We start from the raw sequence: 57671 nt of genomic DNA on the forward strand, positions 1-57671 counted from the left end.
CGGTGTCGAGCGCAGCGAACACGTCGGAGGCATCCTGGCTGGCCTGCGGCGTCGGTGGCCGAAACCGTCCGGTTGCTGCTGTCGGTACTCTTCCCACGGCAATTCCAGCGTCAAGTCGCGATGCCGCTGGCGCTGCCGCCCCAACTCCGCACGGTCCGGCAGCGGACGCGACGGGAGCTTCTCCGCCGTCTGGTCCGGAGGGAATAGTGCCTCCTCCAGCCGCTCTTCATCCCAGCCTTCTCCCAGCGGCCATCCCAAACCGGCCGCCTGCATCCGTGCCAGGTACTCGTGCACGGTGCTCTGGCTGACGTTTGCACTGCGGACAATTTTCCGCTGGCCGAGCTTCTGCTCGAAATGGAGCCGAAGAGTCTCTCTGATCTTGCGCATGGACTTCCTCTGTCTGGGCAACCTGATTTCGCCCTCCCGGGCGGCTCATGGTAGCCCTCGCGGTTCGTCCAGCGCCGCTTTCGCGCCGTCCCAACATTCTACTCAACAACCGATCAGCATCCTCACGCGCCGATCACCTTTGGCCACGAGTACCAGGAAGTGATCGCTTTGACAGGAGAACACTGATCGCTTTCGCAGGAGAACGCTGATCGCTTTCAGCCGAGAATGTCGATCGGAATCAGTGGAGAACGGTAATCGGTTACGAGGAGAATCCCCAACCCTGCCTGGATCGGCGTCGGCTGCAACCGGGCGTTGTACACCGTGCTCTCTGTCACCCCGTTGCCCAGTGCCGCTTGCTGGAGCCCGCCATGGATCGCATGCACAACACTGCCGACATAGTAGGTCACAGGCTGAGTGCCGAACACGCCCTGCAGGCGGGCGATCTATCGTCCGTATAGTCTACGGTTTATTCTGGACTCCATCTTTTCAGTGGCAGTTCTCGCGGGCGCGTAGACCTCGTCCTCCAATTTGCACTTCAGCGCGGTGAACTGCAGGGGAGAGAAGAGTGCAATCAAGTCTCTCATATGGGGCCGCAGTTCCCGAGCGACATCCCACAGATCTTGGATCTCTCCAGGCTGAGTCCCGTCCTTCTTCATTATTACGTTGAGCACGATTGGCAACTCTTGCCAATCGGACCGTGCGAACTCCGGTGCAAGACATACCCCCAACTCTCCTCGACCACGAACAAACCGCAATAGGAAACCGCCAAGGCTCACCGTGACAAATGCATAGTCGAATCCCGGCGGAAATGGCACATCGTCACTGGGAATAACACGCCCCCCATACTCCTCAAACAGGAACGAAAGCGAGCCCTGAACATCTTGCAGCAAACAGTCCTCATCTTTGCGCGCGATGCGGTTATTGATTCCAGAGAAGGCAAGAGTCAATATTGGGCCAAACATGAACCGCAGCAGGACAAGGGAAGGTCGCACCATTGCGACCAAACAGGCTGCTGCTTTGCGGCTCATCATCTACAACTCATTGCCAAAGATAGATCCAGGTGATCGACATGCCAGCAACAAGGAAGAGAGACACCAATACTACGCCAGCTAGCCGAGCCATCCGACCCGCAGATGTCGCATCGAGGTTGAAAGCAAGTGCTTTCGAAGCCACAAATGCCGAGCCAACAGCCAGCAAGATAGATAAGATGCAATAGGCCAACGCTACCGAATGGGTGCGGTTTACGCGGTGAGCCTCAGATGCAACTCCAAGAATTGAACTGTACGCAAAAGAAGCCTGAAGATACCGGACTCCGCAATACGCCGCAGTCGCATTCAGAACCAAGTATCCGAGCAATCCAAGCCATGTACGCATTTTCACCCCGGAAAGGGGACGTCCTGTCCCTCTCGATTTTCCTATATATCTTTCCAGACCATACAATCCAGCATTCTACTCGAAGCGACCCCTCCCGATCACACTGGCTCCGTCCCATTCACCCTCTGGCTCTCAGTACCTCGACCTCCCTCGCTGGAGCCAACTCTCCGGCCACCTTTGCCCAAAGCTCAGCCCGTTGCGCGTGCATTTCCTTCGTAAACGCCTGATCCCCAAACGGCTGACCAGAGTGTGTCGCACGGCGTAGCGCTTTAAGCTCGATATCCACTTCCGGCTCATTCAACAGGCGCGCCCAAGCCGGAGCGGCACCCGCCGCGCGCCAGAACGACAGGTCCGCAATCCGCGCCCGATCTTCCCCCGATAGATGAGCCTCGGCGCTGGACCATTCATAGCTCCGAGGGTCTGTCACCAGTCCGGCCCGGATCGGGTTCAATTCCACATAGCGCAACGCCGCCCATAGATGCGATGCGCCCAACGGACAGGAATTGAAACGGTTCTGCCAAAGGTGCCCACAACGACCCCGGCGAGCGTTCAAATACTGTGCGTACCGGCCGTGCACTCGCTGCATGACTTCGGGTAGCAGTCTTTGGCGGAAGTCCCGCCAGCCGCGCGGCAAGGGCTTGCGAGCCCAGGGCGCGAAGAGCCGGCCGAACTAGTGCCGGCCACTCGGAGGCCGGCTCGACACTGCCATGGGCCGCAACCCCTTGTCGCCCTTTGGGTTCGCTCCGCCGCCCCCATCCTCCCAGAAAAAGGCGACTTTCTTCGGAGCGGCTTCGAAATTGCACTTAAGCTGCCATTCTGGTGCCGGCGGCGGTGCGAACGCGGCTGCGCGACTTCCGCCACAGGCTGCTCGGACCGGCACCTCGTGCGGCACGGCAATCAGGTGTATCTGATTGGCCATCAGGCAATAAGCCAGAATCGGGAGGTTGCTGATGGCCGCCTGTTCCCTTAATCAGCTCAGGTAGGTCAGCCGGTCACGGCGGGAATGGAACGCTGACTGCCGGTCGATACCACGTTGCCTAATGTGATGCGCGACGCCTGGCGCAATGAATCGAGCAGACCGAGGCATGCCGATCAATCAGTACGCTGCAGGATGATTTTTTCTCATCCAAATACGCAAGAGACAGGCCAGGACGTCCACATCCCCCCTTTTCCCGTTCTCCGTTCTCGTTATTCGATGTACTTCGCGCAGATCGGCCTCTGCGTGCCATGTTTCCACTCGCACCAGAAAATCACCGGCTTGCGAGCCTTCGTCATCTCGTCAGGGGGGAAGAATCCAAAAGCTGGAACTAATAGAGGAAACCCATAGGCTGTCCACAGGTAGGGAGAATCTGCAATATACAACCCAACGGAGTGAACACCGAGGTGTTGCCTCACGTTCTTGAGAATATTCCGAGCTGCGTCCAGATTCAAAGGCTCTTGCGTCCAAGCCCACGCGACGATCTCTTTTCTTTCCGGTTTCCAGTCAGGGCCTACGAACAGCAGGGAGACTGCCGGAGGGACGAAAAATGGATTTTGCCCTCTCAGGACCTTTTGTTCCACCTCCTTTTTAGCGGGGCCCCAGAGCATCGCACCCGCGCCGGTCGGCGACTCCAATATATAGGCGATGCCTGCTCCTTCAGCCCGTTCTTTGAGTGCCACACGCTTGTAGGCCTCCCAAGATATATCAAACCCACCGAATTCCGCTTTGGGTTCATTTTCTGTCACAACCGTGAATCGAGTATTCGCGGTAGTGCGCCCACTAAGCGGCACCGCCCGCAGGATGCTGCGCAGGGTGAAGTCGTTGCGACAACAACTGACATGTCGGAAGATAACTTCCGGATCGAGCGTGGGAGAACTCATGCCGTGAGCGTAGCCGATTAGTATGAGACCAGCGATGAGGTATGCTCGATTCATTGGCAGCCTTTCTCCAGCTAATTGGTGATTCCGATTGAAGGCCCAGTGTCCTTAATATAACTGTCAGGTATCTGAAGAGCACTAATTATTTGATCGTGCGTGCCATGTACAACGTGCAAGAGCTCATAGAGAAGTACAAGCCCCCGTGCCACCGTGCTCAACTCGAAGTAGCCACTAAATAACACCACATGTGGAATGGATTCAAACGGATCGTCTGTGGATTTTCTGTAGTTCATCGTTATTGCAATATCTCCAGCTTGATAGGATCTTATTGCCCAATCATGTACCGTCATGCTACCAGCGGATGCTAGTCCTGTAGCTTCTGCGAGCGTAAGGCACCCTTCAGGGCCTTCTGCTTCATAAAACCATGTTGCCTTAGTGGAATTCTCGAGAGCATTATATAACGTTTGTTGCGGACCCGGACCGGAAGCCGGGATAAGTGTCGAGTTGAACAGGTCTTTGCAGTGTTGGTTGATGGTAACCAACGTAGTGCTCACAGTGCATTGGGCGAGAATAGTCGTCGTTATACGCTCAAGATATGCATACCACTTAATAGTAGGCCACCCTGGCGGAGGCTCAGCCAATGGTGCAGCCAAGAGGCCGGTGGGATCCACACCATTCGCCGGATCACTCTCGACGTAGTTATACCGGTTCATACCCTGCGGTCTCGAATAGTCCGCGCTGTCCGAGAATGGATCTGCCGTCGTAAACCGCCCAAACTGCGGTGAGTAATACCGATTCTGGGCATAATCCAAACCACTGAACCCATCACGAGTGTAAGTTGCGAACTTCTCCCGGTTTTCTGTTGTGCTTCCCGGATTCTGATCCCCATAGGGATAGTACCTCAGCGCCTCACTCCCATCCTTGACGACACTGCCGAGCCGGTCCGTCACCACTGAGTTCGCTCCGCTGCTGATCAGCCGCCCCGCGAACCACACCCGAATCGACGCCGACGAAAAGTACTTGTGCCCGTTCGCCTTCGTCCCTCGCTGGTACACACCGAGCAGTTCGCCGGCCAAGCCATAGAAGAAGGTCTCTACCGTTCCATTCGACCGCGTGACCTGGATCCGTTGATTCGCCGCCGAGTACGCATACCTCTCGACATTGTTCGCATCCAGCGACATCGACACCATGCGGTTGTCCACGTCGTAAGCCGCCGTGCCCGCACCCGTCCCGAAAGACTCAATGCTGCCGTTCGGATCGTAGGTAGCCCCGCCGCCATTGAGCCGGTTGGTCGCCGGGTCCACGCTGTACACAGCCGCGCGTCCACCCTTCGTCACTTCCTGCCGCAAGCGATTGCCGAAACCGTCATAGGCCCAAGTCAGCCCCCACTCTGGCCCGGTGGTTGCTGCCGCAATCAGCCTTCCGAGTTGATCGTAGGTGTATGAAACCTCGTCGCCGCTGATATTGTCTTTTCTCGACGTAATTCGGCCATCGTTGCCCGTTGCCGAGTAGCGGTACTCGATGTTCGAACCCCGGCCCGACGCCTGCGTCAACTGGCCCAATGAATTGTATGTAAACGTTTCTGTCTCGGACGTCCCGTTCGCCTGATACACCACCATCTGCGTCAACTGCCCAGCCGAGTTCCGCTGCGCCGTCACGCGCCAGCCCGGCGACGCATACGTGGAATCCGTCAACTTCTGCGGACCCATCGGATCGACATACTGATACCCGAGCGTCCGGCCCACCTCGGCCACGGCCCCATTGCCGTTATAGACATCCGGGTACTTCATCGAAGTCATCCGGCCCAGGGTGTCATAGGTGTACACCGCCTCCAATGGCGCATCGTTGTTCGGGAAGGCCACGCCCTTCCTTGTAACCAGCCCGCCTACCGAGTACTCGTAAGTTTCCGTCGCCGCTCCGACAACAACGCTGCTCAATCGGCCCTGGGCATTCACACCGGTATCGTAGCCGTAGGTCGTCGTTTGGGTGGGGTCGTCCACCGTTGCCCCTGCGGGCTTGCGATAGATGGTGCTCGGCCGTCCATAGCCGTCGCGCACATAAGTGGTGACATTTCCCTTGGCATCGGTCTTGGTCCGGATCTGTCCATCGGTCCAGTATGTGTAGGTTGCGGTGCCGGTCTCCGGCTCCGCCACGCTCGTCAACAGGAACGGGGTGTTGTAGGTGAATGTCCGGGTCTGCGTCGTTGTGCCCCGCGTCATCGTGACGGTCAACGGTTGATTGAACAGGTTGTAGGTGTATGTGGTGACCAGATCCGCACCACCGGCCGGATTCGACTCGTTCACCTACACCAGGTTCCCCAAGGCGTCCATCGTGTACTTTTTCCAGATCGGCCGGTTCACGTCGCGTCCCGGCGACGTCACCTTCACTGTATTCCCTTCGTACAGGTAAGTGGTCTGCCCTGCACTATCCGGGAGTGCCACCGTCACCGTCCGACCGCGGCCGTCATACGTGTACTCGGTGTACTTCGGCGTGCCGCCCACGGCGTAGGGCCGGGATACTCGCTTCAGCTTGCCGATCGGCGAGCAGGCGCAGGGCGCGTACTGCATATCCGTAATCGACAAGGTCGCACTCGGGGAACCGGCTCGAGATTGGACTGTTCGGCCGAAGCCGTCGAAATCCGTCACCTGAGATCCGGCGTCCGTGGCCACAGCCGTGGAGTTCGTCCAATAACTGTAGGTACTCACTCCGCCATGGGCATTCGTGGTCGTGGCCGGCCTCTGAAAGGGGCCCGAAAGACGGAGGTGCGCCAGAAGTCGACAAGATGCAGGAATCAACCATCCTGAATCCCTCGTTCAAAAATGCGAGGAGGACACAGCAGGACGTCCCGACATCCATTGCAGGGCAGCCTATGGCAGAATTCCCGCTGGCCGCGCGGCTTCTGTCGCAGGTTGCCAGGCCCGAGGGATTCGCGCAAGGAGCAAAGGCCCGTCAACCCGCGCCAATTCAGCCGCCGGCCTCGGATTGCGCCGGACCAGGGCGAAAGCCCCACGCGAACAAACGGCGGCCACATGGGCTCCACGCGATATATCTGCTTTCTTTTCAAGTCATTCAGTACTTACAACCTGAAATCTCTTGCGAGCACGTGCGATCCTTTTACGCGTGGCGGAAAAATGAATGCCGGCAGACTCTCGTCAGGGGCTTAGTACCTCTGTCGAAAACTGGATCTTTGAAAAATAAACCACCCACCGCAAGACCCGGGCGCCCGGAGTCTTCGAAAGATCGCTCGGTGCCAATTCTTGGCTGAACAAACCCATTTCGAACGCCCACCGCTGCCTCGGCCACAACTGCTAAGTCGGCCATCTCGGCAGCTCAATCCTTCCTCCGTGGCGGAACAAACCCATTCGGCCACGGCTAAGCGGCCCCAACTGCCCCACCCACTTTCGACAGTTTGACCCCGGCCCCCAATATCAATGCGCTATCTGCAGCCTGATCCGTCCCTCAGGCCATAGCCGAGTCCGCAACGAGGAACCGGCATGCGCACACGTACACTACTTACCGGCCTCATCCTGGCGTTCATCACCACTCCCTGTGCCGCCGCAGCACCTAATTTCACCGGCTCCTGGTAACTCAATGCCTCCAAGAGCGACTTCGGTCAGATGCCAGCCGAACTCAACGCGCAGGGCCTCGCCGATGACACCCTGGTGATCTTCACCTCCGACAATGGCGGCGTCGATGCCGTCGCGAACGAACATCCTCAGGACTACTACACTTCGAACGATCCGCTGCGCGCCGGCAAATGTTGGCCGTATGAAGACGGCATCCGCGTACCCGCCATCGTGCGCTCGCCGGGCCATACCCCAACGCGCGCCATCTCGCACGAACCGGTGACCGGTGTCGATTGGATGCCCACCATTTGCGAGGCGGCGGGTGTTCCGCTGCCCGGCGATCGCGCCATCGACGGCGTGAGCCTGGTGCCCCTCCTCCACGGACGCGCCTCTCGACCGCGCGGCCCGCTCTACTGGCACTTCCCCCACTACCAGCACACCACTCCGTACAGCGCCATTCGTGACGGCGCCTGGAAACTCATCCGCTTCTATGAGAGCTCGAAACAGGAGCTATACCATCTGGCCCGTGATGCCGGCGAAGCACACGATGTCGCCTCGCAATACCCCGCACAGGTACAGTCCTTAGCCGCCAGGCTCGATCGAAGGCTTCAGGAAACAGGCGCCAGGCTCCCCATCCCAAACCCCTCCTACGCCGGTTGAGTTCGACATTTGCCGTCTTGATCGGAGCCCGGCGCAGCGCATCTAGTTCAGTCTCCCATTGCATTCCGTCACCCTTACTGTATACTGAACCGAATGGCTCAGTATAGCCAAACCCAGTTCGATGCCTCGTTCGGTGCGCTCTCGGACGCCACCCGACGCGGCGTTCTGGAACAACTCGGGCGTGCGGACGCTTCGATCACAGCCCTGGCCGAGAGGTTCCACATGACCCTTACGGGCATGAAGAAACATGTAGGCGTCTTGGAGCGAGCCGGGTTCGTCAGCACAGAGAAGGTTGGGCGCGTGCGGACCTGCAAGCTCGGGCTGCGCGGACTGGAAGAAGAAGCGGCATGGATCGAGAGGTATCGCCAACTCTGGGCCGAGCGCTTCGACGAGTTGGACCTGGTTGTCGAGGAGTTGAAACAGAAGGAGAAAGCAAATGGACGAAAGAAGAGAAAATGAGGCCACTCCCATGAACAACCGCACGGCGGTGGAGCGGAAGTCCGAGCTCGAACTCGTCGTCACACGCACTGTCAACGCCCCTGCGCGCCTCGTGTTCGAGGCGTGGACCAAGGCGGAACTATTCAAGAGGTGGTGGGTCCCAAAATCGTTTGGGCTGACCCTGCTTTCCTGCGAGATGGATGTTCGCGTTGGGGGGCAGTATCGTCTGGTCTTTCCCCACGAAGGTTCGACGATGGAGTTCTTCGGCACATACCTCGAAGTGACACCGCACTCGCGCCTCGTTTGGACGAACGATGAAGGGGACAGCGGCCAGACCATCACCACGGTGACCTTCGAAGAGAACGACGGCAAGACGCTGGTGGTGGTGCACGATCTCTATCCTTCGAGCGAAGCGGTTGACACCGGTTCGACGAACGCGCTGCCCGAGGCGCTCGACCAACTCGACGAACTTCTCGCCAGCCTGGGATCCGGTGCGGAGGCAAAATGATCGAGCCAGTCCATCCCACAATCGCTTCCGGCCGAAGGCAGAGCGGGCGGCGTTCAGCAGTACGGAAGACAGCTCTCCTGTTAATGACGCTCGCTACGACGAACCTGCAGGCGCAGCGGAAGCCAACGACGGGCTACGCGCCAGTGAATGGACTCAAGATGTACTACGAAGTCCACGGCAGCGGCGAACCGGTGGTGTTGCTTCACGGCGCATTCATGACCATCACCAACAACTGGGACGGGTGGATCAGCGAGCTCTCCAAGACGCGGAAAGTGATTGCCGTCGAAATGCAGGGTCACGGCCGGACGGCGGATATCGCACGAGATATCACCGACGAAAACCTCGCCGACGATGTGGCCGCCCTGCTCTCGCATCTCAAGATCCCTCGAGCGGACCTGATCGGCTACAGCATGGGTGGAGGCGTGGCGATGCAGTGTGCGATCCGCCATCCGGACAAAGTGCGAAAGGCGGTCATCCTTTCGTCCACGTTCCGCAGTGACGGCATGGTCGCCGGAGCGTACGAATCCATCCCGAAACTCACAGCGGACGATTTCAAAGGCTCACCCATTGAAACCGAGTACAAGAAGCTGAGTCCGACTCCTGACGACTTTCCGAAGTTCATCCAGCACGTCCTGGCCGCGGCCTCGAAAGGGTACGACTTCGGAGCCGACAAGCTGAAGGCCACCACGGCGCCCATGTTTTTCGTCCACGGGGACGCTGATGGCGTCCGGCTCGCGCACGTCGCGGAGATGTTTCGCCTGAAGGGTGGCGAAGTCCACGGCGACATGGGACCGCGTTCCGCATCGCGATTGGCCATCCTGCCCGACACCACCCATGTGACACTGATGCAGCGCATGCCCATCATCGTCCCCATGGTGAACGACTTTCTCGACGCCAAGCCGTAGCCGTGCTGCGGCTCGCGACGTTTACCGAATGCGCAATTCGTCCCGCACTCAACACGCCCGTCCGGCCGATCGAAACTCCGCCAACGAAATTCCTCCAGCTGCTTCGAGCCGCTTGCAGGAAAGCAGCAAAGAACGATCAGTCGCCTGGTGGAGGGAAACCAGTACTTTCTCGGGGTGGCGTGAGACCGCCACACAAGTAGCGGCATTGAAGACGGCTGGTGCGATCGGCCGGAACGCCCCCGGCTCCTCGATCAACTCCGCAAACGAGACAGGCTTGTGGTTCCGTCCAGCCCGCCTCGCTCCAGTTCTACCCCAAATCGCACCCCCGCACAAACCCGGTCACACCCTTTCGAAATAAATCGAAAACCACCTAACCCTCTGGGCTGCCGTCGCTTACCTCCCCCGCCCACCTCCCTCTACGTCCAATTCTTGGAACTGCGCATTACAATCCCGGCCAAGGTGACTTATGGAAGAACTGGCAGGCTCGAAACAGGCTCGAAGGAACGGCGCGCACGCTCGTGGCCCCGTCACGCCCGAAGTCGAGGCTCGCTCCGTCCTCCTCCAGAACGAAGACCACGCTGCCGTCCTGGACCATACCCACCGCTTCTTCCAGGACCGCCTCCCGTTCAACTCCCCCGAAACCTCCCTCGACGGGGAGATCGGCCGGGCCTCTATGCTCCGCACTGATGCCCTCAACGTCTCGCTCCAGGATTACGCTCCCGAACTCATCACCGCCATCGCTTGCCGGAGGAGCGTAAAAAAACTCGAACGATCCAAATATCATATTTATTTACAACAACTTAACCTTTGGAACGAACCCAAATACCCCAACCTCGAACCCACCCCGAGCCCTTCGATGAGACGCCGGCCGCATGAGCCCCTCTCTTTTCCAGCCACCACCGCGCAGCCAGACCCTCGATTTTTCTTCTCAACGTTTCGGCGGCTGCCCGCGTATAACAGGCGAGTGGATTTGGAAGGACTTCAGCTTTCGATGGCCTGGCAACGCGCGGACCGGACTGCTGCCTTCGAGCAGATCATGCTCCGGCACGAGCGCATGGTGCTGCGCGTGGCGCTGCGCATGCTCGGCCGTCTGGAAGATGCCCAGGACCTCTCCCAGGAGGTGTTCCTGCGGCTCTACAAACACTTCCACCAGATAGACGAGGAACGGGGTCTGACGAGTTGGCTCTACCGGACTACCATGAACGCCTGTTTCGACCAGTTGCGCGGCCGCAAGCCGATGGAGCCCATCAACTGGGAACCGCCGGTGCCGGCCGCCCAGCAAACCGATATGGAACAGGCCGAACGGCGTCGCCTGATGGCCGAGGGGCTCAGCATCCTCGCCGAGCGGGAACGGGCGGCCATCATCCTGCGCGACATCGAGGGCTTGGATACAGCGGAAGTGGCCGCGATTCTGGGCACCTCGGAAGTGACGGTACGCAGCCAGGTCTCGACAGCCAAAAGCAAGCTGAAGGCCTTTGTGGAAAGGAGGGCGCGATGAGCTGGTCAGACGACGACCTGGACTTCGCGTTGCGGGATCTGAAAGACGCAGAATTGCCGCTCGGCGCAACCGCGGCCGTACGGGCGCGGGTCCTGGCGGAAGTCTCGAAATCGGCGCGGCGCAGTCGGTGGGTGTGGGCACTGGCCCCCGTGGCAGCCGCGGCGTTGGTGCTGCTGGCGGTGGTCCCCTTCGACACAAAGCCGGTCGCCCCGCCGCCCCTGCTGGCCAAGGCTCCGGCGGCACCGAGGCTGAACTCGCGGCCGCCGGTGGACGCGCCCGCCGTGATGGCCAAGGCGTCAAAAACCCAACTCAAACCCGCCGCCGGCGCACAGCCCGTGCCTGCGGCACCCGGAGACACGCAATTTGTGAAGCTCATAACGGACGACCCGGATGTGGTGATCCTGTGGGCGATGAATTCTAAAGGAGCAGAGCGATGAAGAAGTTAATGGTGCGGTTATTGGCATTGACCCTGATCCTCGCCGGACTGGTCGCGGCGCAGGAACGCAAGTGGCAGCAAAAGGTCTTTGATATCAGGAATGCCGACGCCCAGGCCCTCGCCCGGCTGGTGCAGGGTGTCATGCGCGACCGCGACACGCGCGTCATTGATAACGGGGCGCTAAAGGCAATCAGCGTGGGCTCGTACGAAGCCAACGACCTCCAGGCCGCTGAGGAGTTGATCAAACGCTTCGACGTGCCGCGCGGCGAGAGCCCCACCGGGGCGCCCCGCAATATCGAGGTCGTCGCCTACATGGTCCTGGCCGGCAAGACAGGCACCGTCGGCGACGCGGTACCCGCCGAACTCGATGGCGTCGTCAAGCAACTGAAGGCCGTCTTCGGCTACAGCGACTACCGGCTCATGGACACCGCCGTTCTCCGCGTCCGCGAAGGTCAGACTTCGGATTCCAGCGGCAATGCCGGCATGGTCGACCCCAATCTCCCCTCAGCCCCCTGGACCTATCAGATGAAGCTCAAGGCGACCACCGCCCAGACGGGGCCCAAAGGCAATGTCCTCCGCATTGATGGCTTCCGGTTTGGACTCCGAATCCCCTATGTCTCCGCTGGGACCCAGTCCTTCCAGTCAGGCCAGGGCGCCCCCATCGTCACCCCGAATTGGAACTACACCGAGGTCGGCTTCAGCACGGACCTCGACATCCGCGAAGGACAAAAGGTGGTCGTCGGCAAATCAAAGGTCGATCGCTCCGGCAACGCCTTCATCCTGGTCCTTACCGCTAAAGCTGTCGACTGAGATATTCTGGTCGCTTCATGCGAAGCGTTCCTCTTGTCGCCCCGAAGCGTCTCGAACTCATCGAAGCGCCCCTCCCCGACGGCCCGCGTTCTGGCGAACTTCTCGTCAAAATGCGGGCCGTTGGTCTATGCGGCTCCGACCTCCATTGGTGGGCCGAGGGCCGCATCCACGCGGGCCAGGCAAGGTACCCCCAGGTGCTGGGCCACGAGCCCGTCGGCGAAGTGGTCGAGGTGGGCGCCGGGGTCCACGGCTACAAGGTCGGCGACCGCGTCAGCCTGGAACCCTCCATCACTTGCGGCCATTGCGAATTCTGCATCGCCGGCCGGCACAACCTGTGCAAGAGCTCGAAATTCATGGGTGGGCCCGAAGCACAGGGCTGCCTCCGCGACTTCGTAGTCGTCCCGGCGCATAACGCCGACCCCATCCCCGACTCACTCTCCTGGCACGAGGCCACACTGATGGAGCCGGTGGCGGTCTGGGTCCATACCTACGAACTGGCGCCCGTCCGTCTGGGCGACACGGTGGCCGTCATGGGTGCGGGCTCCATCGGACTGCTGGGCATCGCCATGGCCAAGCAGGCGGGCGCCGAGATGGTGCTGGCCTGCGACCGCGTCCCCCACCGGCTCGAACTCGCCAAGGCCATGGGCGCCGACATCGCGCTCAACCTGAACGAGGACGACTTCCGCGACGCCGTCATGCAGAAGACCCACGGCCGCGGCGTCGACATCGTCTTTGATGCCGCCGGCGACCCGCGCACCATCAACCTCGGCATCCAATGCGCGCGCGATGGCGGCCGCTTCGTCCTCATCGGCATCCCCGTGCCCATGCAGTTCGACGTCGACCTCCACACCGCCATGTCAAAGGAGCTGAACATCCAGGTGATGAAGCGCTCCAATCACAAGGGCCGCGCCGCCGGAGCCCTGCTGGCCGGGGGCCGCATCCCCACCAGCCTCATCACCCACGTGCTCCCTCTGGCGCAGGCGCAGCAAGGGTTCGAGATGCTGCATGAGTACTCCGACGGTGTCGGCAAACTGATCTACGACTTCACGCTATGAGCCACTACGTCGCAATCGACCTGGGCGCCGAGAGCGGTCGCGCCATGCTGGGCACGCTCGCCGGTGGCCGCCTGCAACTGGAAGAATTGCACCGCTTCCTGAATGAGCCCGTCCGCCTGCCCAACGGCCTGTACTGGGACGCCTTCCGCCTCTTTCGCGACATCCGCGAAGGGCTGCGCAAAGCCGGCCGGGAACGCAACCTGAAGCTGGACGGCATTGCCGTCGACACATGGGGCGTCGACTACGGCCTGCTCGACGCCAACGGTGAGCTGGTGGTCAATCCCCGCCACTACCGCGACCCGCGCAACAACGCCGCCTACGACGCCGCCCTGGCCGCCGCCGGCAAGGAGAACATCTTCGAGCAGACCGGCCTGCAGTTCATGGCGCTGAACTCGCTCTACCAGCTCTACGCCGCCAAGCTCGCCGGCTCCCCCGGCCTGCGCGCCGCCGAGAAGCTGCTCTTCATGCCGGACCTGCTCAGCTACTGGCTCTGCGGTTCAAAGAAGAATGAGCTGACCATCGCCAGCACCTCGCAGTTCTACAACCCCACGCTGCGCCGCTGGTCCACGGAACTGCTCGAGACCCTCGGCTTGCCCACCCATATCCTGGGTGACATCGTACCGCCCGGCACACGCCTGGGCAGCCTGTTGGACGACCTCCAGGACACCTGCGGCCTGGGCGAGACCCCGGTCTTCGCTACCGCGGGTCATGACACGGCGGCAGCGGTGGCTGCGGTCCCCGCCATCGGCGACCGGCCCTGGTGCTACATCAGCTCCGGCACCTGGTCCCTGATGGGCGTCGAGATCGACGAGCCCATCGTCACCCCCAGGGCCCTGGAATTGACCCTTACGAACGAGATCGGCGTCGAGGGCAAGACCCGCCTGCTCAAGAACATCGCCGGCCTCTGGCTGGTCCAGGAGTGCCGCCGCGCCTGGCTGCTGGAAGGCCAGGAGTACAGCTATACCGAGCTCACCAGGCTGGCCGCCGAGGCCGCGCCGTTCGCCGCCGTCCTGGATCCGGACCAGTTCCTGGAGCCGGGCCACATGCCGGAGCGTATCGCGGCCTACTGCAGCAAGACTGGCCAGAACGTGCCCGAGGGCCTCGGCGGCTTTGTCCGCGTCTGCCTCGAAAGCTTGGCCTTCCGCTACCGGCAGGTTCTGGAGAGCCTCGAATCACTGGTCGGCCATCGCATCGAGGTCATCCACATCGTCGGCGGCGGCTCGAAGAACGCCCTCCTGAACCAGTTCGTCGCCTCGGCCACCGGCCGCACCGTCATCGCCGGCCCGACCGAAGCGACCGCGGCCGGCAACATCCTCGTCCAGGCCATAGGCGCCGGAGAGGTGAAGGACCTGAAGCAACTGCGCGAGGTGGTCCGCAACTCCTTTGAACTGGAGACCTACGAAGGCAAGCCCGACCCCGCGTGGGACCGGGCCTACGAACGCTATGTGAAGGTGCGCGGGAGCTGACGAGGCGCCCACCCCTTTCCCTGTCACTAGTTCAACCGCTGCACCGGCGGGCAGTTCACGATGAACTGGCTGTCTCCGAACTTGGAGCCGCCCGGGCCGGTCAGGATCCCGTCCTGCACATAAGTCAGGATCTGGAACTCTTCCCGCAGCTGGCCGCGATAGCCGCGGGCGACGGCGGTCTGGGTCCACTCATACAGATTCCCGTTCCACAGCGGGCTGTAGTCGGGCGCGATGGTGGGGATGCCGCCAAAGACGTTATTCGGCCGGTAGCCATCGGTGAGCGCGGCGTAGAGACCCTGACGCATGGGATTCGCGCAGCCATCCTCGGAAGGCCCGTTGACCGCGATAAACAACCGCTCCACCGGGCTACTGAAGCTGTCGTCGCGGCCCGTGACCAGCTTCTGGAGCCGGGGCGCGTAGGTCGCTCCCTCGATGGCCGCCACGTTGGACAGGCTGGCTTCCGTGGACATGTACCACAGCGGGCGGCCGAACGAGAAGCCGTTGACCAGTTGGATGGTGACCGTCATCTCCGTCGTGTCGATCGCCACCACCTCGTCGTGCACCTTCGTGTAGTCGACATTGCCCGAGGGGAAGTTGATGTCCGCGGCTTCCACGCCGAAGGCCACTACCGGAGCGTTATAGACCACACTGCCGAGCTTGATCAGCGGGCTGTAGTCGTCGTCGCCGACCGACCCGGGCTCCGCAACAGACGGAGGAAAGGGCGCGGCAGACGATCCGGCCACCACCTTGCGAACCGGCGTGAAGTCCACAGCCCCGCGATCGAAGACCACGTTGTTCTGGGCGTCGAACCAGGCATTGCGGGCTCCGTTGGCGGCGAAGTTCAGCTTGGCGGAGTAGTTCAACCCCAGCAGCGAGGCCAGTTCCGGGTCGTTCACGTCGGTGAGGATGAACCACACCGCCTTGTTGCTGCCGTTCAGGGTGCCCCGGTACAGGGGCATGGTGATGGTGCCGGCCTTCTCGTCGATCTGGCCGGACTTCACCAACTGAACCGGCCCAACCAGGCTGGGATTGGTGGAGGAGGGCGGCGGCCCAAAGTAGGAGAGACCAACGGTGGCGCCGACGGAGGCCGAGGCCGGGAAGACATTGCAGCCCGGCCCGGGCCCAAAGACCCCGGGACTGGGCTGGGCCATAACGGCCGCCGGCAGGGCGGCAAAAACGAGGGCACGCAGGGCGGCCCGGAAGTTGATGTGGAACATGATCGATACCTTTCTCGGATCAGCGTTTGCGGGTACAGTCACACTCTGCCCAGGCCGGGCAGGTTCTCCGGTTGCCGGTCGCAGGCGACTGGTGTGGCGCGGTTGCTTCTAGGTCGAGATTACGTGGAGAGGGGGTCTTGCTGATTGCAGAATCCCGGTGTCATTGCAGGATTCCGGGATTGGCCTCAACTTGCGCCGACTGGGCCCGGACCTGACCCGGGGTGAGTCCGGTATGGCGCCGGAGCAGGTTGGTCAAGTGGCTCTGGTCAGCGAAGCCGAGGGCCTGGGCGATCTCAACGATGGGCTGGGCTGTGGTTGCCAACAGGTCCCGGGCGCGGGCAAGGCGGCGCTGCAACAGATACCGATGGGGTGGCACTCCGGAGGTCTCCCGGAAAGCGCGGGCAAAGTGATCCTCGCTCAGCCCGGTGATGGCGGCGAGCCGGGCCAGGCCAAGGTCTTCCTGGAGGTTTTCCTCCATGAACTCGGTCACCCGCCGGAACAGGACGCGGGAGAGCCCGCCGCGATGGGGCTTGGGCAAGCTGGCGATGGCATGCCCCTGGAGGAGCCGGGTGACCAGCGCCCAGGCAATACTGTCCAGGTATGCCCGGCCGGAGGTATATCCGGAGAGGACCTCCTCCCGTATGGCGAAGAGCAGGTGGCCGATGCGGGGATCGCGGATCGCCTGCTCGGGGCGCAGTTCGAAAGAGTGGAGATTCAGGGAATCGGCTACGGACTGGATCAGGCGGGGCGAGAGTTCAGTGAGCGCGAAGCGGCGCGAACCGCGCCAGCGGGCGGCCGGAACGCTGGCGCCGGCGGGGGCGACACAGAAGTCTCCAGACGCAATGGGGCAAGTGCGAAACCGGCCCGCGAGGCCGATTTCGACGACCACGGGCCCGCTCACCTGGAGGACCAGGCTGGTCAGCGGGGCGGTGCGCTCGGCGAGGTCGCCGTTGTCGATCTCAAGATCGGAGACGCTGAGGCTCCTGGGCTCGAAGGTCGAAGCCAAGGCATGAGATTGCGGGGACGGGGCACGGAGAATGGGCTGGGTAGACAGAGGGATCCCTCCAGGCAGGTGAATCCGGAAGGGGGAGGAGATTATTCCCGGGGCCCGTTGGAAGGCGCCCCGGGATCAATGAGAGGCGGACGTTTACTTGGCGCGCTTGGCGATGATCTTGTCGACAATGCCGTATTCGACGGCGGCTTCGGCTTCCATGATGTAGTCGCGATCGACGTCGCGAGCGATCTTTTCCACTGTCTGGCCCGTGGCATCAGCCAGAACCCCGTTGAGAATCTCGCGCATGCGCAGGATCTCGCGGGCGTAGATGTCGATATCAGTGGCCTGACCAGCCAGCCCGCTCATCGACGGCTGGTGGATCAGGATCCGGGAATGCGGCAACGTGTAGCGCTTGCCCTTGGCGCCGCAGGCGAGGAGAACAGCGCCCATTGAGGCGGCCTGTCCCACGCAGTAAGTCACGATATCCGGCTCGATCAGGTTCATCGTATCGAGAATCGCCATGCCGGCCGTGATTGAACCACCGGGGGAGTTGATGTACAGGGAGATGTCCTTCTCCGGATCTTCCGACGCCAGAAACAACATCTGGGCGATGATCAGGTTGGCCACCTGGTCGTCGATCGGCGTGCCGAGGAAGATAATGTTCTCCTTCAACAGCCGCGAATAGATGTCAAAGGCGCGCTCCCCTCGGGAGGTCTGCTCGACCACCATCGGGACCAACATATCGTGCGGGGTCGGAATCTCCCCATTGCGAATCGGCATTATGCCTCCTTGCAGCGGCTCAGGAGACCTCCGGGTACGGTCTCGAAGCCGTCCGGAGGCCGCTAGGCCTTCTTCGTCGTGGAGCGTTTCGCTTTCTTCGTGAGCTTCTCCAGGTTCTTCCGCTTTTGCTCGAAGCCCTTGGCAAGCTCAAGGATCGTAGTCCGCTCCAGATACTCCATGATACGATTCCGCAAGGCCTTCCAGCTATCGTGCATTCCGCACGGCGCCTGATCGTTGCATTCGGCCATGCCAGCCGGGCAGCGTTCAAAGTCGGCCAAGCCGTCAACGGCATCGACAATATTCAGGATGGACAGTTCAGCGGCTGGCAGCCGTAAGCAGAATCCACCCGTGGGTCCTTTGCTGGAGCGGAGGAATCCCTTGCGCGCAAGTTGCTGCAAGATCTTGGCCAGGAAGTGGGACGGGATGTCTGCTTCCTCAGCGATCTGCTTCACCATGGCATACTTGCCCTCCGGGACAGCAGCCAAGTGGACAAAAGCGCGGATTGCGTACTCAGCCGAACGGGAATAGATCATGAGCTACCTCTAGAGAGCTAGATGAAAATACACGTTTATCTTATTTCTACTAGAAAGTGGATGCAAGAGGCTCGTTTCGGGTTTCAGGCATTTCGGACCCTGAAAAGCGTCCACGGCTGCGGTTCCACCGCCTGCCGAGCACGGCCGCCCATCCCACTCTCCATAGCAAAGATCATTGATACCAACCACTTAGAGCCAGCAGCGGCATGACGCGACCGGCGCGACACAGGGCCACCTTTCTGTTTATAACAATTTCGGAGCTTCTTGTGGGGAAGCCTCAGCCCGAAAAGTCATTTCTTGTTGGCCTTGTTGGTCAGCAGCTTGTCGAGAAATCCACCTACATAGTTTTTGGTGGCTTCGGCCGCAAGCCCCTTCACGCTGGGTGTCACTCTCGGGCTGGCTGTCGTGCCGGCTACATCTACAGGGATGATCGACTGTGCCGGTTGGTCGCCGCGCGGCCGCGCCCCCAGCAGTTCGGCGATCCGGCCGCTCACCTGGGCCTGCAGCTTCAGGTTCAGCGAGGTATCGAAGCCCACACGGCCTGCTCCGGTTGTGCGCAGGCCGCCGCCGTCCATCACCGCATCGGACAGGGTGAGCGTCTGATCCTGGATGGCAAAATTAGTCTTCAGGGCGGCGAAATCGGTGGAGCCCGTAGCCTGCATGAGGCCGGCCTTCCCCATTGCTCCGGTGATCGAGCCCAGCAAATCCATCTGTTTGAGCTTACCGTTGGCCACTTCAATCGACCCGGACCCCGACAGTGCACTGCGCATCTGCTGCGCATCGCGACCCGCTGTGCGCAGCTCAAACCTGGGGATGTGCAGCGCCCCCTGGATGCCCGGATCATTGTCCAGAAAGGCGCCCAGAAGTTGTTGAATATCGAGGCCTTTCAACGAGCCGGCCAGCGAGGCGCGCTCCTGCCCGGCATCGGAGGCGAAGCTCATGCTCGCGGCCAGTTGTCCGGCGGCCAGGCCGAAGGCCGATTTCGGGATCTCGATCTGAATCGCAGGTCCAGACAGCGCGTGCTTCAGCGTCAACTGGCCCGCCACGTTGCCGGTCAATGGCAGGCGGTGCTGCTCGTCCCGTCCAATCAGGAAGTCGGCCAGCGACACCTGGGTGGCTCCAGAGGCCGTACGCGCCAGATCGCCCTTCAACGCCACCGCCACCTTCAACAACGCTTTCTCGCCAGGAGCGGCCAGGAACGCCCCGAATTCCTTCAGCAGAAAGGCCTTCGGGAGTTCACCGGGCGCGAATGAAACGTCGAGCTTACCGTCGATGGGCGTGGAGCCCTCGGCGAACGGCCCAAGCGTGCCCTGGAACTCCAGCAGCGATTTCGTGGTCTCCATCAGGTGCGCGGAGGCCTTGGCCGTGAGTGGACGCCCCGAGCCGAACCCGCCCAGCCGCAGATCGATGCGCCGCCACGAGCCCAACGCTTCCCCGGCCAGTTTCACCGCGCCGCCTTCAATGCGCAGGTCTTCGATCGACAACGAGGAGTTTGCGGCAGGTGCGCCGCCTTTGTCCGATGCCGCCGCCGGCTTGGCCTGCAGGCGATCCATGAATACTTCGAGATTGGTCTTGCCCGCTGTGTTCTTCTCCACCAGCAACACGGGTTTCGTGATGGCCAGGGCAATGATGCGAGGCGAATTGGAGAACAGGGAAGACACCGACACGATCGCGTCGATTGCCTCGGCTTCCACCATCGGCTTGCCGCTGAACCCGGACGGGTTTGCCAGGCGAATCTGGTCCAGTTGCAGCGCCGGCTCCAGCTTCAGAATGCTGCCAATCTTCACGTCAATGTCGCCAACCGTCACGGCTACGCCCAAGGAATCGCTGAGCATCGCCAGCACTTTCTGCTTGCCTGAGCCTGAGATCATCGACCGCGCAACAAGCGCACACGCCCCCACCAATAAGACCACCAGAACGACGAGCCCAAGCAGGATTTTCCAGAGTTTCGACATTGGCTCATGATACGCCGGATGCCGCTGCGATAGAATCCGTGCATGTCGCAGGGCTGGACTCGCCGTACGTTTCTAGGCTCGCTTTCCACCACACTGTTTGCGGCCACGGATCTGGCCAACGATCCGGACCGGCCGCAGTACCATTTTCTCCCCCCTTCCAACTGGATGAATGACCCCAATGCACCCGTCTGGTTCCAGGGCGAGTACCACATGTTCTACCAGTACAATCCGAAAGCGGCGCAATGGGACACCATGCATTGGGGCCACGCCACCAGCCCGGACATGCTGCATTGGAAGCATCTGCCCATCGCGCTGGCGCCCACGCCCGGCGGCCCCGACAAGGACGGCTGCTTCACCGGCTGCATGGTGGTGGAGAACGGCAAGCCCGTCATCGTATACACCGGAGTGAACCCGGAGGTGCAATGCCTGGCACGGTCAGAGGACCTGAAAGCCTGGACGAAGCATCCCGGTAATCCCATCATCGCCGCGCCGCCGCCGGGCATCGACACGCCCGGCTTCCGCGACCCGCACGTGTGGCGGGACGGCGAAGAATGGCTGCTGCTGATCGGCGCCGGTTTCCGCGGCAAGGGCGGCACCGTGCTGCTCTACAAGTCTCCTGACCTGATCCACTGGACCTATCTGAAGCCGTTGCTCACTGGCGAGAAGCTCCCCGGTCCGGCGGACCCCGTCGCCAGCGGAGAGATGTGGGAGTGCCCGGACTTCTTCCCGGTCGGCAACAAGTGGCTGCTCTACGTCTCGACCCAGGGCAAGGTGCTGTATTGGCTGGGCACACGGAAAGACCGCGTCTTTACGCCAGAATCGAACGGCGTCCTCGTACATGGCGCAGGTTATGCCCCCAAAAGCTGTGATGCTTCGGGTAAGCGCCGCATCATCTGGGCGTGGCTGCGGGAGCAGCGCAGCAAGGCGGACCAGCTCAAGGCGGGTTGGTCGGGCTCCATGTCGCTCGCGGTCGTGCCCTCGCTGGACAAGCAGGGCGGACTGCTGCTGAAGCCCGCGGTGGAGTACGAAAAACTGCGCGGCAAACGGCTGCGCGAAGCCGCCCACGACGACTGCTGCGAGATTCACGTGAAACTCAAGGGGCTGAAGCCCTTCGGCCTGCTGCGCGGCGGACATGAGGTTCTGGGATTCGATCCCGAGAGCCACACGCTGAGCGTGGGCCGTACGGAAGCGCCTGTGCCGGCCGGGCCTGTGGACCTGCGCATCTTCCTGGACGGTTCCGTTGTGGAGGTCTTCGTCAACAGCAAGATCTGGGTGACCGGCCGGGTGTACGGCGGGAACCAGGGCTTGAGCATGCGAGGCAGCCCGGACAGTATCGAGTCGTGGGCACTGAAGCCCGTTTCAGGCGACCGTTTGACCACTTAGGCCGAGGAACGTCCGGACTTCCGGCTCGAGCGCGGGCGTGACCACGACGGCGTTGCCGCCGTAAATCGTGTCGTTGCCTTTGTAGTCGTAGTAGCGGCAGCCGGCTTCCTTGCAGATGACCGAGATCGCGGCCAGGTCCCACGGCTTGGCGCTGGGTTCCAGCCAGAACTCGGCGTGGCCGGAGGCGACGAACATCGAGTCCCAGGCGCCGCCGAGGCTCCGTACGGCCCAGAACCTGGACATAAACGGGAGCAGGCGGTCCGAGTGGGGCCGGATGGCCACGTTGTTGAATTGGAGGACGCAGGCGACGGCCCGCTCCACCGTGTCGATGGAAGATGCCTTCAGCCGGGTGACCTCGCCTTTGGCGGACCGGAAGGCTCCGCCGCCGCGCACCGCGTAATACTGTTCATCCAAGGCTGGAAAGGTCGCGACACCCACCTCAATGACCCCATCGACCTCCAGGCCCAACAGGTTGGACCACAGGCGGTTGCCGCGAACGAAGTCGCGCGTCCCGTCGATGGGATCGATGATCCAGCGCCGCCCGCTGGTACCCGTCTTGTTGGCCCCCTCTTCGCCCAGCAGGCCATCGGCCGGGAATTCCGACTCCAGCGTGGAAGCGAAAAGCTTCTCGCAGGCCTTGTCGGCCGCCGTCACCGGGGAGTCGTCCGGCTTGTCCTCGACCTCAAAGCCATCGCTCTGGAACCGCAGCGCGAGGCTTCCGGCTTCAGAAGCCAGTTGCCGGGCCACGGCCAGTTCTCTTTCAAAGCCCATGGACAATATTCTAAGCTGTAGGTCTGGAGATCCCGCCGCCGTAACGAATATAGTAGTGTGTCCGGTGTTCCAGGCGTTTTTGGGAAAGAAGGAAGGAACCGCGTCGAATGGGAAAGATGGCGCCGTCGCTCCCGGTTGAGCTTCGCACGGTCTACCGGATGCTGAAGATGGCTGAGGCCACGTGGGGCGAGCAGCCCGCGCTGCACCAACCCGTGGGGCAGGGGAAGTACCGGACCTACAGCTGGGTCGAATACACGCGCATTGCGGAAGAGATCGCGGCCGGACTGCATTCGCTGGGCATTCGCCACGGCGACATCGTCGGCCTGGCATCCGAGACGCGGGCCGAATTCTATCTGGCCGACACGGGCGTGATGACGAACGGCAGCATCTCGGCCGCCGTTTACACGAGCCTGCCGCCCGCTGAGCAGGTGAAGACGCTGAAGGGCTGCGATGCGCGGCTGATCTTCATCGAGAACGCCAAGACCATGCGGGCGCTGGACTCCGCCGGCTTGAGCGACCTGCAGGTGCCGCGAGTCCTGATGGATGGCGAAGGCGAGGGCGCCATTACTTTCGACCAGCTTCGAGCCAAGGGGCGCGAAGCGATGCAGGCGGACGTTGGCCTGCTGGAGCGGTTGATCGACGCGGTGCAGCCGCGCGATTACGCGATCCTCTACCTGACTTCCGGCGCGACGGGCGAGCCCAAGATGGGCCTGGTGACGCACCTTTCCATCGTGTCGAACTGCGAATGCGGACCACCGGTGCTGCCGGTGAACGACGACGACCGGACCCTGGCGTTTCTGCCGTCCGCGCACATCACGCAGCGGATGGTGATGCAGCAGTTGATGATCCGCATGGGAGTCCCGGTTTACTTCAGCGAGGGACTCACGAAGATGCCCGGCGAGTTGCGCGCCATCCGGCCGACGTTCTTCGTCGCGCCGCCGCGTGTGTGGGAACGCATGTACGCCAGCATCACGACCGAGATCCGGAAGAAGCCGGCCGTGATCCGGAAGCTGTTTTACCTGGGCCTGGGCGTGGGCTCGGAGGCCGCCAGGGCACGTCGCGACGGGCGGACTCCGGCGCCTTGGGTGTCGTCCTCCCTAAAGTTCTTCGACAAGGTGGTGTTCTCCAAGATCCGCACGCGGCTGGGCGGCGCCATGCGCATCGCGGCCAGCGGTTCGGCTCCGTTGGGGAAGGACCTGGCGGAGTTTTACGCCTCTATCGGCTTACCGCTGATTGAGGGCTACGGGTTGACCGAGGGCGGCGTGGTGGCACTGAATCCCATCGACCGGCCGCGCGCGGGTTCGATTGGGAAAGTACTGCCGACGGCGGAGATCCGCTTCGCCTCGGACGGTGAATTGCTGATCCGCGGCCCGATGGTATTCTCGGGCTACTACAAGGATCCGGACGCCACAGCGGCGGTGCTGCGCGATGGCTGGCTGCATACCGGCGACATTGGGGAGCTCGATGCTGACGGCTACATCTCGATCACCGGCCGCAAGAAAGAGTTGATCGTCGCCTCGAACGGCAAGAAGATCTACCCGGCGCGCATCGAGGGCCTGTTCAAGCTGGAGCCGCTGGTGAACCAGGTGCTGCTGGTGGGCGACCGCCTGCCGTACGTCACGGCCGTGATCACCATCAACCAGCAGGCCGCGGAGCATCTGGACGGGGTGAAGTCCGGCTCGCTGCTGAGCGAGGTTTCCCAGTCGGAAGCCGTGCAGAGCGAAGTGAAGCGCATCGTGCAGCGCGTGAACCGCCAACTGGCCCCGTTCGAGCAGATCAGGAAGTTCAAGATCCTGGAGAGGGAGTTCTCCCTGGAGGCCGGCGAGCTGACCCCGACGATGAAGCTGCGGCGCGGCAAGGTGATCGAAAATCTGCGCGGCGAGATCGGGGAACTCTACGTCGGGCGCGACAGCATCGATTAAGTGAACCGCCGGTAGATCCCGCCAGATCGAAGAGACGGCGGCAAGCCGGCGCCGCGACTATTCCGCGAGCGTCCGCAGGCTCACAGCCGGCGGAGAGTTTCGGAGGAGTGGGGGATCCTGCCATGTTTGCAAACACGCCAATCACGGTCGCAAAAGGCGACGGCATCGGCCCGGAGATCATGGAGGCCACGCTCCACATCCTGAAGGAGGGCGGCGCCGGGCTGGAGATCGAGGAGATCGAGATTGGTGAGAAGGTCTACCGGCGCGGCAATTCCGCCGGTATCGAGCAGAGCTCGCTCGACCGCCTCATGCGGACGAAGGTCTTCCTGAAGGCGCCCATCAACACCCCACAAGGCGGCGGGTTCAAGAGCCTGAACGTCACGACAAGGAAACTGCTGGGGCTGTATGCGAATGTCCGGCCATGCGTCGCTTACGACCCGTACGTACGCACCAAACACCCCGGCATGGACGTCGTGATTGTCCGTGAGAATGAGGAAGACCTCTACGCGGGCATCGAATACCAGCACACGCCCGACCAGGCGCAGTGCCTGAAGATCATTACGCGCAGCGGCTGCCAGCGCATTGTCCGCTATGCGTTTGAGTACGCACGGCGCAACGGCAGGAAGAAGGTCTCATGCTTCACGAAGGACAACATCATGAGGCTGACCGACGGCCTGTTCCACAGGGTCTTCGACGAGATCGGACCGGAGTATCCGGAGCTCGAGAGAGAGCACTTGATCGTCGACATCGGCGCGGCGAAACTGGCGGACACCCCGGAGGTGTTCGACGTGATTGTGATGCCGAACCTCTACGGCGACATTCTCTCGGATGTGGCGGCGCAGATCGCGGGCTCGGCTGGATTGGCGGGCTCGGCCAACATTGGCGCAAAGTACGCGATGTTTGAGGCGATCCACGGCCCGGCTCCGCGGCGGGCGGGCCAGAATCTGGGGAACCCGTCGGGGCTTCTGCTGGGGTCGGTAATGATGCTCGTGCACATTGGTCAGGCCGATGTGGCTGAACGGGTCCACAACGCCTGGCTGCGGACGATAGAGGACGGGATCCACACCTACGATATTTTCAAGGACGGCATCAGCCAGGAGAAGGCCGGCACGCAAGAGTTTGCCCACGCCGTCACCGCGCGGCTGGGGCTGCCGCCGCAACGGCTGAAGCCAGTGCACTACAATACGGCGCCGAGCCTGACGGAGCAACCGCGGACGGAAGCGGCTCCGCCGGGCCGCCGGGAACTGGTGGGCGTCGATCTCTTTGTACACCACGTGCCGGCCGATCCAAACATCATCGGAAAGCTGATGGAGGCCGTCGCCCCAGATGGGCTGAAACTGGTGATGATCTCCAATCGCGGCATGAAGGTCTACCCGGATCCGCTACCGCACACGATTGTGTGCGACAGTTGGCGCTGCCGCTTCCTGAGCTCGACGGACAATCCCGTGATTACGCTGAAGCAGGTGATGGACGCGATGGGCCGGGCCGTGGATGCCGGCGCCGACATTCACAAGACTGAGTTCCTCTATAACTACGAAGGAAAGGCTGGCTACTCAGTAGGCCAGGGACAGTAGACGATCCGCTGGAGCGGCCCGGCGCTCTATATTCGTTACACATATATCCATTGCACATATATCCAGTGTGGATATACTGGAGACGATGCTGCGCAGCCAAGACAGTGACCCGAATTCCCTGCTCCCCTTGCCGGAAGCGACCTTCCACATCCTGATGGCGGTGGCGGGGGAAGACCGTCACGGGTACGCCATTATTCAGGATGTGGCGGCCCGCACGGACGGGTCCCTGAAGCTGAGCCCGGGTACGTTGTATCGGTCGATTCAGAGGATGCTGGAACAGGGCCTGCTGGAAGAGACCAATGAACGGCCTGCTCCGGACCAGGATGACGAGCGCCGGCGCTACTACCGGATCACTGAATTCGGACGGGAGACGGCCAAGGCCGAGACCCGGCGGCTGACGAACCTGGTGCGTTTGGCAAAGGCCAGCGGCCTGGCTCCCGGGAGGGCGTGATGCGGCTGTACAGTGCATTGCTGCGGCTGTACCCGAAGTCCTTCCGGCTCGAGTATGGGGCGGAGATGCGTGCCGTGTTTGCGGCGCGTCGTCGAGACGCAGGCTCGCTGCTGGGGGTAGCGGCATTGTGGCTGGAGACAATCCCCGACGTACTGATGAGCGCGGCGGGCACGCATTGGGATATTGCGCGGCAGGACCTGCGCTATGCGGCCCGGACGCTGCGGCGGGCGCCGGGCTTCACCCTGACAGCGGTGCTGGTGTCGGCGCTCGGGATCGGCGCCACGACGGCTGCATTCACCCTGATGGATCATGTGCTGCTGCGGCCGCTGCCCTTCCCCGACCAGGACCGACTGGTGAAGCTGTGGGAGAACCACACCATCAACGGCAACTTCTGGGACATTGCTCCGGCCAACTATCGTGACTGGAAGCAAGCGAGCAAGTCCTTCGAGAGCATGGGCGCCTACCGGGCGCAGGCGGTGGACCTGGTGGGACAAGGCGAGCCTATCCGGTTGGAAGGCGCTTCGGTGACGTGGGAGGTGTTCCCCCTGCTCGGCGTGCAGCCCCTGATGGGGCGGTTCTTCCAGCAGAGCGACGACACTACTGGCGCGTTGGGTACGGTGGTGCTGAGCCATGCGCTCTGGCAAGGGCAGTTCGGCGGTGACGCCGGCGTGATCGGGCGGAAGGTCTCGCTGGACGGAGCACCATACACGGTGATCGGAGTCATGCCGCGCGGCTTCTATCTGCCAGCCCGCGACGCGCTGTTCTGGACCGCAATGCGCTTTGAGCCGGAAGACTTCCAAGACCGGGAGAATACCTATGTTTACGGATTGGCCAAGCTCAGGCCCAGTGTCAGCGTGCGGCAGGCGCAGGTGGAGCTGTCGGGCATCAGTGGACAGTTGGCGCGTGAGTATCCAAAACAGTTGGCGAACATCGGCGCGAAGGTGCTGCCGATGCGGGACCAGGTGTCCGACCGTTCCGTGATGATGTTGCGGACGCTGCTGGGCGCAGCTTTCTGCGTGCTGCTGGTGGCGTGCACCAACCTCGCCAATCTGCTGATCGCACGGTCGATGGGCCGCCGGAAGGAACTAGCGGTACGGACGGCCATGGGCGCGGGCCGCGAACGGCTGGTACGGCAGATGCTGACTGAGAGCTTGCTGCTTTCACTGGCGGGCGGCGGCTTGGGTGTATTGTTCGGAATCACGGCCCTGCCGCTGCTGTCGCGGCTGGTGCCCAATTCGCTGCCGATCGCGGAAGTGCCGAGTGTCGATCTACGGGTGCTGGGCGTTGCCGCCCTGCTGACGCTGCTCACCGGCCTTGCGTTCGGCCTTGCGCCGGCGCTGCGGCTGAGCCGGCGCGAAGACTCGAACGATCTGCGCGAAGGAAGCCGGTCCGGCGTAGGAGGCCGCAAGGAGCGACTGCGGTCCACCCTGGTGGTGGTGGAGGTGGCGGGGTCCATTGTGCTGCTGGTTTCGTCCGGCCTGCTGATGCGGGCTCTCTGGCGCGTGCAGGCAACGGATCCGGGCTTTCGTGCGGAGAACGTGCTCACTCTGCGTACCGCGCTGCCGATGCCGAGGTATCGAAGCCGGGCGGCACGGGAGGAGTTCTACACGCGGGTTCTGGGTGCGGTGCGGCAGACGCCCGGCGTGACCGGGGCGGCGTATACCAGCTTCCTGCCGATTGTGCTGCGTGGCGGAGTCTGGCCCGTGGAGATTGCCGGGCGCCTGCAGGACGGAGCCAACCGGTTGAACGCCAGCCTGCGGTTTGTCACACCGGGCTTCTTCTCGGCCATGCAGATTCCGCTGCGCCTGGGCCGGGATGTTTCGGAGCAGGACCGCTTCGACAGGCCCTTCGTGGCGGTGGTGAGCGCCTCGTTCGTGCGCCGCTATTTCGCGGGTGAGAATCCGATCGGCCGGCACTTCCAGTTCGGAAACCACGACAGGGAGATCGTCGGCGTGGTGGGGGATGTGCGGGTGCGCGGGCTGGAGCAGGAGAGCGAACCGCAGGTTTACCTCTCGTACTACCAGCATGACCAGGTGTCCACCTGGTATGCGCCCAAAGACCTGGTGGTGCGCTCGACCCTGCCGACGGAGGCGCTGGCGAACACGCTGCGGCGCATCATCCGTGAGGTGAATCCGGAACAGTCGGTCTCGGACGTGCAGACCTTGACCGAGGTGGTGGAGACGCAGACATCGTCACGCGCCGTCCAATTGCGGGTACTGGGGGCATTTGCGCTGGTTTCGTTCCTGCTCGCGGCGATCGGTATCCACGGACTGCTGGCTTTCAACGTCTCGAGCAGGATGCAGGAAATTGGCGTCCGCATGGCGTTGGGGGCGCGGTCCAGTGATATCGGCCGGATGATCCTGAGGCAAGGCGCCGAACTGGCCGCCGTTGGCGTTGTGTTCGGCGTGTCGCTGGCCTATGGCGCGGGCCTGCTGCTGCGGTCGCTGCTGTCGGGGGTGGAACCGGGCGACGGACCCACGATGCTGGCCGCGGTGGGGCTGGCCGCGCTGATGACGATAGGGTCTGGCGCGATTCCGGCATGGCGGGCTGCCCGGGTGGATCCGACGATGGCGATCCGGGCGGAGTAGACGCTACGGCGCACTCCGCCGGCGCAGGCCAGAGGCGAGGCTGGCAACCAGGAGCACGGCGAGCACCCCGATGAACCAATCGCCCCAGCGCGTGTAGAGCGTGGGTTGGGCCTGCAGGCCAACAGGGGCCAGCAGCGTGGAGAACGGGGCCGCATTGCTGTGGCGTTCCGTGCGCACACGGCCACGGGTGTCGAGCAGCGTCATGCGGCCCTGCTTCGCCAGGCGCGCGATGTGGAAGCCATTCTCGACACCGCGCATGAAGGCCATGCGGCTATGGAGCCAGTCGTCGACGACGAAGTCCCAGGCGGGCACAAGGAGCAGGCCGACGCCCTCGCGGCCATAGCGCCGGGCCAGCGGGACGAAGTCCATGTCGCGGCAGATCTCGATTCCGAGGGTGGAGCGGGGATCGCGCAGGATGGCCATTTCAGTACCGGGACGGGTTCGATCCTCCAGAACGGGCACGAGGTGATGCTTCCAGTAAGTGGCCTCCAGGCGGCCCGTGGCGTCATAGAGACGGGCTTCGTTGCGGCGGCCTTCGGGTAGCGGATGAATGATAGGCACCAGGATGCGGGCGTTGGCGGCGCGGGCTGCCTGGCCGAAGAGCTGGTCCAGCTCTTCGATGTGATCCGGCGTGACCACGGCGGCCATCTCCGGCAGCAGGATGATGCGAGCGCCGCGGCGGCCCAGCTTCACGGCCTCTTCGGCGTACTGCCTCAACAGGCGGCTGGCCTCACCGGGCTTCTCCGGGAGCAGGTTCTCTTTGAGATCCGAGACCACCATGCCGACCACGACGGTGGGGTCGTCGTCGCTATCCCCGCCCAGGCGGGCGATGCCGAAGCCAAAGACCGCGACCAGCACCGCGGCTGTCACGGCCAGGAGAGCCCGATTCGCGCGCGTGGTGACGGCTGCCGCTGCCGACGCGGGGATGAACATGACGATGAACGTGATGCCGGACATCCCGGTGACGGATGCGAGTTGCAGCAGGGGCAGGCAGTCCATTTGCGTGTAGGCGAGGTCGCCGTAGCTGCCGCCCGAGTACTCGATCAGGTATTGGCATAGGGTCCAGAAGCTGGCGAATGCTGCTGCCGCGGCCAGCGCATGTCCACGCAGGAGCAGAAACCGATAGAGCAACACAGCAAGCCCAAAGAGAGCGGCCGGCGCTGTTACGGCCAGGGTGATGATCGGGTACGGGATCTGTACGATGCGGTAGTAGCTCACCAGGTTGAGGTGCCCGATGGCCCAGGCCAGAAACGCGGCGCCCAGAAGTGGCAGGGCTTTCAGCCGCTGGGCCAGCAGCAGCACCGGAAGGGGCGCCAGCCACATCAGCCACCACACAGGGTGCAAGGAGTCGGCGAAGAAAATGGCGGCAGCCGAGAGGGCCACCGCGGAGAGGGCGGCGACAGCAGGTTTCAACACGGTGCGCCTTCCTGGGCTCGAAGCCCGTCCAGCATTCGTTTCAGGGCGCGATGTACCAGTTCGCGAAACTGTGGTTCGTCCAGGTGGAAGCGTCCGGCCCGGTAGAGGGTAATGTAGCCGTGGGCGAGCGACCAGAGTTGGAGGGCGACTTCCCAGGGATCGTCCTGCATCAGCTGGCCCTCGGCCATGGCCCTGCTGACGAGGTCGGCGATGGGCGTCAGGGTGGGAGACTGGCGGGCGCGGAAGTCGTCAGGGAAACGGCGGGCGCCTTCGCGAGGTTTGCAGAAGACGTGATCGAAGACGCGGGCGCGGGTGAAGGCGTAGTCGAGGTAGCCATCCATGCAGTGCAGGATCTGTGTCCGGAGCGAACCACGGTGGCCGCGCGCGTGGATGAAGTCGAGGAGTTTGTCGAACTCCGAATCGGTGATCTGGCGGAGCAGCGTTTCGCGGGAGTCGAAGTGGTGATAGATCGCCATGGGGGTAATGCCCACGGCGGAGGCCACTTTGCGCATGGTGACGGCATCGGGGCCGTCGTTCTCCAGGAGCTCGAGCGCTACGGATGAGATGCGCGCCTTCAGGTCAGACGGTACAGGCACCTATACAGCGTATAGCGATTCCTATACGCTGTATAGTAAATTCTTCCACTGCGAGGAAAGAATCAGAGCGGGTCGACCACAGCCTCGATGATGCGGAGGCTGCGTTTCGGCGTTTCTCCGTCCAGCTCTTCCTTCTCGAACGCGTCGAGTACGTCCAGCCCCTCGATGACGCGGCCGAAGATGGTGTACTTGCCGTCGAGGTGCGGAGCCGGGGCGAGCATCAGGAAGAACGACGTGGTGGCGGAGTCGGGATCGTCGGTGCGGGCCATGGAGAGGATGCCGCGCTCGTGTTTCAGGTCCTGGCGAAACTCGCCCTTGACGGGCCGGACCCAGCGGTCGGCCGGATGCGTCGGGTTTGGTTCGCGCTTGTCGCCCATGCCGCCCTGCGCCACGAAGCCTTTGATGACGCGGTGGAAGGCGGTTCCGTTGTACCAGCCGGTATCGACCAGCTTGAGGAAGTTGCGCACATGGTTGGGCGCCCAGTCTGGCTCCAGCTTGATCTTCATGGTGCCGAGGGTGGTCTTCATGGTCACGGTGCGGCGGAGCTGCTCGACGGTGGCGTCCACAAACGGCTCAGTCTTCTTCTTCTCGATGGTGACCTTCAGGATGCGGACGGGCTCGACGGCGATGCCGCTGCCGTCCACTTTCGACTGTGAGATCTTTTCGACGACATCCATGCCCTCGGTGACGCGGCCAAAGGTGGAGTACTGCCCGTCGAGCGGCGGCTGCGCCTGGACGCAGATGAAGAACTGGCTGCCGTCGCTGTTCTTCTGGTTCGGGATGCGGACGGTGGAGACGGTGCCGCGCTCGTGCTTCATGTCGCTGAACTCGTCGGCCTGCAGTTTGAGGCCGCCGGTGCCCCACAGGGCGCGCGCGCTCTTGGGGTCCTTGAGTAGCGGATCGCCGCCCTGGATGATGCCGTAGGAGATGGTGCGGTGGAAGGCTCCGCCATCGTAATAGCCCTGGCGGGCCCACTTCAGGAAGTTCTCGACGTGCTTGGGCGCCTTGTCGGGCGCGAACTCAAAGCGGATCGTCCCGGCGCTGGTCGAGATGACCGCCTCCAGATCGGCCGCGTTGGATTGGGCGGCGGCCATGAAGGGGACGAGGGCAAAGATGGGGAGAAGAACAAGGCGGCTGGAACACATCTCAAGATCATCGTAGCCCCAGAGGGGCCGTCCGGTCATCCGGGCGTCCCCCACGAGCGGCGCTCGCTGCAATATCGTAGAGGGAAGCCGATGACGCATCATTTCTGGGAACGCCTGCTATTCGCCTGCCTTGCCGCAGGTCTGGGCCTGCAAGGGCAACCGGCCTCGCTGCCGGTAGTGCAGAGCCGCACGGGTCCGATCCGAACGGAAACGGTGACACTGTCGGAACTCACTCCGGCCAGCCAGTACAGCCTGCTCTATTCGGTGGCCTCGTTGAGCGGGTTGGGGCCGGACGCGCGGCTGACCGTGCAGGTGACCCAGGGCGATTCCGTGTTGGCGGAGAAAGTCCTGCATGCGGGCGACGCCGATTTCTACACGCAGTTCCGGGTGCCGAGGGCGGGCAAGGCGGAAGTGCGTGTCTCGAACTCGGGGGCGTCGGGCCAGTTCCGATTGACCGTCAACCGCTGGCCGCTGAGCGACTCAGTGCGACGTGGACCCAGCCACCGCTGGCAGGACGCGATGGAGATGACGCTGGGCAAGACGGTGTTCGCTTCCGGCGACGATGCGCCGTACATCCCGCTGCCGGGCACGCCACGAACAGCCATTGTCGAGGATCCGGCGCGCACGGACTGGTATCAGTTCCATTTCGCAGGCTCGGCTCCCAAACTGGTGTTCTTTCAGATCGAACTGATGGAACGCGACCAGGTACCGGTGAACGTCGCGGTTTACCGGTTGGTTGGCGGAAAGCTGGAAGAGCACTTCCAGGGGGAGGATCCGGTCTCGCTGCCGCACGAAGTGCAGGCGCTGCCGGGCAACAAATTCATCCCTCGCATTCTGCGCGAGGCGGGCGAATATTACGTGGCCGTGCGGGCCGCGCATCCGGAGTACAAGCTGCGGACGCGGCTGTACGACCCGGCGCCGTACAAGGATCCGCAGGTGGCTGTGCGGACGGGCGTCGATTACATCCTGGCGGCAGGTGATTCATGGCATGCGAACACTCCGCGGCGCGGCGGGACGCTGGATCGCGTGAGCGCAGTGCATCAGGAGACTTCCCTGTGCGTGGCGTGCCACGCGACGCACTTCTCGCAGCGCGCGCAGTTGTATGCGACACGCAACGGGTATCCCGTGGTGCAGCGGCAACAACTGCAGTTCCTCTCGGAGCGGTTCTACAACAACCCGCGGCCCTTTTATGGATTCGAGCAGGAAGGCGCGGTGTGGGCGCGCATGATCTCAGCGCCCGCTAATGTACTCGGTCGCATGTCGCACCTGATGGACCTCTTCGAGGATCAGATCACCGGCGAGCGGCGCGAGAAGTTCCACCAGGGCATTGCGAAGTATCTGGACCTTTACTACGCCGGGCGCGACAAGCTGCCGGGCGACGAGACCAACGGCAACACTCCGCTGGTGAGCGCGCACGAAGTGGCGTGGTACGCCTGGACCGAGACCCACGACGGGCGGCTGCCGGAGATGGTGGCGCGCGGCGAGGTCAAGAACATGGTGGACCTCTGCTACCAGACGCTGGCGCTGGCCGAGATGGACAAGGTGCGGTATGAGCAGCAGATTGCCGGCAACGCCAAACGCATCCTCTCGCTGCAGCGTCCGGGCGGCCAGTGGGCGATGAACTTCCCCGCCGGGCAGCCCGAGGTGGAGTTCCAGACCGGCCATGCCTTATGGGCGTTGCACGCGGCGGGTATCCCGGCAGACCATCCGCAGGTGGCGAAGGCCATCGCTTATCTGCTGGGGCGGCAGCAGCCGTGGGGCGGCTGGTTGGATCCGCTGCAATCGTATGAAAACTTTCGCACGCCGTTTAGGGAATCCCAGATGGCGATCCTGGCGTTGAGCGCGTACTTCCCCCAGGCGAACCGGCCGAAGGGCTGGAATTCGCCGGTGATCCGCGCGCTGTCCAGTGATCCGGCGCAATTGCTGGCGCAGTTGGATGAGGTATGGGACAGGCCGTCCGCGGCTGTCCTGGCGGGCATCGAGGCGGCCACGAAGTCGAATGATGCGCTGATCAGGCAGGCGGCGGTGGAGGCATTGGGACGGCTGGGGCAAGCCGTGGATCCATCGCTGCTGGGGGATCCGAGCAAGATGGTTCAGCGAACAGCGGCCTGGACGATTCGACAGTCGTACCGGTCAAAGCCGGATGTCGCCGTGACGCCGGTGCTGACGGCGCTGGCCAGCAGGGATGACCGCATGCGATGGGGCGGCGTGCGTGTCTTCGCGGCGCACTTCTCGACGCTGGCCACCCGGGCTCCGTTGGCGGCCGCGCTGGAGAAGTTGATGAATGATCCAGTGCCGGTGATCCGCATGGATGCAGTGAAGGCGCTGTGGCAATTCTGGTTCTGGAATGCGGATCCTGGTGTGCGATCCGGGATCGAAGACGCCACGCTGCAGGCTCTGGGGCAACCGCAGCATCCATGGGTCGCACAAAACCTGCGGCACGCTGTGTACAACCTGGCCGATGAAAATATTCGCTATCTGTACAACAACTGGGTGCCGCTGCTGGGCCGGCCGGAGGATCGCGACCAGGCGATCCGCGGACGGCTGGCGGTGGAATCGCAACTGGCGGCCAAGTTCGCCACGTTGCTGGAGCAAGGATCCGAACCAGCGAAGGAGGAACTGTTGCGGGCGTTGACGGAGCAGCCGCTGCGGCGCGCGGATATCTATGACTTAAAGGCGGACCTCAGCATGCAGGCGCCGCTGGTGTACAACCGTATCGGCAATGACATTGAGCAGATCGCGTTCTTCGGTGACAGCGCCGAGAGGTTTGCGGCCGCCCTGAAGCCACTGCTCTCGTCGCGGGACGGCGAGATGCGAGCCATGGCGTCGCGCGCGGTGTACCTGGTGCGATCTACACGGTTTGGGGACGTGAACCGGTTGGCCGGCGAGACGGGCGAGCAGGTGAAGTTCGTCACCGCAAAGGTAGAGCAGATGCCGGAGGGAGCCGAAGTGGCGCGTGCGTTGAAGCCTCCGCCGGTGACCGTGGCGGCGAAGAGCACAGGACCCAGGCCGGCGGTGAAGGTCAAGTTGGATGAGGCGTATTTCCGCGGCTACGTGCAGCCGATTCTGGAGAAGCGCGGCAAGGACGGCTACGCCTGCGTCCACTGCCACGCGTCGCATGCGATCTTCGACGGCACCTATGGCACGGCGATGAAGGTGGTGGATCCGGGCCAGCCGGAGACCAGCCTGATCCTGATGAAGCCGACGTCTACATCAGAGTCTGAGGGTGTGGCCGGAGGCAACACGGTGGCTCATGGCGGCGGCATTCGCTGGGCGAAGGACTCGCCGGAGTACGTGACGATCCTGGAGTGGATCAAGGGCGCCAAGGAGTAAGCGAGAGCCCGGAGACTGCGGGGCCTCCAGGCTCTCGATGGATCATCAGAAGGTGAATCGCGCCACCAACTGCAGGTAACGCGGCGTGCGGCCGGCCTGGGTGATGTCGAGGGTCCCGAAGGTCGCGCTGGTCGATTGACCCAGCACGCCATTGGCAGGCAGCAGGTTCGCGGAGCCGAAGCCCTTGTCGATGCCCGAGTCAGCGAATTCCTTGCGGTTGAAGACGTTCACGGCTTGCGCCGAGAAGGACACGGCCATCCTTTCCCCAATTGCGAATCTGCGATCGAGGGACATGTTCCAGTTGTTGGTGCCCCAGCCGCGCAGGTTCGAGAAGAATCGCGGGGCGGTGCCGTACCAATAGAGGTCGTTCACGATTTGGGTGTTGCTGGAACCGGGCACAGGCACGGTGAGCGTGCGGCCGGAGAAGGCGTGCGGATTGAAGTAAAGGTAGCGGTTCTTCGGCACGACGATGGTGGTGCCGTCCGGTAGCGGGTAAGCGGTCTTGCCGTCGCCGTAGGCACGGTACTTTTCGGGGAGGATGGGATCACTCAGCAGGTCGGGCCGTCCAAAGCCGCTGCCGCCGGTGATGCCCAGGGGGAGGCCGGCAGAGAACGTCGTGAGGCCCGAGACCTTCCACCCGCCGAGAACCTGCGAGGCAATGGGCGTGTTCGTGAGAAACCGTTTGCCCTTGCCGAACGGCAGGTCGTAGACATAGTAAATGACGGCGCGGTGCGGGATGTCGCTGTTCGAGACGGAGCGCTCGAGCCCGAAGTTGTTCACGGTGAAGCCGCTGGATCCGCCGCCGTTGCCGGTGTTCCCGGAGTTCACTGAGATGGAGTTCCCGAAGTCGATGCTCTTCGACCAGACGTAATTGCCGCCGATTTCGAGCCCGTTCGAGAAGCTGCGGCGCAGCGACACCTGGAAGGCGTGATAGGTGGAACTGCCGAAGCGCTGCTGGAACTTGGTGACGGTGTTGTAGGCCGGGAAAGGCTTGGCCAGATTCAGCTTAGTGATGGTGGGTCCGCCAATGGTGGCGTTGCTGGCTGGGGCGAGGCCGTAGAAGGGATTGGCGACCAACGCATTGAGGGGATTCACGCCGGTGGCGATGTACTCGGCCCGGGCCGAGTTGAGGATCGCCTCCGGGATGGCGTTGGTGCCGTTCACGGGGAACTGCTGCACGATCATGCGTGTGCCCTTGGTCCCGACATAGGAGACCTGCAGGCTGGTGCCTTTACCGAGATCGCGTTCAATGGTGAAGTTCCACTGTTGGATGTAAGGCGTGCGCTGATGGCGGTCGAGCGCGGTGACGCTGTAGCCGAGATAGCCGGGATTGCTGGGATCCGCGCCCAGGATGGTGCCACCACCGCTGAATGAGTCATTGAATGGCCGGGCCAGGATGTCGAAGCCGCTGGCCGGCCGGATGTTCTGGAAGGCCGGATTGCCGAAACCGTCCGTGCCGAAGCCCTGCGCGCCGCTGCCGACGCCGGTGATCTGGTCGTAGCTGATGCCGTACGCGGAGCGAATGACGCTTTTGTCGTTGAGCCGCCAGGCGAAGCCGACGCGGGGCGCCCAGTTGCGATAGTCGGGATCAGTCTGCCCTCGCCCGTTGCCGTTGACGCCGGAGAACTCATACAGGCCGGGCGTGCCGGTGGCATTCGTAGCCTGGGTGTTGAACTGCGAGAGGCGATTGTAGCGCTCGCTGAGAGGGCCCTGGAATTCCCAGCGGAGCCCGAGGTTCACGGTGAGCTTGCGCGAGACCTTCCAATCGTTCTGGGTATAGCCGCCCAGGTAGACGTTCCGTAGAGCGAGTCGCGGATCGCCGGTAGTGAACTGTCCGCCGCCCACCTGGCCATTCAGGTTGCCAATGAGGAAGTCGGCCAGCACGAAGCCCTGCGCCTGGTTGTAAGCGAGAGTGGGGCAACCCGGGCCGCTGCAGGCCGTGGTGAAGTTGTTCGGGGAGAAGGCGAACGAGGGCACGAACGCCTGATAGAAGTTCGTGTAGAGCGGCCGGTATTCCCCACCGAACTTGAGGGTCCAGTTGCCGGCGATCTTGGTGTAGCTGCCGGTGAAGGCGTAGTTGCTGGAGTGGTTGTCGCGCAGCACGAAGTTGCCGATGCCGATCTGCTGATAGGCGCCGCCCATGGCGATGCGCGGGAACGCTCCGCTGGGGGCCACGCTGATCATCTGTTGGGAGAAGCCGAGGCCGGCGAGGTCGGCATTCAACCCGGAGGACGGCTGCAGCACCAGGTTGATGCGTGTGAGGTTGGCGCGCAGTTCCACGATGCTGGTGGGCGAGACGGTCCAGGTATGGCCGAGTGTGGCGGACCAGTTGTACTGACTGCCTGGAGCCTGATCGGTAGCCTGCGGGTCTGTGCTGCGGAACCGGTTGCGCGGCGTGTTCAGCGTCCAATCGGTGGTGTAGCGGAAGAAGGCGTGGTGCTGCGGCGTGAAGTAGTGGTCGAGCTTCACGATGATCTGGTCCAGCCGGTTGTAGGTGGAGTTGGAGTCGTAGTAGTTCAGCGTCCCGTCGGGGTTGAGGGGCGTGATGTTGGGCAGCGGGTAGAGGTTGATCAACTTCAGGGAAGTGGCGTTGAGCTGGCTGGCCGGGATCCGGTTCAGCACGCCGCCGCTCTGGAACTGCTGCCGCTCCAGGCGGACATTGCTGCCGACGGGGATCACGTTTGTCGTGGAGTCGAAGGGTGAGAACACGTTACGGTTGACCACCTCCAACAGTCCAGTAGAGGGGTTTCGGACCTGAACCATGCTCTGGCTGAAGTCGCCTTGGCGCTCCAGCGCGGTCGGCATGGTGAGGAAGGCGCTGGCATCCTCCGCTTCGCGCACGCCTTCATACGAATAGAAGAAGAAGGTCTTGTTGCGGCCATCGTATAACTTCGGGATGACCAGCGGTCCGGAAAACGTGCCGCCGAAGTCGTTCACATTGAACTTGCCCTTCTTGGCTCCGGTGGCGTTATTGCCGAAGCTGTTGGCGTTCAGCACGGGATTGCGGAAGTTCTCGTAGACTGAGCCGTGATACTGGTTCGTCCCTGACTTTGTACCGAAGCTGACCACGCCGCCCCCGGCGCGTCCGAACTCGGCGGAGTAGGCGTTGGTGATGACCTTGTAGTCGCCGATGGCGTCGATACTGGGCAGCACGGATGCCTCGTTGAAAGCGGGATTCGTGTTCGGCGCGCCGTCCAGCAGGATCTCGCTGGAGATGGGCCGGCTGCCGTTCACCGTGAAGTTGGAGAATTGCTTGCGCGAGTCGTCGCCGACCGCGAAATTCGTCACCGACTCGAAGCCTTGCCTGGGCACGACGCCAGGAGTGGTGACTACATAGTAGAGTGGGTTTCGCCCAATATTCGGCAGACTCTCGATGGCTTGCGTGCTCACGCTGGCGTTGAGATCGGAGGCGTCGGTCTGCAGTCGCTGAGCGCTGGCGACGACTTTGACCGACTCAGTGACTTCGCCCACGGTGAGCGTTACATCGATGCGGGCCTTGGAGTCGAGCGAGAGGGCGACGCCCGTCTCCTGATAGGTCTTGAATCCTTTGGCTGAGACTTCGACGTTATAGGAGCCCGTCGGAAGATTGGGCGCCGAATAGTCACCATTCGTATTCGTACTCGTGGATGTTTCGACGTTTGTTCCCTTATTTCGAATGCGGACACTCGCCCCTGGGATGGCAGACCCGCTCGGGTCACGGACGTTTCCAAGAATCGTGCCGGTGATTACCTGGGCGGCGGCAGGAAACACCAGGCTCAATCCCAGCAGGATCATGAGCATCCAAGGGCGGTACAACCGGTAGCGAGGGGTATCGACAGAGATCATGGGGACCAACCTCCTTTGTCAGTCTGGGGCGATTGTAGGAGCGGTCGGCGCAGGCAACCAGTTGTTGGACGGTACGAGCGGACGGTTTGCTGAAGGTCCGTTAACGTTACCAGCAGCAGTGTTATCATAACCGCGGGCACATATTGGCATTCAGGGATCCGGTATGAACGTCAATCCAGCTCTTATTACGGCTGAAGCGAAGCGCCTGGCGTTGTCGCGGGTACTGCAAAGCGATATCTTCGCGCGGGCGGATCAACTCAAAAGATTCCTATCGTACGTTTGCGAGATGGAAATCACCGGACATGCGGGGGAAATTACCGAGTATCGGATCGGCCTGGAGGCACTGGGAAAGTCGGAGGATTACTCGACAGCCGACGACACCTCGGTCCGCAATCGCGCTTACACTCTCAGGAAGAAGCTGGAGAAGTTTTACGAGGATGAGGATCCTGACGCCCCGCTGCGCATTGAGTTCGTCAAAGGGACCTACGTCCCGCGCTTTGTGGAACCCGGCAGCGCCTTACACGACCACGGCGACCACCTTCCCGCCGCAAGCAACGGTCACACGCCTCCGGTAACGCGGCCCTGGTATCGCCGGCTCGCCGTGCCCGTCCTCATGCTCGCCGTTGGCATCGTGGTGGGAGCGATCGCCGCCGAATGGACCGGGCGTTCGGCGTCTGCCACGGCCGGCAAGGTCGACCCCATCGTGAGAGAGGCGTGGGGGTCGTTTCTCCGGAATCGGGAACCAGTGATTATCTCGCTGGGGACGCCCGCGCAATTGACCCTGCTGCCCTTCAACATCAAGATGGAGTGGCAACCGGAACTCCCGGAGTTCGAAGCTCCGCCTCAACTCTTCCCCTGGTACGTCCGTCATCACCGGCTGTTCTCGGGCAAGAAGCTCTACATGACGCCGGATGTGAACTCCCCCCACTTCGGCGACGTGCTGGGCGCGACCACGGTCATCCGGATCCTGACCGCCGCCGGGACCCCTTACAAGTTGCTACCGGAGCGGGTGATTTCGACGGCCCTGCTGAACTCCAGGGATTCGATCCTTTTCGGTGTTCCTTACAAGAGCGAGGCCGTGTTGAAGCTGTTCGAGAAGACGCCCTTCCAGTTCACCTATCAATCGGAGATGCGAGACGTGGAGATCACATACCAAGCCGCTCCGGGCGCCGCGTTGAGGGTCTATTCGCCAAAGCGAGACGAACGCAACGACCGCGTGGAGAGCTACAGCCTGATCACCGTCATGCCGCGCGACCCGTCTGACGAGAAGGCGGGCCGGGTCATTGCATTCTCGGGGGATCCCAGCGCCGGCGCCGCGGCCGCCGCCGAGTTTTTCTCGTCGCCGCAGTACTTGTCCGACCTCAAACAGCGCTTCGCGGCCGCCGGCCACTCAACCTGGCCCGTCGCCTACCAGGTACTGGTGCGCTGCAAGATCGACGCCAACCTGCCGGCGTCGATGGCCTACGAAGCCCACGCCATCCTCAACATCAGGTGAGCGCGGACCGCCTGTTTACAGTGTCTGCACAGGCGACTTCTTGACTTCTACTCAGACATCTATATACTAAGCTTACTGAGTATGGCAAAGACTGATTCCCTGCAAGGGTCGCTCGACCTCATGGTCCTGAAGATCCTCTCCCGCCGGCCGAACCTGCATGGCTACGCGATCATGACCGCGATCAAAGAGATGTCGGACGAGGTCCTGCGCGTGGAGGAGGGCTCTCTCTACCCGGCCCTGCATCGCATGGAAGAGGCCGGTTGGATCAAGGCCTCCTGGATCACCAAGGACACAGGCCGGCGCGCCCGCATCTATGAGCTGACGACGACAGGCAAGAACCAGTTGTCTTCGGAAGAGGCTCGCTGGCAGGCCGTGACGGCGGCCGTAAATCAAGTGTTAAGGATGGCCTGACTATGTCCATCTGGTCGCGCATCGCCCATGCGTTTCGCCCTGGTTCGCTGGACCGGGAACTCGAGGAAGAACTGCAGTCGCACATCGACGAAGCGGTGGAGAGCGGCCGCGATCCGGAAGAGGCGCGGCGCGCATTCGGGCGCTTTCTGCAGACCCGGGAGCAGAGCCGCGACATTCGCGTCGCCACGTGGCTCGATTCGCTGCGGGCCGACGCGGTCTTCGGCTGGCGCCAGATTGTGAAGCGCAAGGTAACGTCGGGCGCGGCCATCCTGTCGCTCGCGTTGGCCATCGGCGCCTGCACCTCGGCCTTCCGGCTGGTCGACGCCATGCTGCTGCGGCCGCTTCCGGTGGCCGATCCGGGCAGTCTCTTTGTCCTGAGATACGAAGTACTGGACAATGACGACAAGAAGGACACAGCCGATTCCTTCGAATACCCGCTGTTCCGTCAGTTGCGCACCGCCGTGCGCGGCCAGGCCGAAGTGATGGCGATCTCCTATGCCAGCCAGGTGGATTTGACCTTCGGGAGCGATGAGGAGATGGAGAAGGCGTATCGCCAGTATGTCTCGGGCTGGACCTTTGAAACCCTAGGCCTGCGGCCGGAATTGGGGCGGTTGCTGGCTGCCAATGACGACACGAAGCCGGGCGGGCATCCCTATGCCGTGCTCTCGCACGACTTCTGGAAGCGACGCTTCGGCGGCGACCGCAATGTCATCGGGCGCACATTTCGCCAGGGCACCAGCACCTACGAGATCGTCGGTGTGCTGACGGCGGGCTTCACAGGGACAGAGACCGGAACCATGACTGACTTGTTCGTGCCTACGATGATGAACTCCAAGGCAATCGACAATCCCAACTGGGGCTGGTTCCGGACCTGGGTGCGGCTCAAGCCGGGGGTCGAGGGCGAGCAGGTAAGGCAGAAGCTGAGGGCCGCCATGCTGGCGTCGCGCCAGGAAAAGGCAAAAGCATGGAAATCGCCCGGCGCGAAGCACCGCACGGAGCAGTACCTCAACGCAGCGGTCTCGCTGGAATCCGCGGCGGCGGGCGTATCCGGCATGCAGCAGACTTACCGGCGATCGATGATCATCCTAGGCGTGCTGGTTGCCCTGGTGCTGCTGATCGCCTGCGCCAACGTGGCGAATCTCCTTACCGCCCAGGCCACGGCCCGGGCTCGAGAGATGGCGTTGCGCGTCTCCATCGGCGCGGGGCGCGCGCGGCTGCTGCAACTGGTCCTGATGGAGAGCGCGCTGCTGGCGATCATCGCATCAGCGCTGGGCGGTCTTTTCGCGGCTTGGTCGGCGCCCTTCGTGGTGAGCATGATCAATCCGCCCGACAACCCGGCGCGGCTGGTTCTGCCGGCCGACTGGCGGGTGCTCGGCTTCGCGGTGGCGCTCGCCCTGGCCGTGACGATCCTGTTCGGCCTGGCTCCGGCGCTGCGGGCCTCGTCGGTGAAACCGGCCAGCGCCTTGAAGGGCGGCGAGGATCCACACTCCAAGCGCAGGCTGATGCACGCACTGGTTGCGGCCCAGGTGGCCTTCTGCTTCCTGGTGCATTTTGTGGCGGGCATGTTTGTGTCATCCTTTGACCGCCTGGCCAACCAGCCGGTCGGCTTCCCCCCGGATCGCCTCGTCTTGCTGGACACGCAAGCCAAGAAGGACCTGCCCCAAGGGACCTGGGATCAGGCACTGGAGAAACTGCGCACAGTGGCCGGCGTGGAATCCGCCGCCCTGGCCACCTGGCCGCTGATGAGTGGCAACGCCTGGACATCGGGCGTCTGGGCGAACGGACACACCCCCGACCGGGAGCAGCCCGTCTATTTTCTCGGCGTCTCTCCGGGCTGGCTGGCGACCATGAAGATTCCGCTGCTGAGCGGCCGCGAGTTCCGGCTGAATGAAGCGAACCCAGATTTCGCGATCGTCAATGAAGCATTCGCGCGCCGCTACTTCGCCGGGCAGGATCCCGTTGGCCGGACACTGGAAACGTCCGGCGCCAAGGACAAGCGCTTCACCGCGCAGATTGTCGGACTGGTGCGTGACGCGCGCTACGGCGAACTGCGGGAAGCCATCCGGCCCACTGTCTATGTCCCGTTCAATTCGAAGGACGACAATGGCGTCGCGAAGGGCACAGACTGGGGCGCCTTCATCGTACGTACCAGTGCGAAGGACCCGCTGCAGCTTGCCAGCGTGCTGCGCCGCGAGGTCAGCAGTGGACGGCCCGAACTGCGCGTCAGCGATATCTCCACACAGGACGCGCTGATCCGCTCGAAGACCCTGCGGGAACGCATGCTGGCGACACTCTCCATGTTCTTCGCCGCGGTCGCCCTGCTGCTCGCCTCCGTGGGCCTGTATGGAGTGCTCGACTACTCCGTCATCCAAAGGCAGCGAGAGATCGGCATCCGGCTGGCACTCGGAGCCCGGTCGAACGACATCATGCGCCGCGTCACCACCGAGGTCTTCTCCATGCTGATCTTCGGCGCGTTCATCGGCTTGGCCCTGGGCATCGCCTCGGAACGCTATGTCGAGACGCTGCTCTTCCAGGTCAAGGCGCTGCAGCTTTCCGTGATGCTCTGGCCGGCTGTGACCATTCTTGGGGCCTCGGTGCTGGCCGCACTGCCGCCGGTATTCCGCGCGGTGCATATCGATCCGGCATCGATGCTGCGGTCTGAGTAGACGGCGCAATTGACGAACCAAGGCGGGCCTCCTATCCTCTAGGGATGCCCGCGCAAGAGTCCGCTCAACAGGTGGAGACCTGGAACATCCACAACCGGATCCACGCGTTCCTGCTGGACGCGCTGGATGCCGAATCGCTGGCCGCCATCCCGCAGCCCAAGGGGCGCAGTGTGGCGGCGCAGTTCGCGCATGTCCACAACGTGCGCAAGATGTGGCTGGCGCAGGCCGCGCCCGATCTCGATGCCCCGCTGCTGAAACTGGAAGGGCCGGACTGGAGCGCAGACGATCTCAAAACCCATCTGGCTGCTTCGGGCGAAGCGATCGCCGCACTGCTGGTACGGGCCTTTGAGCAGGGCAAGGTCAAGGGCTTCAAACCGCACCCGTCCGCGTTCCTCGGCTACCTCATCTCGCACGAGAGCCACCACCGCGGCCAGATCCTGCAGACCTTGAAGCAGAACGGCAGGCTGCCACCCAAGAAGGTGCTCTTTGGCCTCTGGGAGTGGGGCGTCCGCTGACGCCGGCTACGAGATGATCGCTTTGATCAGATTCCCGTGGACATCGGTCAGGCGGAAGTCGCGACCGCTGTAACGATAAGTCAGCCGCGTGTGGTCGAGCCCCAACTGGTGGAGGATCGTCGCATGCAAGTCGTGCACATCCACCGGGTTCTCCACCGCTTTGAAACCGAACTCGTCGGTGGCGCCATAGACCATGCCGCCGCGGAAGCCGCCGCCGGCCACCAGGGAACTGTAGCCATGGTTGTTGTGATCGCGGCCGTTCTGCACCTTTACGAGTCCGCTCACCTCAGTCGCCGGAGTGCGGCCGAACTCGCCGGTCACCACCACCACGGTTTCGTTCAATAGCCCGCGCTGCTTAAGGTCGCGGATCAGCGCCGCGATGGGCTTGTCCGCCAGCCGCGCCAGGCGGCGGTGGTCGAGAATGTCCTCGTGGCTGTCCCATGGCTGGTCGTCACCGAAGTAGACCTGTACCATGCGCACGCCACGCTCCACCAGGCGAGCCGCCATCAGGCAGCCGCGAGCAAAGTCGCCGTCGCCATACGTCTCGCGCACCTTCTCGGGCTCTTTGGAAATGTCGAACGCTTCCGCCGCCTCGGTCTGCATGCGGTAGGCGATTTCCATCGACTGGATGCCGGCCTCGAGTTGCGGGTCGTCTCCTTCGCGCTGCGTCTGCAGGCGGTTCAGTTGCCCCAGCAGGTCCAACTGCCGCTTCTGGTCCTCCGGCTTCCAGCGCGTATTGTGCAGATTGGGGACGAGCTTGTCGACTTCCTTCTCGTTGTTCGGAATGTAAGCGCCCTGATAGACACCAGGCAGGTAGGACGACGTCCACAGAATGGGACCGAGCACCGGCAGCCCGGGACACAGCACGACGAAGCCCGGCAGGTTCCGGTTCTCGGTGCCCAGGCCGTACGTCACCCACGAGCCCATGGAGGGATGGCCCGGCAGCCGCTGCCCGCAGTTCGTCAGCAGCAGCGAAGGTTCGTGGTTCGGACGCTCAGTGTGCATCGAGCGGATGACGCAGAAGTCGTCGATGACCGACCCGACCTCAGAGAAGATCTCGCTCACCTCGATCCCACTCTGGCCGTACTTCTTGAACGTGAAGGGCGAGCCCAGCAGGTTGCCCGTCTTCCGCTCACTCTTGAGATTCGGCGTCGGCATGGGCTTGCCGTGCATGCGCTGCAGGTCGGGCTTGGGGTCGAAGGTGTCCACCTGCGACGGCCCGCCGTTCAGGAACAGGAAGATGACATGCTTCGCCCTGGCCGGGAAGTGCGTCGCCTTCGGAGCCATGGGGTCGGTCGCCACCTGGGCAAAGGCAGCCATGGGGAAGCCGGCGCCCATCGTCTTGAGCAGGTCACGTCGTGTCATCGTTACTCCACGTACAGGAACTCGTTCGCGGCCAGCAGGACCTGCGCATAGCGCGTCCACGCGTCCTGGCCCTGTTGCAGGAACTCCAGCCCGAGCTTGAGCTCTTCGGCGCCCGGCAGCCGCGAATACATTAATTCGTACGCCATGCGGATCTTCTCTTCATGGGTGCCCTTCAGGCGGGCGGCCAGCGCGTCGGACTCGCGCAGCACCAGCGGATTGTTCAGGAAGAAGAGGCGCTGCAACGGCACGCTCGTCACGTTCCGCTGCTCGTTCGTCGTATTTGGATTGGGATGGTCGAACATCGCCAGCAGTTGATCCAGCTTGCGCCGGCTGCGGAAGCCGTAGACCGTCCGCCGCAGGTTTTTCTCATCCGTCAGCCGTAGCGCCGGACCGCCGACCGTCGACGTATCCAGGTTCCCGGCCACGGCCAATAGCGTGTCGCGCATCGACTCCACATCCAGCCGCTGGCGGTTCGCGCGCCACAGATACCGGTTGCCCGGATCCTTCTCTTCGTTCGGCGCCGAGCGCTCCCACGCCCCGGCATAAGTGCGCGACAGCACGATCTCCCGATGAATCGCTTTCACGCTCCAGCCGCTTTCCACGAAGCGGGCCGCCAGGTAGTCGAGCAGTTCCGGATGCGTCGGCCGCTCGCCCAACTGTCCGAAATTGCTGGGCGTACCTACAATGCCGACGCCGAAGTGGTGCTGCCAGATACGGTTCACCATGACGCGCGGTGTGAGTGGATTGCCGGGGCTGGCAATGTCGCGGGCCAACTCCAGACGCCCGCTGCCCTGCGAATAGGCCTTAGGTTCGCCGGAGCTGAGGATCGAAACGAAATGGCGCGGCACCTCCGCACCCGGATTGTCGCGGTTGCCGCGAATCAGGATATGCCCATTCTTCGGCTTCTCGACATCCTTCACGGCATGCAGGAACGGATACTGTTCCGGCAGCGACTTCTTGATCTCGGCCATGTCGGAACGCAGCTTCGCCAGGTGGGTCCGGTGCAGATCGCCCAGCCAGCGATCCAGCTTGTCGCCGCTGTAATACAGCACACCCTTCCGGGCACCATAAACCTCGTTATAGAAGCGGAACTTCGGCCGCTCCAGCGACAGCAGTTCGGTGTCGCTGAGATCGTTTCGTTGCGATGAGCCGCCCAGGCGGATCAGGTTCTTCTGGTCGATCTCCTTCTTCTCCGCAAGCACGCCCAGCACTAGTTCCTGGAACTTGTCGGCGTCCTTCCAGTTGTCGAGGAAAGGATGCTCGTGCATGCCGGGCTTCAGATAGGTGCGCCAGTGTTCCAGCGTCTCCGGATCGAGATCCTTGGCGTCCCGCTCGCCCTGCACAGCCCTGACGTAATCGGCCGTGCGCGCAGCCAGCATGCCGGCTACTGAGATGGCCTGCTCTTCCTGGAACGCCTTCAGTTCGGCCTCTTTGTCGTCGAGACGCTTCTTGTGCGCCTTCCAGCGCTCCACGACTTCGGCGGACGCCAGCGGAACTTCGTCGACCACCGTGTTGTTGAAGACACCTTGCAGCGAGTAGAAATCGGCCTGCGGAATGGGATCGAACTTGTGGTCGTGGCATTGCGCGCATGCCACGGTGAGGCCCAGGAAGCCGCGGGTGGTTGCGTCCACACGCTCGTCCTGCTGCTCCGGACTCAGCCCATAGAACGTCAGCCCCGGCAGCAGCTTGGCTCGCTCCGGCTCCGGCATCTGGTCGGCCGCGATCTGCGCCATCACAAACCGGTCGAACGGCATGTCGTCGTTGAACGCCTGGATCACCCAGTCGCGATAGCGGAAGGCGTTCGGATGCACGAGCTCCTTCTGCGACTCCAGTCGATCGTCGGAGTATCGTGCGACGTCCAACCAGTGGCGCGCCCAGCGCTCGCCGTATCGAGGAGAAGCCAAGAGGCGGTCGACCACCTTGGCTTCCGCCTTGGGTGAGCGGTCGTTGAGAAACAGGTGGACCTCTTCGGGCGTCGGCGGCAGGCCCGTGAGATCGAACGTCACCCGGCGGATCCACACGCGCTTGTCGGCGCGCGGTGCGGGCGTCAGGCCCTTCTCGCGCAGCTTGGCGTAGATGAACTGGTCCACCGGCGAATGCGACCATTCGGCGCTCGCCGCCGCCGGTGGGGCTACTTTGCGTACAGGCTGAAAACTCCAGAACGCGCGCTGCTCGGGGCTGATGGCCGTGGCCTGTGCCTGCACCTTCGCGCGCTCCGGCCACACAGCGCCGTCGCGGACCCACTCGGCCAGCACTTCAATCTCTTCCGGCTTCAGCTTGCCCATCGGCGGCATCGCTTTGATGGATTCATCCGCCTGGCGCACGGCCTGGATCAGCCGGCTCTGGTCCGGCTTGCCTTCGACAATGGCCGGTCCGCCCTTGCCGCCCGCCAGCAGGGCTTCCCGCGAAGTCATCGCCAGCCCGCCCATCTTTGACGCAGTGTGGCAAGCGAAACAGTTGCGGGCCAGAATCGGCCGCACCTTCATCTCAAAACGCTCTTCGGGCGTATCCGCGGACGCGGGGACACACAACGCGAGCAGTAATCCGGCAGGGATCGCCCAGGAGGACATTGACGGGATTGTATCAGAGCTATACCGCTAACTGAACCCCTGCTACCAGGAGTCGCGATTAGAGATGGTCACGCGGTAGTAAGGCTTCTCTTTTTCCGCCGGATCCATGGTGAAATTCTCGGCTGTTTTCGATGAATCGTACCCGCGCCACAACCACGTGAGCGACTCCGGCAGATCCAGCGACGACTGCGACGAGTTGTGCGCCGCATGGCCGAAGCGGAAGTGATAGTCGTACTCCCGCATCTTCAGGGAATTTGCGAGCTCGATATTCTGCAGCGGCCACGACCCGTGATTATTCTCCAGGTCGTCGGCGCCGTCGCTCATCCAGACGCGGATGTTCCGCTTGTCTTCTTTCCGCACCTTGAAGGGGTAGACGTTGCCGCCCTCCAGCTTCTCCTGCGGCCGCCACTGGATCGATGTGTAGCTGCCGATGGTCGAGTGCACACGCGCGAACTTCTCCGGCGCGAACCACGCCACATTGAAGGAACAGATGCCGCCTGACGATTCACCGCCGATTCCGCGACTGTAGCCGTCCTGACGCAGCTTGTAGAGCTTTTCCACCTCAGGCAGCACTTCTTCCATGAGGAAGCGCGCGTACAGGTCGGTCACCGTGTCGTACTCAATCGACCGCATCGCCTTGCCGTCCGTGGCGAAGCCCGGCGCGATCATCACATGCACCATCGGCGGAATCAACTTCTGCGCCACCAGGTTTTCCGTCACCGTGAACAGCCGCATCCGCGACAGGTCACCGGCGATCAGCGTCTGTCCGTCCTGCCACACCATCAGCGGAGCCGGCACGTTCGCATCGACGCCCGGAGCCGCGTACACCCACCAGTCGGCCTTCATCCCGTTGTAGAGCTTGCTCACAATCGTGTGCTTCTCGCTGAGCTTGCCCTGCGGCACTCCGGCCTTGGGGTAGGAATCCGGGTTGTAGCCGGTGAGGTCCGCGCGCGCCCCCAGCGGCTTTCCGGCCGCGTAGTACTGATACGAGTGCGTCACGCCCGTCCGCATTTTCTCCAGCCGCATCCAGAGGTTCGAACCACCGATGCGCGCCATGCCCACCGCCGGCTGCCCGTCGATCGACACCGTCACCGCGTCGTCCGACGCCATCACGAACAGGAAGTCCTGGCCCCAAACGGCAGTGCCGCCCTTGGTGGTCAGGGTCTTCGCAATGAACTCCGCCAGGCCGGGCGAGGAAGGACCCTTGCGTGCGGCGTCAATCAGGGATTCCAGCGGATGGGTCTGCGCGCCGGCGCACAGGGCCAGCAGGCCGGCCACGGCGAGGTGGATCAGTTTCGGGCGGATCATTTTTCTGACTTGGACTCCTGTTGGGTATTTGCGGTCTTGTGCTGTTCCAGGTAGGCGAGGATCTCTTTGGACCGGCGGCGCCGCGCGAAGTCGAGAGCCGTCTGGCCGCTTTCGTTCTTCACCGTGGTATCCGCCCCCGCCTCGACCAGTGTCTTTACCGCAGGCAGGCAATTCTGACTCACCGCCACCAGCAGCGGCGTCATGCCCTGCGGGCCCTTCGCATTCAGGTCGACGTGCGCCGGCAGCAGCAGTTCGAGCACCGGAACCTGGCACGACCGCGCAGCCAGATGGATCGGCCGCGCATGCGCCGTGCCTTCCAATTCCGGATCCGCGCCTGCCGCCAGCAGCACTGCGGCCGCTTCCTTGTGCGCGCCCTGGATCGCGAGCCAGAACGGCGTGATGCCGGCCTTCGACTTCGCATCCGGCTCGGCGTGGTGCTCCAGCAGCAGGCGGACGATCTCCACGCGGCCGTCTCCGGCGGCATAGTGCAGCGCGGTTTGCCCGCGGCGGCTCTCGCGCTCGTTCACCGGCACGTCCTTTTCGAGGACAAGTTTTACGGCATCCAGACGGCCCGACGAGACCGCCGCATGCAGCAGCGTTTCCCCGTTCCAACGGCGCGCTTTGGCATTGGCGCCCGACGAGAGCAGCAGTTTCATCAGAGGCACGCTGCCCTTGTGGGCGGCCAGCAGCAACGGGGTCTCTCCGTCATCGCCAGTCTGGTTGACGTCGGAGCCAGCCTGGATCAAGGCAGTCGCGGCTTTCAGGTCACCGTCCGCGCAGGCTTTGATCAGCGAACCCGCGGGCGGATCGGCCGCCCAGATCATTACCGAAAATAGGGCCGAAAATGCTACACGAATGTGGGTTCCCAAGACTGGTCAATCTTATACCATACTGAAAGGGAAATGAACCGAATCGCGGGAGGGGCTGTCGCCGCGTTCACCGTCCTGGCTGCCGGTGCGCGTTTGGCCTGGCCGGCCGCAGAACCTCCGGAGCAGGAAAAGGCCTTTCAGGAACAGGTACGCCCGTACCTGAAGCAGTACTGCGCCGGTTGCCACAACGCCCGCGTGAAGACCGCCGGCATCGCCGTGGATGGCTTCACCGACGCCGCCTCCATCGCCGCTCACAACGGCGAATGGGAGAAGATCCTGCGTAAGCTGCGCACCGGCGAGATGCCACCCACCGGCCTGCCGCGTGCCCCCCAGGAGAAGACGAATTCGCTCGTCACCTGGCTCGGCTCCGAACTCGACCGCGCGGCCGAACGCAATCCCGACCCCGGCCGCGTCACCGTCCACCGCCTCAACCGCGCCGAGTACAACAACGCCGTTCGCGATCTGCTCGCCCTCGACTTCCGCCCCGCCGATGACTTTCCGGCCGATGATTCCGGCTACGGCTTCGACAACATTGCCGATGTTCTTTCGCTCCCGCCGGTGTTGATGGAGAAGTACCTGCGGGCCGCCGGCAAGGTGAGCCGCGAGGCCCTGGGCCGCGTCAAGTACGATCCGGTGCTCGACCGCCTGAACGCGCCCCGCGATGTTCCGCAGACCGGCCTCATCAGCGACGCCGCTCCGGTGAGCTCCCGCGGCGGCATGGAAGTGGAGCGCCGCTTCCCCGTCGATGCCGAGTACCTCTTCCGCCTGCGTGTGCGCGGCTCACCCGATCCCCAGGCGCCCGATGTTCTCGACATCCGCCTGGACGGCAAGCTGCTGCAGCGCGTCGACATCAACTTCCCGGCCAGCGACGAAGACGAGGATCGCCGCCGTTTCGAGTTCCGCCTGCCGCTCACCGCCGGCCGCCATACCTTCCTGGCTACATTCCTCCGCGACGACTCCAAGAACGAAACCGCCACCCTCGACTTCAACGCCAACGGCACCGCGCGCCGCAATCAAGTTGGCGTCGACTGGGTGGAGATCGGCGGCCCGTTCGACCCCAAGCCCAACCCGGAAACGCCCAGCCGCCGCGCGATCCTCACCTGCACTCCAGGCCCCGGCCGCACGGAAGACGCCTGCGCCGCCCGCATCCTGCCGCGCCTGGCGCGCCGTGCCTGGCGCCGCCCCGTCACCCCCGAAGAGTCCACGAAGCTCATGAACTTCTACCGCATGGGCCGCCAGGACTCCGGCGAATATGAAGGCGGCATCGAACTCGGCCTCAAGGCGATCCTCGTTTCGCCCAACTTTCTCTTCCGTGTCGAGCAGGACCCCGCCGCCGCCAAGCCCGGCTCCACCTACCCCCTCAGCAGCCTCGAACTGGCCTCGCGCCTGTCGTTCTTCCTCTGGAGCAGCCTTCCCGATGAAACCCTGCTGAGCCTGGGCGAACGCGGGGAACTGAACAAACCCGAAGTCTTCGAAGCGCAGATCCGGCGCATGTTGAAGGACCCCAAGGCGCACGCGCTGACGGAAAACTTCGCCGGCCAGTGGCTGCACCTGCGCAACCTGGCCGCCATGAAGCCCGATCCCGAAAAGTTCCCCGGCTTCAACCAGGGACTGCGTCAGGACATGACCCGCGAGACGGAGCTTTTCTTCGAAGCCCTGCTCGCCTCCGACGCCAGCGTGGTCGATTTCCTCGACGCTCCCTTCACCTTCCTCAACGAACGCCTGGCGAAGTTCTACGGGATCCCCAACGTCGAGGGCCGCAAGTTCCGCCGCGTGGAGCTGCCCGACGGCAGCCGCGGCGGCGTCCTGACCATGGCCAGCGTCCTCACCGTCACCTCCTATCCCACACGCACCTCACCCGTCATCCGCGGCAAGTGGGTCCTGGAGAATCTACTGGGCGCTCCGCCGCCTCCGCCGCCGCCCGACGTGCCGCCGCTACAGGAGGCGGGTCTCGGCACGACGGTCTCCATGCGCCAGCAGTTGGAGCAGCACCGCGCCAATCCGTCGTGCGCCGCCTGCCACGCCAAGATGGACCCCATTGGCTTCGCCCTGGAGAATTACGACGCCATCGGCCACTTCCGCACCAAAGACGGCGGCTTCCCCATCGACTCCAGCGGCAAGCTCCCGTCCGGCTCGTCCTTCAACAACGCCGCCGAGTTGAAGAAGATCCTCCGCGACAATCCGCAGGAATTCGTGCTCTGCTTCACCGAGAAGCTGATGACCTACGCTCTCGGCCGCGGTGTGGAACGAACCGACAAACCGCTCATCCGCGCCATCGCCCGTGATGCGGCCCAGGGCAACTACCAGATCTCTTCGATTGTCCTGGGCATCGCCAACAGCGCGCCCTTCCGCATGCGGCGCGCGACGCAGATTACCAGCGAAGGCCCGCCACCTCCGGCGAAACCGGCTTCCAAGGAAAAACCCAATGCTGCTGAGTAAGAAGGCGCTGTCGCGCCGTACCCTGCTGCGCGGATTCGGATCCGCCCTCGCCCTACCGGCCCTTGATGCCATGGTGCCGGCCCTGGCTCGCGGAGCCGCCAAGGCAGCCCCCCTGCGCATGGCGTTCGTCTACGTCCCCAACGGCATTGTGATGAAGCATTGGACGCCCGAGGCCGAAGGCCGCGACTTCGCCCTCAACGGCGCGCTGGAGCCCTTCGCCGCCGTCCGCGAACAGATCATGGTCCTCAGCGGGCTCACACAGAACAACGGCCGCGCCCTGGGCGACGGCCCCGGCGATCACGCCCGCGCCGCCGCGTCCTACCTCACCGGCTTCCATCCCCGCAAGACCGAAGGCGCCGACATTCACAACGGAGTCTCCGTCGACCAGGTAGCCGCCCAGGCCATTGGCCAGGGCACCCGCTTCCCTTCCCTCGAACTCGGACTGGAAGGCGGCGGCCTGGTGGGCAACTGCGACAGCGGCTATAGCTGTGCATATACCAACTCCATTTCCTGGCGCTCGGAACAGACGCCACTGCCGCCCGAACTGAACCCGCGCGCCGTCTTCGAGCGTCTCTTCGGCGACGGCGAACTGCACGACCGCGCCACCCGCCTCAAGCTCGCGAAACAGGATCGCAGCCTGCTCGACTTCGTCCTCGAGGATGCGTCGAAGCTCCGCCGCTCCCTGGGCGCCACCGATCAACTCAAGCTCGATGAGTACCTCGGCTCGGTCCGCGAGATCGAGCACCGCATCCAGATCGCCGAGAAGCAGGACTTCGAGAACCGCGACAACAAGTCGAACGACCCCAGTATGCCCAAGCCCGCCGGAGTCCCGGTCACCTTCGAGGAATACGCCCGCCTGATGTTCGACCTGATGACCGTGGCGTTCCAGACCGACTCCACCCGCATCGCGACCTATCTGGTCGGGCGCGAGGGCAGCAACCGCACCTACCGCTCCATCGGAGTGCCAGACGCCCACCACGGCATCTCGCACCACATGGGCAACCAGGAGAAGATCGACAAGCTGGCCAAGATCAACCGTCTCCATGCCGAGCTGTTCGCCGGCTTCCTCAAGCGGCTGCAGTCGCTGCCCGACGGCGATGGCACGATGCTCGACCACACGATGATCGTCTATGGCAGCGGCCTCAGCGACGGCAATGCCCATGCCCACGACGATCTCCCGCTGCTGCTGGCCGGCGGCGCGAATGGCGCGTTCAAGATGGGCCGCCACGTGAAGTACCCCAAGGAGACGCCGCTGAACAACCTGTTCCTCTCGATGCTCGACACCATGGGCGTCAAGGCGGAATCGCTTGGCGACAGCAGCGGCCGCCTGCCGCGTTTGACTGACCTCACTGCCTAGCCGGCCTTGGGCTCGATACACTCGAGGTCGAGATGGACCGTCGCACGTTCCTTGGCACCGCCGCCGCACTGCCCGCCTTCGCGGGTAGGCAGCGGATCCTCGACACGCATACGCACTTCTACGACCCCTCGCGCGCGCAGGGCATCCCCTGGCCTTCCAAGGACAACCAGACGCTTTACCGCACCGTGCTGCCGCCCGAATTTCAGAAGCTCACTGCACCACTCGGCGTCGAGGGCACCATCGTGGTCGAGGCCAGCCCGTGGCTGGAGGACAACCAGTGGATCCTCGACCTGGCGCAGCACCATCCGATCATCCGCGGCTTCGTCGGTCACCTCGACCCCGGCCGTCCCGACTTCGCCGCGAACCTCGATCGCTTCCGCAAGCATCGCCTGTTCCTCGGCATCCGCATCGGCGGAGCACTGCTCTCAAAGGAAGTCGAAAACCCGGCATTCCTGGCGGACATGAAGCGCCTGGCCGATGCCGGCCTTGGACTCGACGTCCTGGGCGGCCCCGCACCCTACGCGGATACGGCCCGCCTCTCTGACCGCGTACCCGGCCTCCGCATCGTACTCAACCATTTGCCGAATGACGCTCCGAAGGACCCCTCCGCCCTCTTGGCCCTCAGGAGCCGTCCCAACGTGTACGGCAAAGTTTCCGGAGTGCTCCGGCGGGTCGACGGCCGGGTCCCGCTGGATGCGGCCTTCTACCAGGATTCTCTGGACGAGCTCTGGGCCGCGTTTGGCGAAGACCGCCTCGTCTACGCCAGCAACTGGCCCGTCAGCGATCTGATCGCGCCTTACCCTCAAATCCTTGGTGTCGTTCAGAGCTACTTCGCAGCCAAGGGTCCGGCGGCGGCGGAGAAATACTTCTGGAAGAACGGGCACGCCGCCTACCGGGTCTCGGCCTGACGAAGGAGAAGATCCAGGGAATTCCGGGGCTCGCGGGACAATGGCATGCTGTGGTCAGGAAGACGAGGCACGTAAGATCGACCGGGCAAGTCGCCCGGTTTCTAAATGACCGGGTGGCCGATCCCAACCTCACTGGTGGTTTTCAGCCGGGCCGCCAGCCAAACGCATATCGGAAGTAGCCGATTTCTCAATACTTAGCTTATGGCCCTTGGCTTGCACTAAGAATTGCGACGCCTTCTGTGAGGCATTGGAAAGGTGGAAGAAAATGAGTTCACTGTGGAGTCGGACAGCAACCCAGCGTACGGTAGCGGCTCTCTTCGCGCTGCTGGTCGCTCTGCCCGTGAGCTACGCCCAGGAACCGGCGGATTCGGCCTCGGCCCCGCCGCCGGATGTGCAGCAGTCCGTTCCTCAGCTGTCCCAACAGCAGTTGAGCAACCTTGTGGCGCCAATCGCGCTGTACCCCGATCCCCTGCTCAGCCAAGTGCTGGCCGCCAGCACCTACCCCCTCGAGATCGTCGAGGCCCATCAGTGGCTGGCTGAGAACAAGAATCTCTCGGGCTCGCAGTTGATCGATGCCGCCAAGCAACAGAATTGGGACCCCAGCGTCCAGGCCCTGGTCGCCTTCCCGGATGCACTCGGCCTGCTGGCCAACGACATCCGCTGGACCACTGACCTCGGCAACGCCTTCCTGGCCCAACAGGCCGATGTCATGGGCGCCGTGCAGGATCTGCGCTCGCGTGCCCGGGCCAACGGCAAGCTCACCAATTCCCAGCAGCAGGTCGTCACCACCGAATCGCAGGATGGCCAGAACGTGATCCAGATCATGCCGGCCGATCCGCAGGTGATCTACGTCCCTGTCTATCAGCCCAATTACGTCTGGGGCGCGCCCGCCTATGGCTACTACCCGGACCTTTGGTACCCCAGTTGGTTCTCGTTCGGCTACGGCTGGGGCCCGGGGCTCTATATGAGCTCCTACTACCCGTCGTGGGGCGGCTGGGGCGGCTGGGGCTGGAACTGCGGCTGGTTTGGCCGCGGGATCTCCCTGAACTTCAGCTTCTTTAACCACTACGGCTACCGGGGCTATGACTACGGCGGGTACCGCGGCTACTACGGCCGGGGCTACTCCGGAAGCGCCGCATGGGCGCACAACCCGGGTCACCGCTGGGGCGTCGCTTACCCGAACCGCAACGTAGCCAGCCGCTTCAGTGGCGGCGGTTACTCGAACGGCGGGCGCGGCAACTACGGCAGCGGATTCGCCAACGGCGGCCGCAACAACTACGGCAGCCGCTACGATTCGCCTCGCAACGGCGGCTCGCAGTACAACGGAAACAACGGCGGCAACCGCGGCTGGAGAAGCTCCGGCGACAACAACCGCGGCGGTGGTGGACGCGAGAATGCCACGGGCCGCTCGTCGAACGCCAACGGCGGCAATAACGGCGGCTGGCGCAGCTTCGGCGACGGCAACCGCGGCCAGCAGGGCGGACGCTCCAACTTCGGAACGAACAGCCGCGGCGACTCAGGTTCGCCTCGCATGTCCTCTCCGAACAGCTCGAACTTTGGCGGCACGCGTGGCGGCGGCTCCGAAATGCAGAGCGGCCGTGGCTTCAGCTCCTCCCAGGGTTCCTGGAGCACTCGCTCCAACGAGCGCTCGGGTGGCTCCAGCTACTCGGCCCCGCGCAGCGGCGGCAGCAACGGCGGCGGCTTCTCATCGCCCCGCTCGGCCCCCGCGCAGCGGCAGAACTTCTCCTCCGGATCTTCGTCCGGATCGTTCTCCAGCCCGCGCAGCTTCGGCGGCGGCGGCAGCAGCAGTGGCGGCTTCTCGGCCCCCAGCCGCGGCTTCGGCGGTGGTGGCGGATTCTCCGGCGGCGGACGCTCATCCGGCGGCGGCGGCTTCTCTGGTGGTGGCGGCGGACGCTCCTCGGGTGGGTTCTCGGGCGGCGGAGGCGGTCACTCCGGCGGTGGTGGTGGTGGCGGCCATCGTGGACGCTAACTTCACCCTCTGAATTCAGTCGAACAAACACGAAACCCGCCGGATTGCTCCGGCGGGTTTCGCATTTCTAAACCAGTCTCGAAGCAGCCCTACCGCAGCTCATACCCCGCCGACGCCAGGTCCGCAATGATCGCGTTGCGAATGCCCGTCACCTCTTCGTTCGACAGCGTGTGATCCGCCGCCCCCGCCGTCACGCGGAAGCTCAGGCTCTGCTGATCGTCCGCCAGAGGCTTGCCCTGGTACGCATACAGGAACCGCACTTTCTCGCACAGCGGCCCGGCCGCCTTCCGGATCTTCGTCTCCAGCGTGCCGCACAGATCCCGCAGCCCGGCCAC

At 63.3% G+C, this 57671-nt stretch carries 43 protein-coding genes (1 of these 43 running past the window's edge); 23 read left to right on the forward strand and 20 right to left on the reverse strand.

What is annotated here, in order from left to right; genetic code table 11:
- Nucleotides 1-602: 602 nt before the first annotated feature.
- From IRI77_RS17845 to IRI77_RS17865, 5 genes are all read right to left on the reverse strand, one after another.
- A complete protein-coding gene (locus tag IRI77_RS17845) occupies nucleotides 603-812 on the reverse strand; it encodes a hypothetical protein (protein WP_194453384.1) in 210 nt (69 codons plus the stop codon).
- 18 nt (nucleotides 813-830) lie between these two features.
- Nucleotides 831-1418, reverse strand: coding sequence for a hypothetical protein (locus tag IRI77_RS17850; RefSeq protein ID WP_194453385.1), 588 nt, complete (start codon nucleotides 1416-1418; stop codon nucleotides 831-833).
- A gap of 1531 nt (nucleotides 1419-2949) precedes the next feature.
- Nucleotides 2950-3675, reverse strand: coding sequence for a hypothetical protein (locus IRI77_RS17855; RefSeq protein WP_194453386.1), 726 nt, complete (start codon nucleotides 3673-3675; stop codon nucleotides 2950-2952).
- Between the two features lie 17 nt (nucleotides 3676-3692).
- Nucleotides 3693-5921, reverse strand: coding sequence for an RHS repeat-associated core domain-containing protein (locus tag IRI77_RS17860; protein ID WP_194453387.1), 2229 nt, complete (start codon nucleotides 5919-5921; stop codon nucleotides 3693-3695).
- On the reverse strand, nucleotides 5922-6323 hold the full coding sequence (locus IRI77_RS17865) for a hypothetical protein (protein WP_194453388.1): 402 nt from the start codon (nucleotides 6321-6323) through the stop codon (nucleotides 5922-5924).
- A gap of 912 nt (nucleotides 6324-7235) precedes the next feature.
- Between IRI77_RS17865 and IRI77_RS17870 the strand changes: the two genes are divergently transcribed.
- The 9 genes from IRI77_RS17870 (at nucleotide 7236) to IRI77_RS17910 (ending at nucleotide 14960) form a co-directional block, all read left to right on the forward strand.
- Nucleotides 7236-7844: a sulfatase/phosphatase domain-containing protein gene (locus tag IRI77_RS17870; protein WP_194453389.1), complete on the forward strand. Its 609-nt coding sequence runs from the start codon at nucleotides 7236-7238 to the stop codon at nucleotides 7842-7844.
- 93 nt (nucleotides 7845-7937) lie between these two features.
- Nucleotides 7938-8303 (forward strand): ArsR/SmtB family transcription factor, encoded by a 366-nt coding sequence (locus IRI77_RS17875; protein ID WP_194453390.1) that lies wholly within the window; start codon nucleotides 7938-7940, stop codon nucleotides 8301-8303.
- Nucleotides 8304-8313: 10 nt separating this feature from the next.
- Nucleotides 8314-8790 (forward strand): SRPBCC family protein, encoded by a 477-nt coding sequence (locus tag IRI77_RS17880; protein WP_194453391.1) that lies wholly within the window; start codon nucleotides 8314-8316, stop codon nucleotides 8788-8790.
- 83 nt (nucleotides 8791-8873) lie between these two features.
- Complete coding sequence (locus IRI77_RS17885) at nucleotides 8874-9695, forward strand: alpha/beta fold hydrolase (RefSeq protein ID WP_194453392.1); 822 nt, start codon at nucleotides 8874-8876, stop codon at nucleotides 9693-9695.
- Nucleotides 9696-10161: 466 nt separating this feature from the next.
- Complete coding sequence (locus IRI77_RS38085) at nucleotides 10162-11193, forward strand: RNA polymerase sigma factor (RefSeq protein ID WP_228486797.1); 1032 nt, start codon at nucleotides 10162-10164, stop codon at nucleotides 11191-11193.
- Complete coding sequence (locus IRI77_RS17895; protein ID WP_194453393.1) at nucleotides 11190-11630, forward strand: hypothetical protein; 441 nt, start codon at nucleotides 11190-11192, stop codon at nucleotides 11628-11630. The genes IRI77_RS38085 and IRI77_RS17895 overlap by 4 nt, the downstream gene beginning before the upstream one ends.
- Nucleotides 11627-12439 carry a hypothetical protein gene (locus IRI77_RS17900; protein WP_194453394.1) on the forward strand — a complete coding sequence of 271 codons (813 nt, stop codon included), beginning with the start codon at nucleotides 11627-11629 and terminating at the stop codon, nucleotides 12437-12439. Before IRI77_RS17895 ends, IRI77_RS17900 begins: the two co-directional genes overlap by 4 nt.
- Nucleotides 12440-12456: 17 nt before the next feature.
- Nucleotides 12457-13494 carry a zinc-dependent alcohol dehydrogenase gene (locus IRI77_RS17905; RefSeq protein WP_194453395.1) on the forward strand — a complete coding sequence of 346 codons (1038 nt, stop codon included), beginning with the start codon at nucleotides 12457-12459 and terminating at the stop codon, nucleotides 13492-13494.
- On the forward strand, nucleotides 13491-14960 hold the full coding sequence (locus IRI77_RS17910) for a rhamnulokinase (protein ID WP_194453396.1): 1470 nt from the start codon (nucleotides 13491-13493) through the stop codon (nucleotides 14958-14960). Before IRI77_RS17905 ends, IRI77_RS17910 begins: the two co-directional genes overlap by 4 nt.
- Nucleotides 14961-14986: 26 nt before the next feature.
- Here the strand turns inward: IRI77_RS17910 and IRI77_RS17915 are convergent, their stop codons facing one another.
- The 5 genes from IRI77_RS17915 to IRI77_RS17935 form a co-directional block, all read right to left on the reverse strand.
- Entirely contained in the window at nucleotides 14987-16177 is a 1191-nt protein-coding gene (locus tag IRI77_RS17915) for a DUF7482 domain-containing protein (protein ID WP_194453397.1), read from the reverse strand.
- Nucleotides 16178-16337: 160 nt separating this feature from the next.
- On the reverse strand, nucleotides 16338-17183 hold the full coding sequence (locus IRI77_RS17920) for a helix-turn-helix domain-containing protein (RefSeq protein ID WP_194453398.1): 846 nt from the start codon (nucleotides 17181-17183) through the stop codon (nucleotides 16338-16340).
- Between the two features lie 141 nt (nucleotides 17184-17324).
- Nucleotides 17325-17951 carry an ATP-dependent Clp endopeptidase proteolytic subunit ClpP gene (gene clpP, locus IRI77_RS17925; protein ID WP_407674095.1) on the reverse strand — a complete coding sequence of 209 codons (627 nt, stop codon included), beginning with the start codon at nucleotides 17949-17951 and terminating at the stop codon, nucleotides 17325-17327.
- 62 nt (nucleotides 17952-18013) lie between these two features.
- Nucleotides 18014-18484: an RrF2 family transcriptional regulator gene (locus tag IRI77_RS17930; protein WP_194453399.1), complete on the reverse strand. Its 471-nt coding sequence runs from the start codon at nucleotides 18482-18484 to the stop codon at nucleotides 18014-18016.
- Nucleotides 18485-18774: 290 nt separating this feature from the next.
- Complete coding sequence (locus tag IRI77_RS17935; RefSeq protein WP_194453400.1) at nucleotides 18775-20439, reverse strand: AsmA family protein; 1665 nt, start codon at nucleotides 20437-20439, stop codon at nucleotides 18775-18777.
- A 42-nt stretch (nucleotides 20440-20481) separates the two neighbouring features.
- Between IRI77_RS17935 and IRI77_RS17940 the strand changes: the two genes are divergently transcribed.
- On the forward strand, nucleotides 20482-21822 hold the full coding sequence (locus IRI77_RS17940) for a glycoside hydrolase family 32 protein (protein ID WP_194453401.1): 1341 nt from the start codon (nucleotides 20482-20484) through the stop codon (nucleotides 21820-21822).
- On the opposite strand, the gene IRI77_RS17945 is transcribed toward IRI77_RS17940, so the two are convergent.
- A complete protein-coding gene (locus tag IRI77_RS17945; protein ID WP_194453402.1) occupies nucleotides 21799-22593 on the reverse strand; it encodes an inositol monophosphatase family protein in 795 nt (264 codons plus the stop codon). The two genes, IRI77_RS17940 and IRI77_RS17945, sit on opposite strands and share 24 nt — an antisense overlap.
- A gap of 107 nt (nucleotides 22594-22700) precedes the next feature.
- Between IRI77_RS17945 and IRI77_RS17950 the strand changes: the two genes are divergently transcribed.
- The 4 genes from IRI77_RS17950 to IRI77_RS17965 all read left to right on the forward strand — a co-directional run bounded on the left by IRI77_RS17950 (nucleotide 22701) and on the right by IRI77_RS17965 (nucleotide 29128).
- Nucleotides 22701-24515 carry an AMP-dependent synthetase/ligase gene (locus IRI77_RS17950; protein ID WP_228486798.1) on the forward strand — a complete coding sequence of 605 codons (1815 nt, stop codon included), beginning with the start codon at nucleotides 22701-22703 and terminating at the stop codon, nucleotides 24513-24515.
- A gap of 122 nt (nucleotides 24516-24637) precedes the next feature.
- Entirely contained in the window at nucleotides 24638-26089 is a 1452-nt protein-coding gene (locus IRI77_RS17955) for an NADP-dependent isocitrate dehydrogenase (RefSeq protein ID WP_194453403.1), read from the forward strand.
- An 85-nt stretch (nucleotides 26090-26174) separates the two neighbouring features.
- A complete protein-coding gene (locus IRI77_RS17960; protein WP_194453404.1) occupies nucleotides 26175-26540 on the forward strand; it encodes a PadR family transcriptional regulator in 366 nt (121 codons plus the stop codon).
- Nucleotides 26540-29128 (forward strand): ABC transporter permease, encoded by a 2589-nt coding sequence (locus IRI77_RS17965; protein ID WP_194453405.1) that lies wholly within the window; start codon nucleotides 26540-26542, stop codon nucleotides 29126-29128. The genes IRI77_RS17960 and IRI77_RS17965 overlap by 1 nt, the downstream gene beginning before the upstream one ends.
- 3 nt (nucleotides 29129-29131) lie before the next feature.
- Here IRI77_RS17965 and IRI77_RS17970 read toward each other — a convergent pair whose 3' ends face one another.
- From IRI77_RS17970 to IRI77_RS17980, 3 genes are all read right to left on the reverse strand, one after another.
- Nucleotides 29132-30544 carry a nitrilase-related carbon-nitrogen hydrolase gene (locus IRI77_RS17970; protein WP_194453406.1) on the reverse strand — a complete coding sequence of 471 codons (1413 nt, stop codon included), beginning with the start codon at nucleotides 30542-30544 and terminating at the stop codon, nucleotides 29132-29134.
- Nucleotides 30538-31140 (reverse strand): TetR/AcrR family transcriptional regulator, encoded by a 603-nt coding sequence (locus IRI77_RS17975; protein ID WP_194453407.1) that lies wholly within the window; start codon nucleotides 31138-31140, stop codon nucleotides 30538-30540. The genes IRI77_RS17970 and IRI77_RS17975 overlap by 7 nt, the downstream gene beginning before the upstream one ends.
- A gap of 62 nt (nucleotides 31141-31202) precedes the next feature.
- Entirely contained in the window at nucleotides 31203-32324 is a 1122-nt protein-coding gene (locus IRI77_RS17980) for a peptidylprolyl isomerase (protein WP_194453408.1), read from the reverse strand.
- A 51-nt stretch (nucleotides 32325-32375) separates the two neighbouring features.
- On the opposite strand from IRI77_RS17980, the gene IRI77_RS17985 reads away from it, so the two are divergent.
- Complete coding sequence (locus IRI77_RS17985) at nucleotides 32376-35618, forward strand: HEAT repeat domain-containing protein (protein WP_194453409.1); 3243 nt, start codon at nucleotides 32376-32378, stop codon at nucleotides 35616-35618.
- A 45-nt stretch (nucleotides 35619-35663) separates the two neighbouring features.
- On the opposite strand, the gene IRI77_RS17990 is transcribed toward IRI77_RS17985, so the two are convergent.
- Nucleotides 35664-39443: a carboxypeptidase-like regulatory domain-containing protein gene (locus IRI77_RS17990; RefSeq protein ID WP_194453410.1), complete on the reverse strand. Its 3780-nt coding sequence runs from the start codon at nucleotides 39441-39443 to the stop codon at nucleotides 35664-35666.
- 163 nt (nucleotides 39444-39606) lie between these two features.
- Between IRI77_RS17990 and IRI77_RS17995 the strand changes: the two genes are divergently transcribed.
- The 4 genes from IRI77_RS17995 (at nucleotide 39607) to IRI77_RS18010 (ending at nucleotide 44530) form a co-directional block, all read left to right on the forward strand.
- Nucleotides 39607-40938, forward strand: coding sequence for a hypothetical protein (locus IRI77_RS17995; protein ID WP_194453411.1), 1332 nt, complete (start codon nucleotides 39607-39609; stop codon nucleotides 40936-40938).
- Nucleotides 40939-41019: 81 nt separating this feature from the next.
- Complete coding sequence (locus tag IRI77_RS18000) at nucleotides 41020-41349, forward strand: PadR family transcriptional regulator (protein WP_194453412.1); 330 nt, start codon at nucleotides 41020-41022, stop codon at nucleotides 41347-41349.
- 2 nt (nucleotides 41350-41351) lie between these two features.
- Nucleotides 41352-44015 carry an ABC transporter permease gene (locus tag IRI77_RS18005; RefSeq protein WP_194453413.1) on the forward strand — a complete coding sequence of 888 codons (2664 nt, stop codon included), beginning with the start codon at nucleotides 41352-41354 and terminating at the stop codon, nucleotides 44013-44015.
- 44 nt (nucleotides 44016-44059) lie between these two features.
- Nucleotides 44060-44530: a DinB family protein gene (locus IRI77_RS18010; RefSeq protein ID WP_194453414.1), complete on the forward strand. Its 471-nt coding sequence runs from the start codon at nucleotides 44060-44062 to the stop codon at nucleotides 44528-44530.
- 6 nt (nucleotides 44531-44536) lie between these two features.
- Here the strand turns inward: IRI77_RS18010 and IRI77_RS18015 are convergent, their stop codons facing one another.
- From IRI77_RS18015 to IRI77_RS18030, 4 genes are read right to left on the reverse strand one after another with little or no spacing between them, the layout of a single operon-like run.
- A complete protein-coding gene (locus tag IRI77_RS18015; RefSeq protein WP_194453415.1) occupies nucleotides 44537-45895 on the reverse strand; it encodes a DUF1501 domain-containing protein in 1359 nt (452 codons plus the stop codon).
- Nucleotides 45896-45897: 2 nt separating this feature from the next.
- On the reverse strand, nucleotides 45898-48465 hold the full coding sequence (locus IRI77_RS18020) for a PSD1 and planctomycete cytochrome C domain-containing protein (protein ID WP_194453416.1): 2568 nt from the start codon (nucleotides 48463-48465) through the stop codon (nucleotides 45898-45900).
- 42 nt (nucleotides 48466-48507) lie between these two features.
- On the reverse strand, nucleotides 48508-49773 hold the full coding sequence (locus IRI77_RS18025) for an alpha/beta hydrolase (RefSeq protein WP_194453417.1): 1266 nt from the start codon (nucleotides 49771-49773) through the stop codon (nucleotides 48508-48510).
- Nucleotides 49770-50597, reverse strand: coding sequence for an ankyrin repeat domain-containing protein (locus IRI77_RS18030; RefSeq protein ID WP_194453418.1), 828 nt, complete (start codon nucleotides 50595-50597; stop codon nucleotides 49770-49772). Before IRI77_RS18030 ends, IRI77_RS18025 begins: the two co-directional genes overlap by 4 nt.
- 78 nt (nucleotides 50598-50675) lie before the next feature.
- On the opposite strand from IRI77_RS18030, the gene IRI77_RS18035 reads away from it, so the two are divergent.
- From IRI77_RS18035 to IRI77_RS18050, 4 genes are all read left to right on the forward strand, one after another.
- Nucleotides 50676-53081, forward strand: coding sequence for a DUF1592 domain-containing protein (locus IRI77_RS18035; RefSeq protein WP_194453419.1), 2406 nt, complete (start codon nucleotides 50676-50678; stop codon nucleotides 53079-53081).
- Nucleotides 53068-54438: a DUF1552 domain-containing protein gene (locus IRI77_RS18040; RefSeq protein ID WP_194453420.1), complete on the forward strand. Its 1371-nt coding sequence runs from the start codon at nucleotides 53068-53070 to the stop codon at nucleotides 54436-54438. Before IRI77_RS18035 ends, IRI77_RS18040 begins: the two co-directional genes overlap by 14 nt.
- A gap of 32 nt (nucleotides 54439-54470) precedes the next feature.
- Nucleotides 54471-55346, forward strand: a complete 876-nt coding sequence (locus IRI77_RS18045) for an amidohydrolase family protein (protein WP_194453421.1) — start codon at nucleotides 54471-54473, stop codon at nucleotides 55344-55346.
- A 265-nt stretch (nucleotides 55347-55611) separates the two neighbouring features.
- A complete protein-coding gene (locus IRI77_RS18050) occupies nucleotides 55612-57336 on the forward strand; it encodes a DUF3300 domain-containing protein (protein ID WP_194453422.1) in 1725 nt (574 codons plus the stop codon).
- Nucleotides 57337-57425: 89 nt separating this feature from the next.
- Here IRI77_RS18050 and pheT read toward each other — a convergent pair whose 3' ends face one another.
- A protein-coding gene (gene pheT / locus IRI77_RS18055) for a phenylalanine--tRNA ligase subunit beta (RefSeq protein WP_194453423.1) crosses the window boundary here: on the reverse strand, nucleotides 57426-57671 show its final stretch. It continues 2097 nt past the right edge of the window; the window shows 246 of its 2343 coding nt (coding positions 2098-2343); its start codon lies off the right edge, out of view; the stop codon is at nucleotides 57426-57428.

Origin of the sequence: Paludibaculum fermentans, from assembly GCF_015277775.1 — a bacterium.
Classification (GTDB): Bacteria; Acidobacteriota; Terriglobia; order Bryobacterales; family Bryobacteraceae; genus Paludibaculum; species Paludibaculum fermentans.

Bases quoted from the DNA above. Each gene is read 5' to 3' on its own strand.
- IRI77_RS18035 (WP_194453419.1), top strand. From the start codon at position 50,676: ATGAACCGAATCGCGGGAGGGGCTGTCGCCGCGTTCACCGTCCTGGCT.
- IRI77_RS17950 (WP_228486798.1), top strand. From the start codon at position 22,701: ATGGGAAAGATGGCGCCGTCGCTCCCGGTTGAGCTTCGCACGGTCTAC.
- IRI77_RS17900 (WP_194453394.1), top strand. From the start codon at position 11,627: ATGAAGAAGTTAATGGTGCGGTTATTGGCATTGACCCTGATCCTCGCC.
- IRI77_RS17995 (WP_194453411.1), top strand. From the start codon at position 39,607: ATGAACGTCAATCCAGCTCTTATTACGGCTGAAGCGAAGCGCCTGGCG.
- IRI77_RS17895 (WP_194453393.1), top strand. From the start codon at position 11,190: ATGAGCTGGTCAGACGACGACCTGGACTTCGCGTTGCGGGATCTGAAA.
- IRI77_RS17980 (WP_194453408.1), bottom strand. From the start codon at position 32,324: ATGACCGGACGGCCCCTCTGGGGCTACGATGATCTTGAGATGTGTTCC.
- IRI77_RS17990 (WP_194453410.1), bottom strand. From the start codon at position 39,443: ATGATCTCTGTCGATACCCCTCGCTACCGGTTGTACCGCCCTTGGATG.
- IRI77_RS17885 (WP_194453392.1), top strand. From the start codon at position 8,874: ATGACGCTCGCTACGACGAACCTGCAGGCGCAGCGGAAGCCAACGACG.
- IRI77_RS17910 (WP_194453396.1), top strand. From the start codon at position 13,491: ATGAGCCACTACGTCGCAATCGACCTGGGCGCCGAGAGCGGTCGCGCC.
- IRI77_RS38085 (WP_228486797.1), top strand. From the start codon at position 10,162: ATGGAAGAACTGGCAGGCTCGAAACAGGCTCGAAGGAACGGCGCGCAC.
- IRI77_RS17855 (WP_194453386.1), bottom strand. From the start codon at position 3,675: ATGAATCGAGCATACCTCATCGCTGGTCTCATACTAATCGGCTACGCT.
- IRI77_RS18045 (WP_194453421.1), top strand. From the start codon at position 54,471: ATGGACCGTCGCACGTTCCTTGGCACCGCCGCCGCACTGCCCGCCTTC.
- IRI77_RS18000 (WP_194453412.1), top strand. From the start codon at position 41,020: ATGGCAAAGACTGATTCCCTGCAAGGGTCGCTCGACCTCATGGTCCTG.
- IRI77_RS18025 (WP_194453417.1), bottom strand. From the start codon at position 49,773: ATGATCCGCCCGAAACTGATCCACCTCGCCGTGGCCGGCCTGCTGGCC.
- IRI77_RS17985 (WP_194453409.1), top strand. From the start codon at position 32,376: ATGACGCATCATTTCTGGGAACGCCTGCTATTCGCCTGCCTTGCCGCA.
- IRI77_RS17875 (WP_194453390.1), top strand. From the start codon at position 7,938: ATGGCTCAGTATAGCCAAACCCAGTTCGATGCCTCGTTCGGTGCGCTC.
- IRI77_RS17940 (WP_194453401.1), top strand. From the start codon at position 20,482: ATGTCGCAGGGCTGGACTCGCCGTACGTTTCTAGGCTCGCTTTCCACC.
- IRI77_RS17880 (WP_194453391.1), top strand. From the start codon at position 8,314: ATGAACAACCGCACGGCGGTGGAGCGGAAGTCCGAGCTCGAACTCGTC.
- IRI77_RS17915 (WP_194453397.1), bottom strand. From the start codon at position 16,177: ATGTTCCACATCAACTTCCGGGCCGCCCTGCGTGCCCTCGTTTTTGCC.
- IRI77_RS18005 (WP_194453413.1), top strand. From the start codon at position 41,352: ATGTCCATCTGGTCGCGCATCGCCCATGCGTTTCGCCCTGGTTCGCTG.
- IRI77_RS17870 (WP_194453389.1), top strand. From the start codon at position 7,236: ATGCCAGCCGAACTCAACGCGCAGGGCCTCGCCGATGACACCCTGGTG.
- IRI77_RS18010 (WP_194453414.1), top strand. From the start codon at position 44,060: ATGCCCGCGCAAGAGTCCGCTCAACAGGTGGAGACCTGGAACATCCAC.
- IRI77_RS17960 (WP_194453404.1), top strand. From the start codon at position 26,175: ATGCTGCGCAGCCAAGACAGTGACCCGAATTCCCTGCTCCCCTTGCCG.
- IRI77_RS17935 (WP_194453400.1), bottom strand. From the start codon at position 20,439: ATGTCGAAACTCTGGAAAATCCTGCTTGGGCTCGTCGTTCTGGTGGTC.
- IRI77_RS17905 (WP_194453395.1), top strand. From the start codon at position 12,457: ATGCGAAGCGTTCCTCTTGTCGCCCCGAAGCGTCTCGAACTCATCGAA.
- IRI77_RS17850 (WP_194453385.1), bottom strand. From the start codon at position 1,418: ATGATGAGCCGCAAAGCAGCAGCCTGTTTGGTCGCAATGGTGCGACCT.
- IRI77_RS17945 (WP_194453402.1), bottom strand. From the start codon at position 22,593: ATGGGCTTTGAAAGAGAACTGGCCGTGGCCCGGCAACTGGCTTCTGAA.
- clpP (WP_407674095.1), bottom strand. From the start codon at position 17,951: ATGCCGATTCGCAATGGGGAGATTCCGACCCCGCACGATATGTTGGTC.
- IRI77_RS18020 (WP_194453416.1), bottom strand. From the start codon at position 48,465: ATGTCCTCCTGGGCGATCCCTGCCGGATTACTGCTCGCGTTGTGTGTC.
- IRI77_RS17955 (WP_194453403.1), top strand. From the start codon at position 24,638: ATGTTTGCAAACACGCCAATCACGGTCGCAAAAGGCGACGGCATCGGC.
- IRI77_RS18030 (WP_194453418.1), bottom strand. From the start codon at position 50,597: ATGATCTGGGCGGCCGATCCGCCCGCGGGTTCGCTGATCAAAGCCTGC.
- IRI77_RS17965 (WP_194453405.1), top strand. From the start codon at position 26,540: ATGCGGCTGTACAGTGCATTGCTGCGGCTGTACCCGAAGTCCTTCCGG.
- IRI77_RS18050 (WP_194453422.1), top strand. From the start codon at position 55,612: ATGAGTTCACTGTGGAGTCGGACAGCAACCCAGCGTACGGTAGCGGCT.
- IRI77_RS18015 (WP_194453415.1), bottom strand. From the start codon at position 45,895: ATGACACGACGTGACCTGCTCAAGACGATGGGCGCCGGCTTCCCCATG.
- IRI77_RS18040 (WP_194453420.1), top strand. From the start codon at position 53,068: ATGCTGCTGAGTAAGAAGGCGCTGTCGCGCCGTACCCTGCTGCGCGGA.
- IRI77_RS17930 (WP_194453399.1), bottom strand. From the start codon at position 18,484: ATGATCTATTCCCGTTCGGCTGAGTACGCAATCCGCGCTTTTGTCCAC.